This window comes from Psychrobacter communis, assembly GCF_014836505.1.
Lineage (GTDB): Bacteria > Pseudomonadota > Gammaproteobacteria > Pseudomonadales > Moraxellaceae > Psychrobacter > Psychrobacter faecalis.
On the sequence record NZ_JACSQR010000002.1, the window covers coordinates 1 to 57671 of the forward strand.

The 57671-nt window shown below is 43.5% G+C and carries 42 protein-coding genes, 5 pseudogenes and 1 other annotated feature (1 of these 48 running past the window's edge); of the genes and pseudogenes, 16 read left to right on the forward strand and 31 right to left on the reverse strand.

The window, feature by feature from the left end:
* The 3 genes and pseudogenes from H9653_RS01000 to nirB form a co-directional block, all read right to left on the reverse strand.
* Positions 1 to 299 (reverse strand): annotated as a pseudogene (locus tag H9653_RS01000) (transposase); the annotation flags it as partial.
* A 477-nt stretch (positions 300 to 776) separates the two neighbouring features.
* Complete coding sequence (gene nirD / locus H9653_RS01005) at positions 777 to 1184, reverse strand: nitrite reductase small subunit NirD (RefSeq protein WP_068408020.1); 408 nt, start codon at positions 1182 to 1184, stop codon at positions 777 to 779.
* 45 nt (positions 1185 to 1229) lie between these two features.
* Positions 1230 to 3839 carry a nitrite reductase large subunit NirB gene (gene nirB, locus H9653_RS01010; protein ID WP_191689799.1) on the reverse strand — a complete coding sequence of 870 codons (2610 nt, stop codon included), beginning with the start codon at positions 3837 to 3839 and terminating at the stop codon, positions 1230 to 1232.
* Between the two features lie 571 nt (positions 3840 to 4410).
* On the opposite strand from nirB, the gene H9653_RS01015 reads away from it, so the two are divergent.
* The 6 genes from H9653_RS01015 to cobA all read left to right on the forward strand — a co-directional run bounded on the left by H9653_RS01015 (position 4411) and on the right by cobA (position 13825).
* Positions 4411 to 5922 carry a NarK family nitrate/nitrite MFS transporter gene (locus tag H9653_RS01015; protein ID WP_191689801.1) on the forward strand — a complete coding sequence of 504 codons (1512 nt, stop codon included), beginning with the start codon at positions 4411 to 4413 and terminating at the stop codon, positions 5920 to 5922.
* A gap of 2 nt (positions 5923 to 5924) precedes the next feature.
* Positions 5925 to 7994: a bifunctional protein-serine/threonine kinase/phosphatase gene (locus H9653_RS01020; RefSeq protein WP_191689803.1), complete on the forward strand. Its 2070-nt coding sequence runs from the start codon at positions 5925 to 5927 to the stop codon at positions 7992 to 7994.
* 77 nt (positions 7995 to 8071) lie between these two features.
* Positions 8072 to 8230: a hypothetical protein gene (locus tag H9653_RS12425; RefSeq protein ID WP_225211543.1), complete on the forward strand. Its 159-nt coding sequence runs from the start codon at positions 8072 to 8074 to the stop codon at positions 8228 to 8230.
* A 15-nt stretch (positions 8231 to 8245) separates the two neighbouring features.
* Complete coding sequence (locus H9653_RS12630) at positions 8246 to 9502, forward strand: NAD(P)/FAD-dependent oxidoreductase (RefSeq protein ID WP_318242140.1); 1257 nt, start codon at positions 8246 to 8248, stop codon at positions 9500 to 9502.
* Positions 9499 to 12786, forward strand: coding sequence for a molybdopterin-dependent oxidoreductase (locus tag H9653_RS01030; protein WP_191689805.1), 3288 nt, complete (start codon positions 9499 to 9501; stop codon positions 12784 to 12786). The genes H9653_RS12630 and H9653_RS01030 overlap by 4 nt, the downstream gene beginning before the upstream one ends.
* Positions 12787 to 12895: 109 nt before the next feature.
* Positions 12896 to 13825, forward strand: a complete 930-nt coding sequence (cobA, locus tag H9653_RS01035; RefSeq protein ID WP_068408011.1) for a uroporphyrinogen-III C-methyltransferase — start codon at positions 12896 to 12898, stop codon at positions 13823 to 13825.
* A gap of 58 nt (positions 13826 to 13883) precedes the next feature.
* Here the strand turns inward: cobA and H9653_RS01040 are convergent, their stop codons facing one another.
* Positions 13884 to 14768, reverse strand: a complete 885-nt coding sequence (locus H9653_RS01040) for a LysR family transcriptional regulator (RefSeq protein ID WP_191689807.1) — start codon at positions 14766 to 14768, stop codon at positions 13884 to 13886.
* Between the two features lie 194 nt (positions 14769 to 14962).
* Here H9653_RS01040 and H9653_RS01045 point away from each other — a divergent pair, with 194 nt between their 5' ends.
* Complete coding sequence (locus H9653_RS01045) at positions 14963 to 16090, forward strand: alkene reductase (RefSeq protein ID WP_191690031.1); 1128 nt, start codon at positions 14963 to 14965, stop codon at positions 16088 to 16090.
* A gap of 965 nt (positions 16091 to 17055) precedes the next feature.
* On the opposite strand, the pseudogene H9653_RS01050 reads toward H9653_RS01045, so the two are convergent.
* Both H9653_RS01050 and H9653_RS01055 read right to left on the reverse strand, forming a co-directional pair.
* Positions 17056 to 18337: pseudogene (locus tag H9653_RS01050) on the reverse strand (IS256 family transposase).
* A 111-nt stretch (positions 18338 to 18448) separates the two neighbouring features.
* The gene (locus H9653_RS01055; protein ID WP_068408371.1) at positions 18449 to 19354 is read right to left on the reverse strand and encodes a LysR family transcriptional regulator; all 906 of its coding nucleotides are present in this window, start codon (positions 19352 to 19354) and stop codon (positions 18449 to 18451) included.
* A gap of 293 nt (positions 19355 to 19647) precedes the next feature.
* Here H9653_RS01055 and H9653_RS01060 point away from each other — a divergent pair, with 293 nt between their 5' ends.
* From H9653_RS01060 to ppc, 4 genes are all read left to right on the forward strand, one after another.
* Entirely contained in the window at positions 19648 to 21351 is a 1704-nt protein-coding gene (locus H9653_RS01060; protein ID WP_102076855.1) for an L-lactate permease, read from the forward strand.
* Between the two features lie 65 nt (positions 21352 to 21416).
* On the forward strand, positions 21417 to 23123 hold the full coding sequence (dld, locus tag H9653_RS01065; RefSeq protein WP_191690033.1) for a D-lactate dehydrogenase: 1707 nt from the start codon (positions 21417 to 21419) through the stop codon (positions 23121 to 23123).
* A gap of 127 nt (positions 23124 to 23250) precedes the next feature.
* Complete coding sequence (gene lldD / locus H9653_RS01070; RefSeq protein WP_068408375.1) at positions 23251 to 24393, forward strand: FMN-dependent L-lactate dehydrogenase LldD; 1143 nt, start codon at positions 23251 to 23253, stop codon at positions 24391 to 24393.
* A gap of 270 nt (positions 24394 to 24663) precedes the next feature.
* Positions 24664 to 27438, forward strand: a complete 2775-nt coding sequence (gene ppc / locus H9653_RS01075; RefSeq protein WP_191689809.1) for a phosphoenolpyruvate carboxylase — start codon at positions 24664 to 24666, stop codon at positions 27436 to 27438.
* A gap of 321 nt (positions 27439 to 27759) precedes the next feature.
* On the opposite strand, the gene H9653_RS01080 is transcribed toward ppc, so the two are convergent.
* The 7 genes from H9653_RS01080 to H9653_RS01110 form a co-directional block, all read right to left on the reverse strand.
* Positions 27760 to 28809 (reverse strand): dipeptidase, encoded by a 1050-nt coding sequence (locus H9653_RS01080; protein WP_180952532.1) that lies wholly within the window; start codon positions 28807 to 28809, stop codon positions 27760 to 27762.
* Entirely contained in the window at positions 28809 to 29963 is a 1155-nt protein-coding gene (gene pqqE, locus H9653_RS01085) for a pyrroloquinoline quinone biosynthesis protein PqqE (RefSeq protein ID WP_068407050.1), read from the reverse strand. Before pqqE ends, H9653_RS01080 begins: the two co-directional genes overlap by 1 nt.
* The gene (pqqD, locus tag H9653_RS01090) at positions 29960 to 30244 is read right to left on the reverse strand and encodes a pyrroloquinoline quinone biosynthesis peptide chaperone PqqD (RefSeq protein WP_191689811.1); all 285 of its coding nucleotides are present in this window, start codon (positions 30242 to 30244) and stop codon (positions 29960 to 29962) included. The genes pqqE and pqqD overlap by 4 nt, the downstream gene beginning before the upstream one ends.
* Positions 30241 to 30999 (reverse strand): pyrroloquinoline-quinone synthase PqqC, encoded by a 759-nt coding sequence (gene pqqC / locus H9653_RS01095; protein ID WP_102076859.1) that lies wholly within the window; start codon positions 30997 to 30999, stop codon positions 30241 to 30243. The genes pqqD and pqqC overlap by 4 nt, the downstream gene beginning before the upstream one ends.
* Positions 31000 to 31020: 21 nt before the next feature.
* Positions 31021 to 31932 carry a pyrroloquinoline quinone biosynthesis protein PqqB gene (pqqB, locus tag H9653_RS01100; RefSeq protein ID WP_068407044.1) on the reverse strand — a complete coding sequence of 304 codons (912 nt, stop codon included), beginning with the start codon at positions 31930 to 31932 and terminating at the stop codon, positions 31021 to 31023.
* 71 nt (positions 31933 to 32003) lie between these two features.
* Complete coding sequence (gene pqqA, locus H9653_RS01105; protein ID WP_082894360.1) at positions 32004 to 32078, reverse strand: pyrroloquinoline quinone precursor peptide PqqA; 75 nt, start codon at positions 32076 to 32078, stop codon at positions 32004 to 32006.
* 257 nt (positions 32079 to 32335) lie between these two features.
* Complete coding sequence (locus H9653_RS01110) at positions 32336 to 34966, reverse strand: membrane-bound PQQ-dependent dehydrogenase, glucose/quinate/shikimate family (RefSeq protein ID WP_087815443.1); 2631 nt, start codon at positions 34964 to 34966, stop codon at positions 32336 to 32338.
* A 405-nt stretch (positions 34967 to 35371) separates the two neighbouring features.
* Between H9653_RS01110 and H9653_RS01115 the strand changes: the two are divergent.
* Positions 35372 to 35698: pseudogene (locus H9653_RS01115) on the forward strand (transposase); the annotation flags it as partial.
* Positions 35699 to 36076: 378 nt separating this feature from the next.
* Here the strand turns inward: H9653_RS01115 and H9653_RS01120 are convergent.
* Genes H9653_RS01120 through H9653_RS01130 form a run of 3 tightly spaced genes read right to left on the reverse strand, consistent with a single transcriptional unit; the run spans position 36077 to position 38364 of the window.
* Positions 36077 to 36895, reverse strand: coding sequence for a DODA-type extradiol aromatic ring-opening family dioxygenase (locus tag H9653_RS01120; RefSeq protein WP_087815445.1), 819 nt, complete (start codon positions 36893 to 36895; stop codon positions 36077 to 36079).
* 22 nt (positions 36896 to 36917) lie between these two features.
* Complete coding sequence (locus H9653_RS01125) at positions 36918 to 37865, reverse strand: glutathione S-transferase family protein (protein ID WP_191689815.1); 948 nt, start codon at positions 37863 to 37865, stop codon at positions 36918 to 36920.
* A 58-nt stretch (positions 37866 to 37923) separates the two neighbouring features.
* Positions 37924 to 38364, reverse strand: a complete 441-nt coding sequence (locus tag H9653_RS01130; RefSeq protein ID WP_263612359.1) for a DoxX family protein — start codon at positions 38362 to 38364, stop codon at positions 37924 to 37926.
* 170 nt (positions 38365 to 38534) lie between these two features.
* Here H9653_RS01130 and H9653_RS01135 point away from each other — a divergent pair, with 170 nt between their 5' ends.
* Positions 38535 to 39464, forward strand: coding sequence for a LysR family transcriptional regulator (locus H9653_RS01135; RefSeq protein ID WP_087814224.1), 930 nt, complete (start codon positions 38535 to 38537; stop codon positions 39462 to 39464).
* 190 nt (positions 39465 to 39654) lie between these two features.
* Here H9653_RS01135 and H9653_RS01140 read toward each other — a convergent pair whose 3' ends face one another.
* The 4 genes and pseudogenes from H9653_RS01140 to H9653_RS01150 form a co-directional block, all read right to left on the reverse strand.
* The gene (locus H9653_RS01140) at positions 39655 to 40221 is read right to left on the reverse strand and encodes an IS630 family transposase (protein WP_225211544.1); all 567 of its coding nucleotides are present in this window, start codon (positions 40219 to 40221) and stop codon (positions 39655 to 39657) included.
* On the reverse strand, positions 40148 to 40498 hold the full coding sequence (locus tag H9653_RS12430; protein WP_225211545.1) for a transposase: 351 nt from the start codon (positions 40496 to 40498) through the stop codon (positions 40148 to 40150). The genes H9653_RS01140 and H9653_RS12430 overlap by 74 nt, the downstream gene beginning before the upstream one ends.
* Positions 40499 to 40569: 71 nt before the next feature.
* Positions 40570 to 40758 (reverse strand): annotated as a pseudogene (locus tag H9653_RS01145) (integrase core domain-containing protein); the annotation flags it as partial.
* Between the two features lie 9 nt (positions 40759 to 40767).
* A complete protein-coding gene (locus H9653_RS01150) occupies positions 40768 to 41658 on the reverse strand; it encodes a LysR family transcriptional regulator (protein ID WP_191689819.1) in 891 nt (296 codons plus the stop codon).
* 135 nt (positions 41659 to 41793) lie between these two features.
* Between H9653_RS01150 and H9653_RS01155 the strand changes: the two genes are divergently transcribed.
* The gene (locus H9653_RS01155) at positions 41794 to 42285 is read left to right on the forward strand and encodes a CidA/LrgA family protein (protein WP_191689822.1); all 492 of its coding nucleotides are present in this window, start codon (positions 41794 to 41796) and stop codon (positions 42283 to 42285) included.
* Positions 42286 to 42294: 9 nt separating this feature from the next.
* Complete coding sequence (locus H9653_RS01160; RefSeq protein ID WP_191689824.1) at positions 42295 to 42993, forward strand: LrgB family protein; 699 nt, start codon at positions 42295 to 42297, stop codon at positions 42991 to 42993.
* A gap of 237 nt (positions 42994 to 43230) precedes the next feature.
* Here H9653_RS01160 and H9653_RS01165 read toward each other — a convergent pair.
* The 3 genes and pseudogenes from H9653_RS01165 to H9653_RS01175 all read right to left on the reverse strand — a co-directional run.
* Positions 43231 to 43658: pseudogene (locus tag H9653_RS01165) on the reverse strand (transposase); the annotation flags it as partial.
* Positions 43267 to 43383: a sequence feature (AL1L pseudoknot), on the reverse strand. (Overlaps the previous pseudogene by 117 nt.)
* 55 nt (positions 43659 to 43713) lie before the next feature.
* Positions 43714 to 44982 (reverse strand): tyrosine-type recombinase/integrase, encoded by a 1269-nt coding sequence (locus tag H9653_RS01170; RefSeq protein ID WP_045455641.1) that lies wholly within the window; start codon positions 44980 to 44982, stop codon positions 43714 to 43716.
* A gap of 1348 nt (positions 44983 to 46330) precedes the next feature.
* Positions 46331 to 46816 (reverse strand): hypothetical protein, encoded by a 486-nt coding sequence (locus tag H9653_RS01175; protein WP_191689828.1) that lies wholly within the window; start codon positions 46814 to 46816, stop codon positions 46331 to 46333.
* Between the two features lie 254 nt (positions 46817 to 47070).
* Here H9653_RS01175 and H9653_RS01180 point away from each other — a divergent pair, with 254 nt between their 5' ends.
* On the forward strand, positions 47071 to 47745 hold the full coding sequence (locus H9653_RS01180) for a hypothetical protein (protein ID WP_191689830.1): 675 nt from the start codon (positions 47071 to 47073) through the stop codon (positions 47743 to 47745).
* 117 nt (positions 47746 to 47862) lie between these two features.
* Here the strand turns inward: H9653_RS01180 and H9653_RS01185 are convergent, their stop codons facing one another.
* The 8 genes from H9653_RS01185 to H9653_RS01220 form a co-directional block, all read right to left on the reverse strand.
* Positions 47863 to 48606 (reverse strand): M90 family metallopeptidase, encoded by a 744-nt coding sequence (locus H9653_RS01185; protein WP_191689832.1) that lies wholly within the window; start codon positions 48604 to 48606, stop codon positions 47863 to 47865.
* A 96-nt stretch (positions 48607 to 48702) separates the two neighbouring features.
* Positions 48703 to 49695, reverse strand: a complete 993-nt coding sequence (rhuM, locus tag H9653_RS01190) for a RhuM family protein (protein WP_225211546.1) — start codon at positions 49693 to 49695, stop codon at positions 48703 to 48705.
* 105 nt (positions 49696 to 49800) lie between these two features.
* Positions 49801 to 50826 carry a helix-turn-helix transcriptional regulator gene (locus tag H9653_RS01195; protein ID WP_191689834.1) on the reverse strand — a complete coding sequence of 342 codons (1026 nt, stop codon included), beginning with the start codon at positions 50824 to 50826 and terminating at the stop codon, positions 49801 to 49803.
* Positions 50827 to 51048: 222 nt separating this feature from the next.
* Positions 51049 to 53130 (reverse strand): caprolactamase subunit alpha, encoded by a 2082-nt coding sequence (gene capA, locus H9653_RS01200; protein WP_191689836.1) that lies wholly within the window; start codon positions 53128 to 53130, stop codon positions 51049 to 51051.
* A 40-nt stretch (positions 53131 to 53170) separates the two neighbouring features.
* Positions 53171 to 54934: a caprolactamase subunit beta gene (gene capB / locus H9653_RS01205; protein ID WP_191689838.1), complete on the reverse strand. Its 1764-nt coding sequence runs from the start codon at positions 54932 to 54934 to the stop codon at positions 53171 to 53173.
* Between the two features lie 358 nt (positions 54935 to 55292).
* Positions 55293 to 55499, reverse strand: coding sequence for an EamA family transporter (locus H9653_RS01210; RefSeq protein ID WP_225211547.1), 207 nt, complete (start codon positions 55497 to 55499; stop codon positions 55293 to 55295).
* A gap of 27 nt (positions 55500 to 55526) precedes the next feature.
* Positions 55527 to 56771, reverse strand: a complete 1245-nt coding sequence (locus tag H9653_RS01215; protein ID WP_191689840.1) for a DUF819 family protein — start codon at positions 56769 to 56771, stop codon at positions 55527 to 55529.
* Positions 56772 to 56995: 224 nt separating this feature from the next.
* Positions 56996 to 57671, reverse strand: the final stretch of a protein-coding gene (locus H9653_RS01220) for a DEAD/DEAH box helicase (protein WP_191689842.1). It continues 989 nt past the right edge of the window; the window shows 676 of its 1665 coding nt (coding positions 990-1665); the start codon falls outside the window, past its right edge — the gene reads right to left on this strand; the stop codon is at positions 56996 to 56998.

The following is a 57671-nucleotide window of genomic DNA, read 5'->3' on the forward strand; positions in this document are numbered from 1 at the left end:
ATGCTGGTGACACCGTATATAACTTCCGTCGATGAATACCCATTCCGTATCAACTTCTTTTCGTAGGCTAAAAAAAAATTCTCCCATAAGCCAGTTTTCGACCAGCGGTTGAAACGACTATAGGCTGTTTTCCAAGAACACAACTCTTTAGGTATGTCACGCCAAGGCGCACCTGTGCGTAGTTTCCACAGTATGGCTTCCATGACCTCTCGACTGTTTTGAGTGTGATAGCAGCCATGCTGTGTCATTGTTGATTGCAATTGATCCCAAAGCGTATCTGTTAGTGCTGTTCTTGCCATAACTTGTATTTCTCGCATCGACTCAGTAGATGCGGTATTGTAACTATTATTTATGCCTTATCCAATTGAAGACACGCCCTAATTCTATTCCTACTTTCATTTCACCACGAGATGAGACAAAAAATGAAAGGCAAAATGGTGATGAGCAAATCAATAATATGAAGGCTAGAAAAGTTAAAACAGCACTTAGTGAGCATGATTTTAGATAAGAGGCGCAGAATACCTTATTCCGTGACTCAGAGAAACAGGCCAGCCAGAAACCTGACATTACCACTCAGACAGAAATGAATCCACAGGATTTTAAAGCAGAAGCTAAGAGTATCTTGTATCGGGATGAGACTAAAGCAGGTAATAATCTGAGAAGGTTTTAATTTCAAAGCCTATCTCAGATTATTATGCAATCTTGAATATTATATCAACCACTGTCTATCAACTATTGAGTATTGACTAAAACAGATGTAAATGTAAACCAACAGCTTAGACAGCCTCTATTTCGAGTAGTGTCGTAGATGACGTTTCTAACTGCTCATATTTTATAATCACATCATTACCTTCAAAACTAATATCAAGCTCAACATCATAAGTAGCAAGCATTACACTGTTATCATCCAAGCACTGACCGGTAGCAATGTTAAAGCGCTGCTTATAAATAGGTGAAGCCACATACAACACCGCTTCATCAATGCCACCATCGTTGGTAACAGTAGTACCACCCACTAACCCTCTAGATAATACATTGGCCTGACTAAAGGGATCATAGTTATCAAGCGCGAATAGTTTATTGTCTTTAGTACGAAAAATTGCTACTTGTTTGCCCTCTATTAGTGCGCAAACACCAGTTTCAGGGAGAATGTCTTCTAATCTACAAACTACATACTGGTTCATTGGATTATCCTTATTGGTGTATGATCGAAAGTTATTAAGCGGTGATTAAGACAGCTCAGTCGCTAGGATTTTAGCTTTTTCAATATCGGTCGCAGGGCGGATCTGCTCGCGCTCGGTGACAAAGACCACATTGTCATCTCCTTGTTCACTATTGACGAAGTGACGGAAGCGTTTGAGCTTTTCGCTATCGGTGATGGTGGCTTTCCACTCACACACATAGTTGTCGATCAGCAGTTGCATCTGCGCCTCTAGCTCATCAGCGATGCCTAAACTGTCTTCAACAATGACGGCTTGTAAATACGCCAATCCGCCATCTAAGCTCTCGCGCCATTTTGAGGTACGCTGGAGCTTATCTGCTGTTTTGATATAAAACATGATAATACGGTCGATGTATTTGATGACCGTATCGCTATCAAGATCAGTGGCAAACAATTCGCCATGACGCGGGGTCATACCGCCATTACCACAGACAAATAAATTCCAACCATTTTCGGTGGCGATAATACCAAAGTCCTTGCTTTGTGCCTCTGCACACTCGCGTGTACATCCAGACACGCCCATTTTTATCTTGTGCGGTGAACGCACGCCTTTATAGCGGTCTTCTAATCTTAGTGCTAAGCCGACACTGTCATCGACACCGTAGCGACACCAGTTATTACCCACGCAGGATTTAACCGTCCTTAACGACTTACCATAAGCGTGACCAGTCTCAAAACCGGCTTGCACCAACTGTGTCCAGATATCAGGTAGTTGGTCTAGACGTGCACCAAATAAATCCACGCGCTGACCACCCGTAATTTTGGTATATAGATTAAATTCTTTGGCGACTTGTCCAAGGATGATCAGCTTATCAGCAGTGATTTCACCACCCGGCACACGAGGTACGACCGAATAGGTGCCATCTTTTTGTATATTTCCCAGATAGTAGTCATTGCTGTCTTGCAACGGTGTCAGTTCAGGCTTGAGCACATAATCATTCCAGCATGAGGCCAAGATGGAGGCGACCGTAGGTTTGCAAATCTCGCAGCCATGACCTTTACCATGCTCCTCCAGTAGCGCATCAAAAGTTCTAATACCATGAACACGAATCAAGCTATAGATCTCTTGACGGGTATAAGCAAAGTGCTCACATAAGTCGTTATTGACCTCAAAACCAAGGGTCGTTAACTGGTAGCTTAAAGTGTCTTTCACCATAGGAGCACAGCCACCACAGCCTGTACCTGCACTGGTACAAGACTTTACTTCGGCAATGGAGTACGCACCGTTCTCAACCGCCGTGCAAATATCGCCTTTGGTGACGTTGTAGCATGAGCAAATCGTAGCGCTATCCGGTAAGTTCTCTATACCCATTGCTGGTTTTTCAACGTTCGGTAAAATCAAGCTCTCAGGATGGGCAGGCAAGTCGACATCATTGAGGTATAGCTGTAATAGATTGTTATAGTCTTCGGTATCACCGACCAATACCGCGCCAAGCAAGCGCTTGTTATCAGGCGTTGTGACCAGTTTTTTATAGATGCCTGTCGCAGGATTTTGATATAAATAGCTCAAGCTGTCTGCGCTTTTGCCATGTGCGTCACCGATACTGCCTACATCCACGCCCATCAGTTTGAGCTTGGTGCTCATATCAGCGCCTGTAAAGGTTTGCGTTTGTTCTCCGGCAATTTGCGCCGCACAAATATTCGCCATGCTATAACCAGGTGCCACTAAGCCAAATACTTGATTATCCCATACCGCGCATTCGCCAATAGCATACACATGTTTGGACGTGGTACGGCACTGCTCATTAATTACAATACCGCCGCGCGCACCCATTTCAATAGCGCACTTAGGGTTGTTTTTGATAATGCCGTCTTGTGGACGAATACCGGCACTAAAGACGATCATATCGGTATCAAGCGAGGTGTCATCGGTGAATTGCATGGTCAGCTGGCACGGGTTCTCATTAAAGGTGCTCAGGTTTTTATGTATGGCGTCGGTATTATCAATAATGGCTTGGGTGTTTTTACCGGTCAATACTTTGACGCCAAGCGCTTCAATTTTTCGTTTCAAAATATCGCCGCCAGCCGCATCAAGCTGTACGCCCATCAACTGCGGGGCAAACTCTACCACATAAGTCTCTAATCCTAAGGTGACCAGTGCTTTTGCCGCTTCAAGCCCGAGTAGTCCTCCACCCACGACCACGCCTCTTTTTACTTTGGGCTGCTTAGCAATGGCAAGAATGTCGTCCAAATCAGCAATGGTGCGATACACATGACAGTGTCGATGCTCTCGTCCTGGAATCGGTGGCACAAACGGATATGAGCCTGTTGCCAGTACCAGCTCACTATATTCAATTTGCTCGCCAGCTTTAGTGGTGATGTATTGATTGGTGGTGTCGATATCTACAATACATTGATTCAAATGCAGCTGAATCTGGGCTGATTCATAGGTGCTCAAATCAACCAAGTTGAGTTTGCTGACATCTTTATGCTCAAAGTAGCTCGATAAATACACCCGATCGTAAGCAGGACGGTTTTCTTCAGCAAACACATGAATTTCAAACTGCTCATGCAAGCCTTTTTCTATGGCGCGCTCAATAAAATGATGCCCAACCATACCGTTGCCAATCACTACCAACTTAGTTTTACCTGCCTTACTCACTATAGTGCTACTCATGTGATTATCCTTAGTCATGCGTTTATCTAAATAGTGCTTACAGCAATTACACCTTCAATAACTGTGCCAAGCACCCTTATATAGCACCATATTTCTAAGCGAAAGGCTGATTACTACAGAAGAAAGCCTGTGTCAATGACAGTGTCTTTCTAAGGCAGCGTGGTATTTTCGAGTATATGAATAGGCATGATAAATAAGACAGTCTTTGCTCATTGAATGTGAGGATATAAAAAATAGATGCACCAAAATAGATGCACCAAAATAGATAAAACTATGCACCAATTTGTTTGTTTTTATAGCAGTGAGGATTTTAAATTTATCTCGATAAAGTTAGTATTTTCATATAGCTATTAGAGTATGAGTAATTTATCCAAGCTACTTGGATGTCATCTATAGCAACGTATAGACGCTTTTATCAAAGGTAAATTTTATCTTCACAACACGGCTCATAGCGGCAGCTGGCACAGCCATTGCACCCCCTTAAATGCTCTAACAGGTTAGCTCGTTCAATACAATATGTTCTTCGACTTTCCCTGTTGGCCCTAAATTTCACTATTTAAGGAAACCGCTTATGTCGTCATCGCCATCACCGAGCCCTACTGCACCAAATAAAAACAAGCTTAATATCCTTTCCTTTACTGGTAAGAATAAGATACTCCATCTTGGATGGATGGCTTTTTTTCTGACCTTTTTTGTATGGTTTAACCACGCACCATTCTTATCTGCCATCGGTGAGACCTTGAGCTTGACCAAAGACCAAGTCAAAACCTTGTTGATATTAAACGTTGCTTTGACTATTCCCGCTCGAGTCATTATTGGCATGCTGACCGATCGTTTTGGTCCGCGCCTCGTCTATACCGCCATTTTGGCTATTGGAGCGATTCCCTGTTTTACCTTTGCCTTTGCGCAAGATTACAACACGCTGGCATTGTCTCGTTTCTTTTTGGGCTTTGTGGGCGCAGGGTTTGTGGTGGGCATTCGTCTCATGAGTGATTGGTTCCCTGCAAGCGAGTTGGGTACGGCTGAAGGTATTTATGGCGGTTGGGGTAATTTTGGTTCTGCTGCTGCGGCCTTGCTGTTGCCAACAGTAGCTATTATTGCTGCGGCTATGTTTGGTGGCGATGAAGGATGGCGTTATGCGACGGCCACCTCTGGGGTGGTGATGATGCTCTATAGTGTGTTTTTTTATAAGATGGTACGTGATACTCCCAAGGGTGCCACGTATTTTAAACCCAAAAAATCTGGTGCCATGATGGTAACCTCAACAGGCGACTTTTGGCTAATGATGACGTTTAAGCTGCCAATGTATTTGGCGTTAGCGCTTCTGGCATGGAAGCTATCACCTGCTGGCGTCAGCTTACTCAGTCAGTCGAGTGTCAATATCGTCTACATCGGATTGGTTGTTTTATATATTTATGAGTTCGTCAGTAGCTATCGTTTTAATAAAGAGGTGTTTACGACTCCTGTGCCAAAAGCGCATCAATATGATTTTAAGCAGGTCGGCATCCTAAATGTTTTATACTTTGCGACCTTTGGCTCAGAGCTTGCCGTGGTGTCTATGTTGCCACTTTTTTATCAAGAGACATTTAACCTATCGATTGTGATGGCAGGGGTTTTGGCCTCAAGCTATGCATTTATGAATTTAATGTCGCGACCGGGCGGCGGTTGGCTCAGTGATAAGTTTGGGCGCAAAATCACGCTGTTGATTTTGACAGCAGGCTTAGCCGTTGGTTATCTATTAATGGGCATCGTTGATTCAACATGGCCGATTGCCTTGGCACTATTCATCACAATGTTTTGCTCGTTCTTTGTGCAGGCGGGTGAAGGCGCTGTATTTGCTGTCATTCCACTGATCAAGCGTAGCATGACCGGACAATTTGCTGGCATGACTGGTGCTTATGGGAATGTTGGTTCAGTTGTTTATTTAACTGTATTGAGTCTGGTCTCTTATCAGGTGTTCTTTATGGTGATTGCAGCGACCGCCGTCATTGGCTTCTTTGCGCTGTTCTTTTTAAAAGAACCTGAAGGTGTCATCATCGAAGAGATGCCTGATGGTAGTTTTGCCCAAATACAAGTGAGCTAAATATGCAAATGAATGAGGCGCTGTGGCAGCTTGATTTTCATAGCATGCAAGGGCGGAAATCCGAGAATCAAGACAGCTTGCTAATCACAACCTGCTTACCATATGACAAGCTTGCCGCATCTGCACCTTTATTGGTGCTGATGGCAGACGGCGTCAGTGCCTGTCAGTTTCCCAAACAAGCCAGTCAATTGGTGGTCAATACTGTCGCGCACCATCTTACCTTAGCACTCAAAAATAAGGCACTTCAAGAAATGGTATTGGCAGAAAACCAAGCGCAATCAGCCAATAAAACACAGGCCAATGGTCAAGAAACATACATAGACTTTGACAACCATCAAATTGCAATATTGATTCGGGAGACGGTCCATAAAGCCAACGATGCCCTCTATTTCCCGCAAGTCTATGAGCGCGTGCCACCACTATTATCGACCTTGTCAGGCCTGCTATGTATCGGCGACCGTATTCATCTGTTTCATACAGGCGACTCACGTATTTACCGTATTGGTATTGATAGCATGGCAGTACTTACTAAAGACCATCGCATTCATCATGGGCAAGATAAAGGCGCGCTATCTGCCGCTATTGGCGCGGATACGATGGTCAATCTCCAGCAGTTAGTGTTTACCTTGCATCAAAATGAGTGTTTAGCCTTGATGACCGATGGTGTTTATGAGTCTATTGCAGCGCCCGAGCTTCAGTTCGAGTTATGTACAGCAGTAAGGGCGCTATGTCATCCGAATCAGACGATAGATACGTCGGAGCATAGCTCTATTGACTGGGCGATGAATAGTCTTAGTGTCAGCCAAAGCATATGCCAGCAAGCGTTTAATGAGGGCAGTCATGACAACTTAAGTATGATAATGCTGGGTATGAATATACAAGCACGCCATAAGCAGACGTTTAATGAGCAGAATTCTAGGTCAGGCGAAAGTGCTCATACTAAGGACAATAGTGATTATGAAAACCCTAGCCTTCATGATATCCATCGTTATCAGTTGTTAACGGGGTTGGAAGTTGGGGCGCGGATTGATGGTTTTATCGTCAAGCATATTATAGCCCGCACTGCTCGTAGCGAAGTATATCTAGTAGAAGATGAAAACCATCATCCATTTGTATTAAAGTCACCAAGTCTTAGTGCTATTGCCGATGGTCATTATCTGCGCGAATTTTTAAAGGAGCGTAAAATCGGCCTAAGCTTATCTAAGCACAGACGGGCAGGCGAGCCTGCCTATAATCAAGCGGATCCTAACACCCTATCTATCGACCGAAACTTTACAGACATCACAGACATCACAGACATCAGCGGCATAAAACCCTATATAGACGCGAGCTCAGCGCTTAGCTCATCAGGGTTGCTGCGCTATTACCCCATACCAGCCAGCAGTACATATCTATATTATCTGACCGAATATATTGAAGGTGGGAGTCTAAGAGATTTCATGGATCGTCATGCGCCTTGTGATGTGTGGCAGACCTATGACTTACTCACCAAGATTGGTATGGCGGTTCGGGTGATGCATCGAAACTATCTATTACATCAAGATATCAAGCCTGAAAATATACTACTGACACCGTCAGGTGCGGTCAAATTGATAGATTTCGGTTCAGCCAGCTCATCTATACTCAAAGACAGTACGCGACCTCCCAATGGGGATTTGCACTACGTTGCACCAGAATATTACACCGATGCACCAAAAGGTGTGCACTCTGATTTATTTTCCATAGCTGTGATTGGCTATGAATTGCTAACAGGTGAGCTGCCATTTAGCTCACAAGCGTTAATGCATTCACATCAGGAAAATCATACATTGACCCTACCTACTGAGTTATTACGTCAGCACCGTGTACCCGCTGCCAGCCAGCAAGCATTAATGCGTGCGCTGCATTCTAATCCCCGCGCTCGCTATCAAGCGATTGGCGAGTTCTTACAAGATTTTAACCCTGACAATCACAATCCTAACCATATTAGCGACCCTGAGCCGCTCATCATACGCAGTCCATTACTGGTATGGCATAGCATTTGCTTTATCCAGTTTATAATTATTTTTTCGCTGTTGGCTTATTTTTTATAAGTTCAGTCTCAGCACAAAAAATGATATGACACGCCATTAATTAATGCTGCGCGTTGCGGCTAAGGGATTTTTTGCTCATGTCATCAGATAGATCAAAATTAACAATACAGACAACGTCTTATGCTCATTTAAATGCGGGTATTGTCATTATTGGTGCTGGCATGGCAGGCAGCCGTTTTGCCATTGAGTTGGCACGTGCGCGCCAACAAAGTCAGTCGTCAAATAATCAAAGGTGATTACCGATTATCCTTATCAGTAAAGAGCCGGAGGTCGGCTACAACCGCATTATGCTATCACCAGTACTGGCAGGAGATAGTGCCTTTGACGATACTTATTTATACCAGCAATCAGATTATGAACAGTTGGGTATTATTGTCTTAGCAGGGACTGCTGTTACCGCTGTGGACACCAAGCAACAGTCTATTGAGCTGGATAGTGGACAGACGCTGGTTTATGCCAAGCTGGTTATCGCTACGGGTTCGAGCGCTCGAGTCATACCTTTTCCCAATCATGATGCGACAGGCGTACATGTGTTCCGAGAGGTAGCTGATGTTAATGCTTTAATTGAATACGCGAATCAAGGAAAAAAAGGTTTGGTGATTGGCGGCGGTGTCTTAGGATTAGAAGCCGCTTGTGCGCTAGCTTCCCAAGGGGCAGACATGACGGTCGTTCATGTAGATAGCTATGTTCTTAACAGGCAGCTTGACTTACCGGCTGCCCAGCTATTGCAAGCTGAACTGGCTCGTCGGGGCGTAGCTGTGGAGGTCTCTGCTATTACTGATTGTATTATGGTCAATGACCAGCATGAAGTGGCGGGGTTATCACTGAAAGATGGACGTATCTTGCCAGCAAATTTTATCGTGATGGCAGTAGGGGTGATGCCTAATATAGCACTGGCGAGAGACTGTGGTCTTGAGGTCAACCGAGGCATCCTTGTAGATAACTTTATGCATACGAGCTGTCCTCATGTCTATGCAGTTGGCGAATGCGTAGAGTTGGATGGTGAGCTATTCGGTATGGTGGCACCTGTTAATCAGCAAGTGGATGCCTTAGTCTCTGTGCTAAAAGACACTCGACTATCGGGCGACAGCTTAGGTTCTAAAGAGAACTGGCAGCCTTTTCGCAGTACACCGCTGTCCTTAAAGCTAAAAGTATCTGGCATCAGTGCTTTTTCAGCAGGGCAAGTCGACTTTGAAGAGGAGGAAGCGGCAGCTATCGAAACCATTACTTATCAGCAAACCAGTATAAATCACTATCATTGCCTTTACCTTAGAAACAATAAACTGATCGGCGCTGTACTCTACGGTGAGGTCAATGAGGGCAGTTTCTATAGCCAGCTGATCAACAGCAATAGTGATATCGCGCCTATAAAAGCGGATTTAATATTTGGCGAGGCTTACTGTGATTTGGAGAAGGTAACGACAGATAGTGAGGCTAACGGAGACATGGATAACGATAGCGATCTGGATTTATTAAGCGCAGCAGACATAGTAGGAGCGGCGTCATGAGTGAAGTGATCTTGAGTAATAAACCGAATGCTAGTCAAGAATTAGAAAGTCGTATACGTCGATCTAATAACAAATCTGATGACATGATCAATCCTTCAAAAACGGCTCTTATTGCCACTTATACTGAAGAAATGACATCCACCATACGCACCACTTGTCCTTACTGCGGGGTAGGGTGTGGCGTCTTAGCCAGTGTCGATGCGATAGGGGTAGTGAGCGTAAAAGGAGATCCTGAACATCCTGCTAACTTTGGTAAACTATGCTCAAAGGGCAGTGCGCTGGCACAAACCTTAGGCAGCGAGCGCCGCTTAACTGAGCCTTATTATCAAAATAAACTAGCATCGATGGCACAACAGCAACCCATAACTTACCACTCTCATGCTTATAGCGCTACCGCAGCACTGAACAATCTAGCCTCTACCGTGCCGACCGATTGGAATAGTGTTCTAGATGATATCGCTACTCGCTTAAATGAAACTATCACCAAGCACGGTCGCGACAGCATTATGTTCTATGTCTCAGGGCAGCTGCTCACTGAGGATTACTACGTTGCCAATAAGTTTATAAAAGGCTTTATCGGTAATAATAATATCGACTCCAACTCACGACTGTGTATGTCATCGGCGGTAGCAGGACACAAACGTGCCTTTGGCGCAGATTTAGTCCTCGGTAATTATGAGGACTTAGAGGCCTGCGATTTATTGGTGCTGGTGGGCTCAAACATGGCATGGTGTCACCCTATTTTGTTTGGACGCTTTTTGGCCGCCAAAAAGGCTGATCCCAGTAAAAAACTGATTGCCATTGACCCACGTCGTACCGATTCCTGTGAGTTTGCCGATTTGCATCTACCGATAGCAGCGGGCACCGATACGCATTTATACAATGGTTTATTACATTATCTTAGCGAACACAGCTGCGCTGATATAGGTTATATCGAGCATGGTCATGGTGTTGATGATGCTTTAGCGGCAGCCAACGTCTGGAGCATTGAAAAAGTTGCTCAAGCTTGCCAAGTCAGTATCGACAGTATCCTTGAATTTTATCAGCTAGTCGCAGCTCATGACAAAACAGTAACTGCGTTTAGTATGGGCGTCAACCAGTCAAAGAGTGGCACTGATAAGGTTAATGCCATTATCAACACCCATCTGCTTACGGGACGAGTGGGCAAACCGGGTGCCAGTCCTTTTTCACTCACTGGTCAGCCAAATGCCATGGGCGGTCGAGAAGTAGGCGCGCTGGCTAATTTGCTGGCGGCACATTTAGATTTGAGTAATAGTGTTCATCGTCAACTGGTGGCTGACTTTTGGCAGGCACCTCAGCCTATTACTGCAGAAGTAGGCGTCAAAGCGTGCGATGCTGCCGATGCTATCTTAGATGGGCGGATTAAAGCCATTTGGGTTATGGCAACCAATCCGGTCGTGAGCTTACCTGACGCGGATAAATTTCGCCATGCATTAGCGGCTTGTGACTTGGTCATTGTCTCTGACTGCTCGGTAGACAGTGATACGGTTAAGTGCGCAGATATTGTATTACCTGCCCAAGGTTGGGGTGAAAAGTCAGGCACAGTCACCAATTCTGAGCGACGAATATCAAGACAACGCGCTGTAAAGCCTGCACTCGGTCTTGCCAAACCTGATTGGTGGATACTCTCGCAAGTGGCGAGGCGTATGGGGCTATCAGGGTTTGATTATGATCATCCTAGTGAGATATTTAATGAGTACGTGGCGCTCACTGCTTTTAAGAACAACCCTAGTCAATCAGCATCAAAAAACAATCAACCGCGCTATCTCAATTTGGCTAAAGACTTACCAATGCCAGTTCTAAGTCGCGCTGACTATGAGGTAATACCCCCCTTTCAGTGGGGTGGCGCGCGTATTACACCCACTCAAGTAAACCTCATTGCTATTACGCCTTCAGATAGTGCTAGCCTGCCTAATTTTCATCACTTCCATCAACATCAACGTCGGCAAAACTCGAATAAGAGCGATGTTAAGAATAGAGATAAGCGGCATAACACTGACTTCGACCCCTCAACCGTGAATCTACGCCTGATTACGGGCAGACTACGAGATCAGTGGCATACCATGACACGCACAGGGCTGTCGCCACAGCTCAATCAACATGAATCTGTGCCGACGCTGACTGTCCATCCTAATGAAGCCAAACAACTCGGTGTTGAAAAGGGCGACTATGTGCAGCTACATTCTCGCTATGAGCAGATCCTGCCGAATAGTGAGGCAACAACTATTGATACGAATAATGTTAGTAAAAATGCCGATACAGATAATGAGAATATCGAGCAAACGGTTTTAGCGCAAATCGCCATCAGTGATAGTATGCGTGTTGGTGATGCCTTTATGCCCATACACTGGAGTAATGCCTTTGCTAGCTTTGCACGGGTAGGGACGCTCATCCCGACATTTGTAGATCAATATTCAGGACAGCCTGAGCTAAAAAACTCAGCGATTCGCATGAGCGCCGTGCCTATGCAGACACTTGGCAAGATTATGGTGCATCCTGATTTGCAGGACACCATATTAGTGCACTTGCGTGCGATGACTGCTCATTTTAAGAAGAAAGCAATAGCGGGTGAGTCGCAAACAGCGTCTGCAAATTTTGAGTTAAATGGTGCATGTTCGTCTCTCTCACTACCAGCGCTGACATGGAGTATCAGCAGGCAAGCCAATAGTGTGCTCATTACTCTTGCCAGCCCAGCCGAGCGCACAGCTAGGCAGTTGCTTGACCCTAAATTTTGGCAGCAGTTTATCGATGACTATCAAAAGTCTGTATCAGAAAGATTGTTGATTGACAATGCTGACGATACTCTGACGGTTAATAGCGCTTTCACCTTGAGTAAACCAGAGAAGCAACTACGCTTTATCTCGACTCAGTCGGAGGTGAGGAGTGAGGCGTTAGACCATATACCAAGTCCTTTAGACTCTGCTATGCCGAGTGATCAGCTGCTATTAGCCATTTATTTTGCACCAAAAGTGATGTATTTGCCTAGTACACATTGGCTTGACATCTGCTTTGCCAGTACCGATGCCATACCAGTACAGCAGCGTTATAAATGGTTGCTGGCAGGCCGTCCAGCTACCGGCTATATCGATCCAGGTCCGTTGGTGTGCTCTTGCATGGCAGTCGGAGAAAACATTATTGTCAATGCAATCGCCAAGCAGCAGTGTCATAGCGCACAAGCAGTGGGCGAAGCGTGCCGTGCTGGTACCAATTGCGGCTCGTGTGTGGGTCAAATCAATGCGCTTATTGAGGAGTATGCGTCATAGCTGTCTTATAACTTCCTTATAGCCGCCTTATGAAATACAACCAATTGATCAATATGGCATGGGGCTTGCACCGTATATTGCACTAACAGCATCATTAGGAGTCACCGTCATGACGGATTCATCTGCCTTTATCGCAACACTACCTCCAAACGATTTATCTAATAAAAAGTGTGTCGTCAATACACTAAACGCGCCATTAAATATAGCAGCTACAAAAGTAGGTACTGTGCATTTAGTCGGTGCAGGCTCTGGTGATCCTGAGCTGCTCACACTAAAAGCTTTGCGAATCATGCAGAGCGCTGATGTGGTGCTTTATGATAGTTTGGTCTCAGAGGATATCTTGGATATGTGCGAACCAACAGCAGAGAAGATATTCGTCGGTAAACGCCGAGCCAATCATGCGCTGCCGCAAGAAGGCATCAATGAGCTGCTGGTCAAGCACGCACTGGCAGGTAAAACAGTTGTAAGACTTAAAGGCGGCGACCCTTTTATCTTTGCGCGCGGCGGAGAGGAGCTTCAAGAAGTGGTACGCCATGGTATCTTTTTTGAATCTATTCCCGGTATTACTGCCGCCAGTGCCGCTGCTAGTAGTACAGGTATTCCATTGACGCATCGAGACCATGCGCAGACAGTGAAGTTTGTAACGGCATATAAGAAATCAGGAGCGCCCAACAATAACTATGACGAGCATTTAGATAGCACCCAAACCGTCGTTTTTTATATGGGATTGCATCAGCTAGATGAATTGACCGAAGGGTTAATAGCAGCGGGACGAGATAGCGAAACGCCTTTTGCGGTGATTAGCCATGCCAGCTTGCCCACGCAGCAACTGCTCATCGGTACGCTTGATAGTATCGCTAAGCAGCAAGCCGAAGCGAAATTGCCAACCCCAGCATTACTGATTATGGGCGATGTGGTGACGCTATATCATGAATTTGCAGACTACAACCTTGGTGCATTTGGTAAGCGTGCAGTCTGCAATATTAAGCAATCTATCACCGATAAACATCTTATACCTACTTTTGAGAGTGTTGCATAAAATATAGGGTTAGCCTAAATGCTCAATAAGATGACTTTAAGACAGGCTAATCTTTTAACTATAAATTTCGTAATTGCTCAATTAACCAGCGATGTATACCATTGTCACTGGTACGTGGATGCCATGCTGCGATTACCTTAAAGGTGGGCGGTAATGCTTCGATTTCAATCTCTTTGACTTTATTATTTGGTAATAGTCGCGCAGGGTAAAAGGCAATCATGTCGGTGGTGTGCAGGATATCTGGCACGGCTGAAAAGCTAGGAACTGACATCACAATATGGCGTTTAAGCCCTTTTTTTGCAAACCATTGATCATGCGATCCGCGCAAATTGGCACGCGAAGGCGATACCAACAGCTGTGGGTGTGCGGCAACTTGCGCCAGTGTGAATATCTCTGTTGCAAAGGTGTTTTTATAACCCGTCACACATAAATGCTGTTCTTCAAATAGCGTCACATACGATAAATTGTCAGGGATAAACTCTGGAAAAGTAATCAGTAAATCAAGTTCGCCTGCCGCAATCAGCTGATTGATATTGTCTGATGCAAAATCTCTCACTATCAGCTTTAAATGAGGCGCTTCACAGCGTGTGATACTAAATAACTGCGGCAATAATGCCTGCGTCGCATAGTCGGTTGCACTAATCGTAAAGACGCCTTTGTAGGTTTGCGGCGTAAACACTTCTGGCTCTAACAATACTTCCAACTGTTTTAATATCTCGTCAATCGGCTGCCGCATTGCTAGTGCTTTTGGTGTTGCCACCATGCTATTGCCTTGACGAATAAACAAACGATCATCAAACAAATCCCGTAGCTTACGCAACTGCTCACTAATCGCTTGTTGCGTCAGTCCCATTTTGCGCGCAACTTGCGAGAGATTTTTTAGATCAAGTAGTGCCTGCAATACTCTAAGCTGCTTGATATCTAGCCGATTCATACCATTCATAACACTTACCATTAATAGTTGTACCCTAGACAAGAAAGGCTTGTTTCTAATTGTACCTACAAAACTCTATGCTAACCAACATTACTTAAGCAGCCCATTAAACCTAAAAATAGATTCAGTGGCTCAAAAAATACGCCTATCCGTTTGCTTTAAAAGAGAGTGTTATGAAACAAGCTATGCTAAATGTGCCAAAAATGAAAAATACCAGTGCGTTATTTTCATCTGTACAACTTGGACCTTATACCCTTAAAAACCGTATCGTGATGCCGCCTTTGACGCGCTCTCGTAGCACGCAACCTGACAATATCCCTAATGATTTAATGGCAAGCTATTATGCACAGCGTGCCTCAGCAGGTTTTATGGTGACTGAAGGTACACAGATTGAGCCGCGTGGCCAAGGCTACGCGTGGACGCCCGGGATTCATTCACCAGCGCAAATTGAAGGCTGGAAAAAAGTCACGCAAGCAGTACATGCTAAAGGCAGTATTATTTTTGCGCAGCTGTGGCACGTTGGCCGCGTGTCTCATACCAGCTTACAACCCAATCAAGCGCAGCCTATCGCTCCATCTGCCATTACTGCCACTAACGTCAAAGTGTTTATTGAGACAGGTCCAGGCGAGGGCGCTTTAGCCGACCCAAGTGAGCCACGGGCACTGAGCACAGAAGAAGTGGGTGAATTGGTCGCTATGTATGCACAAGCCGCGCGCAACGCACTAGAAGCAGGTTTTGATGGGGTAGAGCTACACTGTGCCAATGGGTATTTGGTCAATCAATTTATCTCTGAGCATAGCAATACACGTGATGATCAATATGGTGGTTCGTTGACCAATCGTCTGCGTTTTTTAAAAGAAGTGGTTGCCGCCGTCAGTGAAGTGGTTGGCGCTGATCGTTTAGGCGTACGTTTTGCGCCTTTATTTGCCAGCACGGATGAGACTCGTGTGTATCTAGGCTTAGTAGAAGCAGACCCTCATCATACCTATATTGAAGCGATTAAAGTACTTGAACAGGCGGGCATTGCTTACTTATCCATTGCAGAGGCTGATTGGGATAATGCGCCTGATTTGCCAGAGCCTTTTTATCAAGCGGTCAGAGCTGAGTTTTCAGGACGTATTATTTATGCCGGTAAGTACACTGTGCAGAAGTCGGTCGATATATTATCTAAAGGTTATGGGGATTTATTTGCTTTTGGTCGTCCTTTTATTGCTAATCCCGATTTACCTGAACGCATAGCCAATCATTGGCCACTCAATGAGGCAGATCCTGCCACGATGTATGGTGGCACTGCCATTGGCTATAGTGATTATCCTCGCTATCAAGAATAGTCAAAAAAGTAGTGCATAAAACAAGGTCGATCACGGCCTTGTTTTCACCGCAGTAAGCGATGGGTATAAGCGGTACGATGACACTGTAAAAATGCACATAATTCTAAAGATATTTTATTTGTCAGTATTTATCAGTTGGTAGACGCAATGAATAAAAGTTTGAAAGACAGGCTGATACGCATATTAGTAGGATATGTCGGACTTTATCCGACGCTCAAAACCCATGCTATCAGTGACTCTAAAACAGTCTATTTAACTTATGGCTACCTAAAGTTGGGTTCGCGAGTTAAAATAGATAATTATCTAGTAAAAACAATGACCTATAGTCAATATAAAAATAAATGGTTCATGAACCTTAATATTCAACTTAGACTGAGTACGATAATCCTCATTTATTAATGTATGCGATTACTGTAAAGCTGACAATGCAGCAATGGCTAGAAAAGGCGGAGATGGTATCTGGTATCAGTAACTATTTCTGGATATTCAGGTAAAGAAGGCAAGGGAAATAAACCAGTTACGTATGATTGATAAGCCAAGTCAAACGCTTATTGTAGAGGGAAGATAACAATAGAAAATGAGCTCGCAGAAAAAGAGGTTGAACTGTTGAATCTAACTATCTATCTAGCAAATGGGAGATGTCTTTTAATACTGTTAGACTATGATAATTAAGGGAATTTAGATGTTAGAACAGCGTATAATCCAGACGCCTCCAAAGAGGATTGGGAGTATGTTAATGGAGAACTTCATAATTCCACAACGGTTATTAGCTATTTATAAGTAGTGAAACAATGCTTTTTAGAGTTCAATGCTACGGGCAACGTGTCTAAGAATATTTTAGATTGACTTAATCATTTAAGGTTATTGAACCGCCCCGAGTATATCAGTTAGTAATTATACTAGTGATGATTACAATGGTTATTTGAACGGTAACGAGCCCATCTCAGATTCTGTGTAACTGCCATTTAGATTAAATGCCTGCTTATACGATCATCAAACATAATCATAAAGCGATTCAGAGCAGACGTCCAGTTACGAATCGGCATCGACCACTTTTTGGATGCTTGCTGAGTTGCTAGGTAGACTACCTTGAATGCTGCCTGATCAGAGGGAAACACCTTACGCTTATTCACCGCCGTTCGAATCACACTGTTTAGCGACTCTATCGCATTGGTGGTATAGATGGCTTTTCTGATGTCTTTAGGATAACCAAAGAACACCGTTAAGCCCTCCCAGTTATTACGCCAAGACTTGATGACATGCGGGTACTCTTTGCCCCATACTTCATCAAAGTGCTCAAGGTTGGCCTCTGCCATCTCAAGCGTATCAGCGCCGTAGATGGCTTTTAAATCAGCCGCTATTGCCTTCTTATCTGTCCAAGGTACAAACTTCATCGAATAGCGCACCATATGTACGATACACAGCTGAACCTTGGCTTTGGGATAAACGGTATTGATGGCATCAGGGAAGCCCTTTAGACCATCAACACAAGCGATTAGGATATCTTGTACCCCGCGGTTTTGTAGTTCAGTGAGAACGCCAAGCCAGAACTTAGCGCCTTCATTCTCTGATAGCCACATGCCAAGCAGCTCTTTTCTACCATCAAGTCCCACGCCTAGCGCCAGATAGATTGCCTTGTTGATAATCTGCTTATCTTGACGTACTTTGACGACAATACAGTCTAAATAGACAATAGGATAAACACTGCTTAACGGCCGGTTCTGCCATGCGGTGATGTCGTCTATGATGTTGTTAGTGACTCTTGAGACAAGAGAGCTTGAGATATCGACGTCGTAAAGCTCTTTGATACTCTCTACAATCTCAGTGGTGGTTTGACCTTTGGCGTATGAGCGAGGATCAGCAAGTGTCTGGGAGACACTTGCCCGAAGCGCAAGACGTAAGGCTATGCCTGTAGTGAAATATGATTTTGTCATCAAGGCCACTAATACGGGTTTGATGCTTGCGCACTAGTGTAGGTTCAAAGCTGCCACCGCGGTCTCTTGGCGTGGAGATCTCAAGGTCGCCTGTGTCGCTACGGACGGTCTTTTTAGTATGACCGTTGCGCTTATTAGGCTTGTCTGCTTTCTCATGCTTGGGGTAGCCGAGATGGTCTTCCATCTCAGCCTCTAAAGCAGTATCGATGAAGGATTGCATGAGCTGCTTCTGAAAGTCTTTGATGTCATCAAAGCTATTCATGCTACCAGCCATTTGCTCAGCCAGCTTTTTAATGTCAGATTGAGTAGTCATTGCTTATTCTCCTGTTATTGGATTATAAGCAGTTACACAGTTTTTAGGAAAGGCTCTATTAGCTTTTTTATTTCATTCATCTTTTTATAGACATCAAAATAGGCTTTTTACTTAGCAGTAGTAAGCCTGTTTCCGATGTAATGAGTCTCGCAAATGTGCAACGAGCAGTTTTAACTTTTGATCTGGTTGCCTGGCCTTAGGATATACTGCATACATGCCCAGTTCCTTTCGTGTAAACCGTTGCAAAATCTGAGTAAGTGTATGTTGTTGTATCTCCTCATGGACCAACGCTTGGGGCAAAAAAGCAATGCCTAAATCGCTGAGCGTGGCTTGTTTAATCGCACTAAGATGATTGCTATGAAACCTACCATGGACAGGCATTAATTGCTCTGTGCCGTCTATACATACTGGCCATATGTTGTTAGAGGTATTATCTAACTTATAGATTATGCACTCATGATTGTCTAATTCTTCAGGGGTTTGAGGCGTACCATATCGCTTTAAATAGTCTGGCGTCGCACATATCACCCATCGGCTATCTATAAGACGTCTTGCAATGAGCGATGAGTCTTCAAGCTCAGCGGTCCTTATTGCCAAATCAAATCCTTCCTCTATCAAGTCAACCAATCGATTGGTAATTTGTAACTCTACCGATACTTCAGGGTGTTGTTTACAGAATTCAGCAATAGATTCGCTCAATATGAAATTCGCAGAGACCACAGGCAGGGTTATACGTATATGGCCTTTCATATCTTCGCCGTAACCCGTTACTGCATCTTCAGCTTCCTGAAAGGCATGTTTAGCAATTTTAGCTTTGTCGTAAAGCGTCCTGCCGGCATCGGTTAAGCTCAACTTTCTAGTGGTTCTATAAATGAGTTGAGTATTTAAGTTCTCTTCTAATCTTGCAATGCGCTTGCTCACTACTGAATTGGTTAATGATAGCTTTTCAGCGACTTTAGAAAATGACCCTTCCTCAACAACTTGGACAAATAAAACCATATCGTCAGCTTTGACCATACTTGTGCTCCAATTGGCGTAATGCGGATTAGATTATAGCAAAAAAGGAAAATAATATTGTCCATTGATGCAATATATCAATTAATTAACAAGGCGTAGACTATTTTAGGGCTTTTTGAACATGGGCCATAGACTGTCGCAAGTCGTGCTCGGTTTTGTCTACAAGACGGCTTGGATAAATTAGCAGTCCCTGTTTGTGAATGTTTAATACAACTTAGTCATCATTGAGTCGTCAAAATAAAGGCTGCGATGACTTGGTTCAGGGAAGATCGCACAATCAAAAGGATGTAATTTTGAATCAAACAATATATGGGCTTTTGGCATTACTGCCAATCGTTCTCTGTGGTATTTTTCTTATAGGCTTGCAATGGTCAGCTAAAAAAACAATGCCTATCATTTTAGTTGTTACCGCTGCGCTTGCCATTTTTATATGGGATATGACGCTTAACCGAGTGTCATCATCTATTATTCAGGGTTTGGTGATAACTGTCTCGGTGTTGTGGATTGTCTTTGGTGCTATTTTTCTGTTGAATACATTAAAACATACTGGTGCAATCGCCGTTATCCGTGCTGGGTTTACCAATGTATCGCCAGATAGGCGTGTGCAAGCCATTATTATTGCATGGTGCTTTGGCTGCTTTCTTGAGGGTGCCTCAGGTTTTGGTACAGCTGCCGCTATTGCTGCGCCTTTGCTGGTGGCGATAGGATTTCCAGCGCTGGGTGCGGTGTTGATGGGAATGATGATACAAAGTACACCTGTATCATTTGGTGCGGTCGGTACGCCTATCGTTATTGGGGTAAATAATGGGTTAGATAAAGCGGCCATTAGCGCTCAACTGGCACAAGAAGGACTACAGTGGGGCGACTTTTTACAACTGATTACCAGTCAAGTGGCTATCATGCATGGTGTCATTGGTACGTTTATGCCACTTTTTATGGTGATGATGCTCACCCGCTTTTTTGGTAAGAATAAAAGCTGGAAAGAAGGCTTCGCTATTTGGCCGTTTGCGATTTTTGCAGGCTTGGCATTTACAATCCCTTATATGATAACCGGTGTTTTTTTAGGGCCAGAGTTTCCTTCACTGGTCGGAGGTTTAGTTAGTATAGCCATTGTTGTAAACGCTGCTAAAAGAGGGTTTTTAGTCCCAAAAACAACTTGGGATTTTGCGCCTCAGAAAAACTGGCCAAGCGAATGGATGGGTAAACTGGTGGTCAGTAAAGAAGATGTGACGCTTGATTTAACCAGTAAAAAGATGTCTGCGGTTATGGCGTGGTTCCCTTATTTACTCGTTGCAGTCTTACTGGTGTGCTCAAGAGTATTCGCTGGATTTGAATCCTTATTAACCAGTGCAACGTTAGATTTTACGACGGTTTTAGGAGAGGCAGATGTAAGCGCTAGTTTTAGTCCTCTGTACTTACCTGGAGGCTTGTTAGTAATAAGCGCCTTGGTTGCCGCTGCTCTGCAAACTAAAAAACCAGGTAGTGCACTAAATAATGCCTTTAAAGAATCAACTAAAACGGTCTTAGGAGCTGGTTTTGTACTGGTTTTTACGATTCCAATGGTCAGAATCTTTATCAATTCAGGGGTAAACTTATCAGATGTGGCGAGTATGCCAGTCGCCAGTGCCGAGTTGTTTGCGGGTACTTTTGGCAACGCTTTTCCGTTAATTAGTTCTACCATTGGTGCACTAGGGGCCTTTATCGCGGGTTCTAATACCGTTTCTAACATGATGTTTAGTCAATTTCAGTATGAAGCGGCGGTGAGCCTACGTATTTCACCTTCTTTAATCATAGCGTCTCAAGCTGTTGGTGCCGCAGCCGGTAATATGGTTGCCATACATAACGTGGTGGCTGCATCAGCAACGGTGGGTTTACTTGGTATGGAGGGCGCCACACTTAGGCGTACTATTTTACCCACCATATACTATGTGTTGTTCTGTGGCATCATCGTCATGGCCGCCATTTACATTTTTGGTTTTCAAGGGCCCTTAGCATGATGAATGACACACAATCACAAGATAAGGAGCATCATATATCTTCGTCAAATCGCGATTCTCAAGGCATGCTTAGTCCTGATCAAGTACTAGACAAGCTAACACAATTACTGGGTGCTAGTAATGTACAGGCTGATCCAGAGAAAAATGAGCACTATAGAATGGGGTGGCGCTCTGGTGGTGGCAGTGCCTTAGCCGTTTTATTTCCGCAAACACTGCTGGAGATTTGGCGTAGCCTAGAAATATGCGTTGAAGGCGACTGCATCATTATCATGCAAGCGGCTAAGACAGGTCTGACTGAAGGCTCAACACCGAGCGGTAATGACTACGATAGACCAGTTGTGGTGATTAATACGCTTGCAATGAACCAGTTGTATTTGGTGAATGACAACGAGCAAGTGATCAGCTTGCCTGGTGCGACATTGCATCAGCTACAAAGTCAGCTTAATGCTGTCAATAGAGCGCCTCATTCCGTCATCGGTTCCTCGACGTTAGGCGCGTCTATTATTGGCGGTATATCTAATAACTCTGGTGGGGCTTTGGTCAAAAGAGGGCCCGCCTATACCGAGCTTGCGTTGTTTGCCCAAATAAACGAACAAGGACAGCTGGTATTGGTTAATCATCTAGACGTAGAGCTAGGTGATACGCCAGAAGAAATACTGACTAATTTGCAAAATGGTAATTTTGATAAAAGAGAATTACCTGATAGTGGCAAGCTCGCATCTGACAAAGAGTACATCGCCAGAGTAAAAGACGTTGATGCAAGCACGCCCAGTCGCTTTAATGCGGACAAGCGCAGACTGTATGAAGCCAGTGGCTGCGCTGGCAAGCTTGCGGTGTTTGCAGTACGTCTTGACACTTATCCAATAGCGGCAAAAGAGAAAACCTTTTACATAGGCACTAACAGTGTGAGTGAGCTTGCACAGCTCAGAAGGCAGATACTATCAAGCTTCGACAATATCCCTGAAGTGGGCGAGTATATGCATCGTGATATATTTGATGTCTCCGCTAAATACGGTAAAGACACGTTCCTAAGTATTAAGCATCTCGGCACAGATGCCTTACCTAGATTGTTTTCTATCAAAGGCGCTATTGACGCTAAATTTCATAAGTGGTCATGGATGCCAAAGCATTTTACTGACAAAGTCATGCAGTTCATCGCTACTCTATTTCCAAAGCATTTACCGAAGCGCATGATTGAGTATCGTGAACAATATGAGCATCACCTAATCTTAAAAATGAGTGATGAAGGGATAGCAGAGGCACAGGATTTTCTGAAGACCTTCTTTGCTGCTTCAGACACGGGTAACTATTTTGAATGTAGCCAGGAAGAGTCAGAAAGCGCGCTTTTAAATCGTTTTGCGGCAGCCGGTGCCGCATTACGCTATGAAATCATACATGAAAAAGAAGTTGGTGAGATATTGGCATTAGATATTGCCATACCGCGTAATGAATTAGAATGGCTTGAAACCCTACCTGAAGAAATTGAAAAACACTTAGAGATGAAGCTGTATTACGGACACTTCTTTTGCTATGTGTTTCATCAAGATTATATTTTGAAGAAGGGCAGTGATGCACACCTTGTTAAAAAGATGATGTTAGAGCTATTGAGCGCACGCGGAGCCAAATATCCTGCTGAGCATAATGTAGGGCATCTATACGAAGCAGAGCCTGATTTGCAGAATTTCTATAAAAGCCTAGACCCAACCAATAGCTTTAATCCCGGCATCGGTAAAATGTCGAAAACCAAACGTAACTGCTCGTGCTGTGTGTAATAGTGAGTGTGGGTTGAGCTTGCCGCTTCAAAAATAAGCCAATTGCATCCATCGTTTAGCACTAATCAATAAATAATTAGAGATTCAAAAATATTACATAGATATTTAACAGAATAAGGGCAAGCGTATGATTATTTCATCTCCAAACGACTACAGGGCTGCTGCCAAGCGCCGACTGCCACCATTTCTATTTCATTATATAGATGGCGGTGCTTATGAGGAATATACCTTAAAACATAATGTTGAAGATTTATCGAAAATTGCCCTTAGACAACGTGTACTAAATGATATGTCACTGCTTAGTCTCGAGACGCAGTTATTTAATGAAACTCTGTCTATGCCTGTCGCGTTGTCACCCGTGGGTCTGACAGGTATGTATGCCCGCCGCGGAGAAGTGCAGGCCGCTATGGCAGCCGATCAAAAAGGCATTCCGTTTACCATGTCGACAGTTTCGGTTTGTCCGATTGAAGAAGTAGCGCCTAAAATTAACCGTCCGATGTGGTTTCAGCTTTATGTATTAAAGGACCGAGGTTTTATGAAAAATGCCTTGGAGCGTGCCAAAGCGGCGGGGTGTTCGACCTTGGTTTTTACGGTAGATATGCCAGTACCAGGGGCACGCTACCGAGATATGCACTCTGGTATGAGCGGTAAAAATGCTGCTATGCGCCGTTACTTACAGTCTATGACGCATCCGCAATGGGCATGGGATGTAGGGCTAAATGGCCGTCCGCACGATCTGGGCAATATCTCTACTTATTTAGGTAAGCCAACAGGATTGGAAGACTATATAGGCTGGCTAGGTAATAACTTTGACCCCTCTATTTCTTGGAAAGATTTAGATTGGATTCGCGAGTACTGGGATGGGCCTATGGTCATCAAAGGTATTTTGGACCCAGAAGATGCCAAAGATGCGGTGCGTTTTGGAGCCGACGGCATAGTCGTATCGAATCATGGTGGGCGACAGCTGGACGGTGTTTTATCCAGTGCACGTGCTCTGCCTCCTATTGCCGATGCAGTTAAAGGAGAGATTAAAATTTTAGCCGACTCTGGTATACGTAATGGCTTAGATATTGTGCGTATGTTGGCTTTGGGCGCTGATATTTGCATGCTAGGGCGCGCTTTTATTTATGCTTTAGCAGCGGATGGCGGTGCAGGGGTAAGCAATTTGTTAGAACTGCTAGATAAAGAAATACGCGTCGCAATGACCTTGACTGGTGCCAAAACGATTGCTGATATTAATTCTGACTGTTTAGTAAAGCTGGAGAATTAAACTTGAAGCCGTTAGTTTAGTCATCAATCGTAATAATGAAACTCATAATATTGTTGGCTGACTAGGGATAGACAGATATACCATTACAGGAATGGCTGACCCAGTATCACCAAAAAATAAATGATTAATACATAAAGCTGACAACGTCTTGGCTGATGAGAAGCGAGAGCTTCGAGATCCACATAAACAGGTTAAATGGCTTACACCATAGAAAACCTACATTTAAGACCGCACGACTATATTTGAATGAATTTGATCAGGAGATCAAGGATGACTATTGATAACGACGTACTACGTGAACGCATCAGCTTATTAGGCTCATTTCTAGGAGAGGCGATTTCTCGGCAAACGGGCGAACAAACACTCAACACGATTGAAACCCTACGCCAAGGTTTTATCCAACAACGCCGTGAGCCTAACGACGCGAACCAGCAACAACTCATCGACTTCATCGCCTCGTTAGACAATCAAACCTTAAGAAATGTCATACGCAGCTTTTCTATCTATTTCTTCTTAGCCAATCTCAGTGAAGAAAACTACTTACGAGAACAGCGTCAAGCCTTACGTATGCAATCGGAGCACAGCTGGGAAGGATCGTTTCGTCGTACGCTCCTTGAGTGTCGTGAACGCAATATTGAACCTGCCCAAATGCAAGAGCTGATTGATCAGCTAAAATTTATACCTGTCTTTACCGCTCATCCTACCGAAGCGCGCCGCCGTACGACCATGAATCTATTGCAGAGTCTCTTTACTCATAGCGATGCCTTAAACAATCTTGCAGAAGACAGTTTCGCCTACCAGCAAGCGAAAGAACAAACGGCGCAAACGATTGATTTATTATGGTCATCTGATGAAGTGCGGACCCGTAAGCCTTTGGTCTATGACGAAATCAATAATGGTTTACACTATTTCAATGCCAGTTTATTCAACGCCATTCCCAAGGTTTATCGCAATATTAAAGACGCCATTGTTGATATCTATCCAGAGTTAACAGATTATCCATTACCTGCGTTCATGAGCTTTGGCTCTTGGATCGGTGGCGACAGAGATGGCAATCCCTTTGTCACTCATGACACCACAGAAATGGCAGTGCTGATGCATGCCGATGCCGTTTTGCGCCATTACCAAGTATTAATCAAAAAATTGCGTCGTGAACTTATTCACAGCGATACCATTATTGAGATTGCACCAGACGTTTATGCTCGTATAAAGGAATACGCCACTCTCGATCAAAAAGTATTCTATTATAATCCTGATGATTACAACAATGAGCCGTACCGAAGGTTGTTATCGATTATCCTTGCCAAAATAAAAGCGACCAATCGTCACATTCAAAGTAAAGGTGCAGACCTTGAAGCCGCACAAGATGCTTACGCCAACCCACAAGAGCTATTAGAAGATTTACGCATCATCCGAAAAAGTGTCAACACTCATGACAAAGCACATGGTGAAGGCTTATTGCTAGATATGATTCGTCTGGTCAAAACCTGTGGCTTCCATCTAGCAGCACTCGATATTCGTCAAGAGTCGTCTTATCATAGCGAGGTGATAGCCGATATTTTTGCCAATGCCTCTAATTTGCCAGACTATCAAACCCTTAGTGAAACCGAGCGCCAAGAGTGGCTCACGCGCTTACTTAAAAAGCCGGGCACACCGCTTATTTACACCGATAACTTGAGTGATAAAACACGCGAACAATTGGCTTTGATGAACTCTGTGGCCACCTTACGTAAACTGGTCGGACAAGATACTTTTGGCAGTTATGTTATCTCGATGACCAACAACGCCAGTCAATTACTAGAAGTATTACTACTGATGCGCTTTGCAGGCTTATGTAAGATTGACGATAAGGGGCAATTATCTGCTGACTTACCTGTCGCACCCTTGTTTGAAACCATCGAAGACCTTAAAAATATCGATAAGATTTTACCTACCGTCTTGGATAACCCGCTATATCGAGGGTTGCTACAACACTCAAATAACACCCAAGAAATCATGCTGGGTTATTCAGATTCATCAAAAGATGGTGGCATCATTACGTCTGCATGGCAGCTTTATAGCGCGCAGCAAACCATTAACCGTATCGCTGATGAATATGGTATCAAAACACGCCTGTTTCATGGGCGCGGTGGCTCTGTCAGTCGTGGCGGTGGCTCAACGCATAATGCAATTGCCGCTCAGCCCGCAGGGACACTGCATGGAGAAATTAAAGTCACTGAGCAAGGTGAAGTCCTTTATGCCAAATATGCCAACACCGATACTGCTGTATTTGAGCTTACCATGGGTATCACTGGTACGCTTAAAGCGTGCTCAACAAGATTTGTGGTGCAACCGCCTGAACTACCAAATTATGAAGCACTATTTGCGCGTTTAGCAGATGCGGGTGAACGAAGTTATCGTACGCTTACGGACCATACCGAAGGATTTTATCGGTTCTACTCACAGGTGACCCCTGTGCAAGAAATCTCTTTATTAAATATCGGCTCACGCCCCGCGCACCGTAACAATGGTCTGCCTAGTAAGACAACCTTGCGGGCGATTCCTTGGGTATTTGGTTGGTCTTTAGCACGCTTTACACTGCCTGCTTGGTATGGCGTAGGTAGTGCTCTTCATAGCGTTAAAGAAGACGAAGCTTTAATGAGAGAGATGAATAACTGCTGGCCATTTTTTAACGTATTTATTAGCAATATTGAAATGGCTTTTACCAAATCTGATATGAGTATTGCTCAGGCTTATAGCCAGTTATGTGAAGATGAGGGATTACGTGAAAAGATTATGCAAGCGGTAATCGATGAGCACGAGCTGACATTTTCAGGTTTAAATTCTTTGCTTAACCAGACATCATTATTGGCACATCAGCAAAACCTTGCCGCGTCACTGCAGTGGCGAAATGCTTATTTAGATCCGATTAATTATATCCAAATCGAGTTGTTGAAACGTGCCAGACAAAAAGACGCTACAGATAATGACGATGATCTTGCTGTTGAAGATCCATTAATACGTAGTATCAATGCTTTGGCAGCGGGTCTACGCAATACGGGTTAATTAATAGAGAATTACGTTCAGATATCTAACTTATGACCTAAATACATTGACTTCCTTTAATTAAATTAAGAAGGTTGAAAAGGTGTAAGGGTCAACTAATTTAGATGTGGGTGGGTTTCTATCGTCAGGCTCCCTAACTAAAATCTCCCGAATTTTTTTATACGGATTTGACGGTAGGGGTCAGTCAGCTACCAGCTATCGAGACGACCCGTATGTAACTTGGTGAAACAGATGCTTGATTATGCCACTACAGTCTATTAATTAGGCAGCAATTGAGACAAGATGTTAGAAAAAAATATTGCCTCTCAAAAAGCTCGATTATCACTGCCATATCCTATCCAGCACAGTGAACCAATTCTTTGACGTAATCTTTTCAATGAGTGGATCGGAGAAATGTCGTTGTTGCATGTGCTCAATCAGCATAGAGATTTGACTGATATCAGATAACTCATCTGGCAATAGACAACCATCAAAATCAGAGCCAAAACCGACGTGATCTTCGCCTAAATGGTCAACTAGATAATCAAGATGATCGACAATCACATCAACTGAAGTTTGCGTGTTGCGTTGACCGTCAGCACGAAGAAATGCAACATCAAAGTTCACCCCAACCATACCACCGCTTTGTTTAATGGCAGCCAGTTGCTGGTCAGTCAAATTCCTTGCTTGCTGACATAACGCGTGTGCATTAGAGTGTGTCGCGACAATGGGCTGATCAATAATCTCTAACGTATCCCAAAAAGCACGCTCATTCATATGCGACACATCGATTAGCATATGTTTTTCACGACACTTTAGAATGAGGTCTTTACCTTGATCCGTGAGACCAGATCCTGTATCGGGAGAATGAGGAAAGGAGGCATTTAAGCCATCACCAAAGAGGCTTTTTCTATTCCATAGTGGCCCTATACTTCTAAGACCTGCATCATAAAAAACATCCAATAACTCAGGTTTAATGGCTAAAAACTCAGCACCTTCCAAATGAAGGATGATGGCTAATTGCTGATTCTGCTGACAGGCTTGAATTTGCGCTAAAGACTTACAAATCTGAATCTGACCGTCTGATCGCGCCTGTAATTGTTGCACAAGTGCCAACTGTGCACAGCAAATATCCACGATTTTTTGCGGCTCAAAATCTAAGCCTGAGAGATTTGATAACTTGTCAGGATGGTTTTTTTTAACATAAGCGTAGGGCGGCAGGAAAATAGAAAATAAGCCGCCCATCCATCCCGCTTTCTGACAACGTTGTAAATCCAAATGTCCTGGTAGCGTACCATAAATGAAATCATGCACAGGATCTGCGGCTGCACTCAGCCACAGTCGGGTCAATAGGTCGTTATGTCCATCAAATATCACAGGCTGAGCATTCATTATTCATCCATTACCGTACGAGTAGGAATTAATTGCTCTTGACTCAATAGCTTTGAGTTTTTAGGGTTCCTAAAGCGTAACTCTTCAAAGGAAACTGGCGTTTCACTGTTTATACGCGCTTCCTCGATCAGATAATGATAAGGTGATTTGCCACACACAGGATCGGCATTTTTGGCATCCCCAGTCAGCATAAACGCTTGGCAACGACAGCCGCTGTAATCCCGCTCTTTATCTGGGCAGCTTTGGCACATGTCAGGCATCCAATCGTCACCGCGAAACTGATTAAAGCTCGCAGACTCATACCAAATATCTGCAAGTTGGGTGTTGCGTACGTTAGGGAACTGTATTGGTAATTGTCTGGCGGCATGGCAAGGTAGGGCTGTGCCGTCCGGTGCCACAGTCAAGAAAATCTTACCCCAACCATCCATACAGGGTTTAGGACGTTCTTCGTAATAATCAGGAACGACAAAAATGAGTTTACATTTGATGCCACGTTTTTCAATTTTCTTGCGGTGCTCATTGGTAATACGCTCGGCTCGAACCACTTGCGCTTTGGTTGGTAGTAAGCCTTCGATATTCTCAAATGCCCAACCATAAAACTGACAAATGGCCAGTTCAACGGTATCGGCTTCCAGCTCTAAGCACAGCTCAATAATCTGATCAATCTGATCAATATTCTGCCGATGAATGACAAAGTTGAGCACCATAGGATAGTTGTACTGCTTGACCAGACGTGACATCTCATACTTTTGTTCAAAGGCATGTTTTGAGCCAGCCAATGCATTGTTAACCGTTGGATCACTGGCTTGGAAACTGATCTGAATGTGGTCAAGGCCAGCCTCTTTTAATCGAGCAATCCGAGATTCGTTCAATCCCATGCCTGATGTGATTAAATTGGTGTAAAAACCTTTGTTATGAGCATAAGCGACCAATTGTTCTAAATCTTGACGAACGAGTGGTTCACCGCCAGAAAAGCCGAGCTGCACCGTGCCCATTTGCCGCGCCTGATCAAGAACATCGAACCATTCTTGCGTTGTCAGTTCCTGCTTATACTGAGCATAATCAACAGGATTAGAGCAATAAGGGCATTGTAATGGGCAGCGATAGGTAAGCTCAGCCAATAGCCATAATGGCAGTCCTACTGGCGCAGTCATACTAAATCAATCCAATGTTCACGTTGAGCCACCAACATATATTCGATAATGTCTTGCTCGATTTCAGGTATATCACCAAACATAGCCTTCACCTTTTTAATAATATCAGCAATGGGCGCTTGACCATCAATGTGTTGACCGATGATGCTGGCACTCTCATTTAATTTGATCATCCCTTCAGGATACAGCAACACATAAGCGTTCTGTGCAGGCTCAAACTGAAAGCGATAACCATGACGCCATACTGGGACGATAGAGTGATCTAGTTCAGGTAAACTCATTTGAACAATCCTTTATGCCAGACATTATCATCAGTGACGCTTTGGTAAGGGGCTTGATTATGGACATAGGCCAAGCTCAAAGAATCCAAAATGGTCCACAAAATATCCAGTTTAAATTGTAGAATCTCTAGCATACGCTCTTGTTGTTCAACTGTTTTGAATGAGTCGAGCGTAATGGTTAGGCCATGCTCAACATCGCGGCGGGCCTGACTTAAGCGCGAGCGAAAATAGGTATAACCTTGCTCTTTAATCCAAGGATAATGTTTTGGCCAAGACTCTAAGCGCGATTGATGAATCTGCGGGGCAAAAAGCTCTGTCAGTGAGCTGCTGGCTGCTTCTCGCCATGAGGTACGACGCGCAAAATTTACATAAGCATCGACTGCAAAACGTACACCCGGCAACACCAATTCTTCAGAAATCACTTGTTCGCGGCTAAGACCAACCGCTTCTGCCAGACTCAACCATGCTTCACGACCGCCACCATCAGGATACACGCCATCTTGATCAATCATGCGCTGAATCCACTCTTGACGCACCCGCTGATCGGGGCAATTCGCCATGATTGCCGCATCTTTCAAGGGAATATTGATTTGATAATAGAATCTGTTGGCGACCCACGCTTGAATCTGCTGTTGGGTCGCTTGTCCTTCATGCATCATGATATGAAAAGGGTGGTAAATATGGTAATACTGACCTTTAGCCATAATCGCTTGTTCAAAGGCCTCTACGCTTAGGGCTATTTTTTCTTCTTGCATTATCTTCATTTTGCTGTCGCCTTACAATTCAATCTGCATACCATCAAACGCCACTTCAACACCGTGTTGTTTCAATGTTGCAGCCTGTTCAGATTGTTCATTCAATATTGGGTTGGTGTTATTAATGTGGATCAATACCTTACGAATGTTTTTGAGCTGATCTAAATAGTGCAGTGATCCATCTTCACCACTAATGTGTAAATGCCCCATGTCTTGGCCTGTTTTTGTACCGACACCGCATTCTTGCATCTCACTGTCAGTCCATAAAGTGCCATCAATCATCACACAATCAGAGGCTTCCATAATCTGCATAATATCATCGTCAATTTTGCCCAAACCTGGCGCGTAAAAGAGTTGTTTTTGCGTTTTTAAGTCTTTTACAATCAGCGCAATATTATCGCCATCATGGGGGTTATTACGATGTGGCGAGTAGGGTGGTGCCGAGCTTCTAATCACCAAAGGCGTCAATTCTAAATTGCTAAAACCTTCAATATTAAAGGTCTGTTTCGGATCAATTTGGTGATATTGCAGGCCACCATTCCAGTGTTTCAACATATTGAAAATAGGAAACCCTGTCGTGAGATCTTGGTAGACCATCTCAGTACACCAAACAGGAATCGGACACCCTTCTCGCAGGGTCAATAGCCCAGTCGTATGGTCAAGCTGACTGTCCATCAAAACCACATTCGTGATGCCTGTATCTCTCAGGTTACGTGCTGGCTGTGCCGCCTTAAATTCAAATAATTGCTGACGAATATCAGGTGACGCGTTGAATAAAATCCAATCTATGCCATTCTCTGATATGGCTATCGAAGACTGGGTGCGGGTCTTTGCTTCAATTGTGCCTTGACGAACACCATGACAATTATAGCAATTGCAATTCCACTGTGGAAAACCACCACCAGCCGCTGAGCCTAAAACGTGAATATACATAAATCAATATTTCCAAAAAAATAAAAGCCCTAATCATCTAGGGCTTTTAATGTATTTAAGTCTAGTAAATTTTAACGCGCTTCAAAATACATAGTGACTTCGAAACCGATACGGATATCTTGAAAAGCTGGTTTAGTCCATTGCATAGGATTACTCCGGAAAGATCTCACTAGCTAATAAGTAAGATTAGTAAAAAGAATCTTTAATGGTATTCTAATCTAGCCCCTGCTGTCAAATCTGTAAAAAGACGGAAAATATTTTAGTTACGCAGTCTAACAGTAGTAATCAAACTATACTTATCTTGGCATATGCCACTGTTCATTGTAAGGTAAATTGGATATATGCCTTAGTAATAAAACGGCAATGAATCAAATCATTACCGCTTCATTAAACAGGTATGATGTTACTTGGCTTTGTCAGCAAGTTTATAAGCCATAACATAATCCCCAATAGTAGTACCAACTGAACCATGTCCACCAGCTACCAATACGACCATCTGCTCACCTTTAGAATTTAGATAAGTCATAGGCGTCGCTTGGCCACCTGCTGGAATACGAACATTCCACAATACATCGCCATTTTTTAAATCATAGGCGCGGAAGTTGTTTTCAGTAGCCGCTGACAAAAATGCTACGCCTCCTTTTGTGATGATGGGTCCGCCAATACCAGGAACACCCAGCTCAAACTTCAATGGAATAGGGGACAAATCTTGCACGGTACCGTTTCTACGTTGATAGGCAATCTCACCGGTTGCTAGGTCAGCACCCGCTACTGTGCCCCATGGTGGTTGCTGACAAGGAATGCCTAACGGTGATAAAAATGGTCCCAGCTCTACCGCGTAATCTGCACCTTTATTTTCATTAACTCCTTGCTCTCCTGTATTGGTTTCTCCCTCACCAAGATTGTCTCTAGGAATGAGTTTTGATGTAAATGCCAAATAAGTTGGCATACCAAACATTACGCCATTTTCAGGATCAACGGCGAGGCCGCCCCAGTTAAAGGTACCGAAGTTACCAGGATAGACCAAACTGCCATTCGTCGATGGTGGTGTATAACGACCATCATAATTGAGTTGGTTAAACTCAATACGGCACATCATCTGATCAATGAGGCTAGCGCCCCACATGTCTTTTTCTTTCAACATCGGCGGCTCAAAACTCAAACCAGAGTAAGGTTGCGTTGGAGCGACATGTTCACCTGCAACCAAGTAACCTTGCGGCGCGGCGCGTTCTTTGATCGGTACGATTGGCTCGCCTGTTGCACGATTCAATACATACACATCGCCTTGTTTGGTGGGAACAACCAGTGCAGGCTGAACACCTTCTTTGGTTTTTAAGTCAAGTAAGCTTGGCTGAGCTGGCGTGTCCATATCCCAAAGATCATGGTGAACAAATTGTTGAACCCAGCGCGCTTTACCTGTTTTAATGTCTAAAGCGACAACAGACGTCGCATATTTTTCTTCATCTGCGGTTCGATAGCTGCCTAATTGATCCGGTACACGATTGCCCATAGGGAAATAGACCAAACCAAGTTCTTCATCAGCGCTGGCGATCGCCCATGAGTTTGGTGAACTGGTTTTGTACATCTGAGTTGGATCATTGACATCGAAAGGCGCTGTGTTATCAGGATCTCCTGAATCCCAGTTCCATAGTAGCTCGCCAGTATTGACATCATACGCACGAATAACACCAGAAGGTGAATTGACGTCGTAGTTATCATTAACGGCACCTGCCACCACAATCGTATTGCCTACCACTATCGGAGGCGACGTTGAATAATAATAACCCGCTTGTTTAAATGGCATATTGTGCATTAAATCTAAAGCACCATCTTTACCAAAATCTTGACAACGTTGCCCAGTATTTGGGTCAAGTGCATATAACTTAGCATCGGAAGTTGGAATAAATATTTTTGCATCGCATTGCTTAGACGCGTTTTCAAAGGTATTACCAGCTACTTTCTGAACTGGTGTATGGCCGGTCTTGACAGTTGTGTTAGTCACAGCTGCATTATTGGTATTTGCGCCATTGATGGCATTATTACTATTTGTCTCATCATTAATAACTGGAGAAATACTATCAGTACCAGCTTGACCTGCATAATAGGACACGCCTCGACACGTTTGATGTTGGCGTTGTAGATTTTTTCCTACTTTGGGGTCAAACTTCCATAATGTTTGACCAGAGTCTGCGTCCAAAGCTAATACCCAGTTGTGTGGAGTGCACATATATAGGGCATTGCCAATCTTTAAAGGAGTTGCCTGATAGGTGGTCTCACCGATATCATTAGGACCTTTGACATCACCTGTTTGAATTTGCCAAGCAAGCTCTAAGTCTTTGACATTATCAGTGGTGATTTGAGTCAGAGGCGAGTAGCGCTGCCCATAGTCAGTACCACCATACGCGCTCCACTCACCCTCTGGCGTTTGCTCGCCATTTGATAACGGAACACCAAGATTTGTAGGTGTTGAATTTTGATCAGCACCATCTTTGGCAGTTAAATTGAGTTCACCTAACTTATCGGTGGCATTATTAGCCATACTACCAAAAGAGATCAGTGCGCCCACAACCACACTAGCCAGCAATCCCCAATAATAAATAGGGTTTTTTGAGTTATTTTTGGCGTCTTTGAAGGGAGTTGTAATAAGATTTTCGGAATGTAAGCTCGATGTACCATTAGCAACTAAATTTTTATCAGAGCTCTTTGATACTCGAGTTTTATTACCCTGCATCTTGTTAGATACCCATGGCAATAACATTAATAAACCAAATATCAGCGGAAAGCCCAAGCGAGTTGCCAGTGCCCACCAATAAAACCCAGATTCCCAAAGCGCCCAAGCCAGGGTCGCTATAATAAAAATAGTATAGAGCCCATAGGCGCTCCAATGTCTTTTAAATAGCAAGAATGCTGTGACAAGCATCGTAATGCCAGCAATAACATAGTAAGCGCTACCGCCTAACGAGAGTAAGTAGGTACCTCCAATAAGCAAAGGTGCGGCAAAAACCGCCATAATAATAGCTATGAATTTTTCCATGAGCGGAACCACCTGTTTATATAAAAGCAGATTGGCATGCAATGATGGACGACCAGTTAAAACTAGGCGTCCATCATTACATACCTATGTAATTAACAAATAAATCAAACGTCGAATAACGTTTTGGACTTTATTTTATCACTTATACACAAGATCAGTAAAGGTAAGGTAAGATAGGAAAAACTGTTTGGTAAGTGTTTTAGATACTAGGGCGTGTCTTCATTTTAAAAATGGTGATAAAAATGAAATAAATTGCAGTCAAACAAGGAAAATAGCGCCGTTAATATCGGGATATTACCTAGCTATTTGATGAAGTTTGGCAAAATTTAGCCATTTTTAGCCCATTTAGGGGAGTTTCCCAAACTCTGTGTAACTGCTTATAATCTACTAACAGGAGAATAAGCAATGACTAACCAATCTGACATCAAGAAACTGGCTGAGCAAATGGCCAGCAGCATGAAAAGCTTCGATGACATCAAAGACTTTCAAAAGCAGCTCATGCAGTCCTTCATCGACACTGCCCTAGAAGCAGAAATGGAAGAGCATCTCGGCTACCCCAAGCATGAAAAGGCAGACAGGCCTAATAAGCGCAATGGGCACACTAAAAAGAGAGTCCGTAGCGACACAGGCGAGCTTGAGATCTCCACCCCCAGAGACCGCGACAGTAGCTTTGAGCCTGTACTTGTCAGTAAGCATCAAACCCGTATTTCAGGTCTTGATGACAAAATCATCAGCTTTTAAGAGAGCATCCTATATTCTGTGTAACAGCTATGTGGCTTTCATCAATAATTACACAAAATGTAGGATGCTCTCAGCTTTTCATGCTACCAGCCATCTGCTGGGCCAGTTTTTTAATGTCGTTTTGGTTTGTCATTGCTTATTCTCCTGTTGGTGGATTATAAGCAGTTACACAAAGTTTGGGAAACTCCCCGCTGAAGACATCAACCGCCATTGCTGATTATATCTGGGGATATTATCAGACCGTCAGACCGCATCGTTTTAATAATTATTTGTCACCGCTAGAAAAAGAGAAGCGATACTTTAACCAAAACCTCTTATCAGTTGTCCTAAATTAGTTGACCACTACAGGTAATCCCCCCCCCAATAAACCTAGCCAAACTGAAAGCCTGATATCTCAGTTTTCATAATTTGTTGTGAGTATATTTTTTCGCCCTTATCTGTTCCTGCTGCGCCTGCAATAACCATTAAAGGTAACAAATGCTCTTCTGCGCCTAACAGATGAGAATCCAATGCATGAGGTGCTTGCGACCAGTCAGAAAGCGCCGCAAAGCGCTCATCTGAATCTGCTGCAACTGTTGTTGTCAGCCACTCGTCAAATATCTCTGATGGTGCCGTAAATTTGGTATCACCATAGCCGCGCATATTATGAAAGCTCATGCCACTGCCAACGATCAACACGCCTTCTTCACGTAATGATGCAATCGCTTGACCTGCTTTTATATGCGCTTTTGGGTCTAGATCATTGCGTAGGGACAGCTGCACCACTGGAATATCCACATCAGGGAACATCAGCTTTAAGGGAATAAACACCCCATGATCAAAACCCCTAGAATGGTCCTGCCTATTGCTTAAACCGGCATCGGTAAGCAACTGACCAATCCGCTCAGCCAATACTGGTGCACCAAGTGCGGGATAAATCAGCTGATAAGTATGCTCAGGGAAGCCGTAGTAATCATAAATCAGCTCAGGTTGCTTGCTGGCCGTTATACTAAACTCCCGCGTTTGCCAATGGGCGCTGATGATCAAAATAGCTTTGGGACGCTCTGACAAACGATTTGAGATACTGATTAAAAAGTCAGCCATTTGATCCCAAGTGTCCGCTGGCTGCCAATCCATAAAGAAGCAAGGCCCGGCACCATGAGGTATAAAAAATACTGGCTGCTTTACTGTGGTTGATTGAAGATTCATGAGCACCATCCCTTTATTTTTATTAAATACTATAAGGACCCATAGGCACGATTCCATTGGGATTCAACGCTTTTATAGAGTAATAGCCTGCTTTGATATGTTGTAAGCTTATCGTCTCTTTGACCCCATCAAGCGCTAGGATTCGTAGCATATAAGCATGGAGCGAAATCATGTCTTTGATCAAGTTACGGTTGCATTTAAATAATCCATGATAAGCGGCATCGAAACGTACTAAAGTCACAAATAGGCGAATATCTGTTTCCGTCAGCTGCTCGCCAAACAGATAGTGGCGACCATCGCTCAGACGCGCCTCAAGCATATCTAAGGTGTCAAATACTTGCTGATAAGCTTCTTCATAAGCCACTTGTGTTGTTGCAAACCCTGCTTTGTATACTCCGTTATTCAGATTGCCGTATATAGTCGAATTTAAGGCTTCGATATCATTAGCAAGCTCTTTTGGGAACAAATCAACGTCATTTGGCACGAGTTCTGCAAAAGCAGTGTTGAGCATACGCAAGATATCAGCGGACTCATTATTAACGATGGTGTTGGTTTTTTTATCCCATAATACTGGGACGGTTGCTCGCCCAGTAAAATTAGGGTCTGCTTTGGTGTACAGTTGATGAGCAAATTGGGCATGATTAATAGGATCACTTTCAGCGCCGTCAAAGCCACCAAACTGCCAGCCTTGATTGCCAAGCTGCGGATTGACCACGGTAATATCGATCATATCTTGCAGACCTTTTAGTTCGCGTGCCATTAAGGTGCGTGAGGCCCAAGGGCAGATTAATGCTACGTATAAATGATAGCGACCTTTTTCTGCTTTAAAGCCACCAATACCAGTCGGACCTGGTTGTCCATCGGCGGTAATCCAATTACGAAATGATGAGGTCTGACGGATAAAACGCCCTTGCTCGTCTTCTGCTTGTACCGGTTGCCAGTTTTCAGTCCAGTTGCCATTGATTAACATTGATGCTTACTCCCAGTTATTAAATAGTCATTAAATTTTAGTTTATAGTTAATGGTTATTAGACACGCCCTAGCTTTTCTGACAACGCCTTATCCATACTAAGATAACCGCCGCCTTGTACTGCTAAAGCAATCAAAGCCACCATCAGAACCAAGGCATACTCATAACCACCGTCAGAGGCGAACAAGCCATTGCCGATGTGAACAGAGAAGATAGCGACTAGCATAGTGAATGCAGCGACCATTGCAGCTGGTCGAGTTAGCAACCCTAATACTAAGGCAAGACCACCAAAGAACTCCGCACGCCCTGCCAATATAGCCATCAAATATCCAGGTTCCATACCCAAGCTAGCTAACCATTGAGCAGTTCCTGCCAAGCCGTTGCCATTGAACCAGCCAAATAATTTTTGAGCACCATGTGCTGCCAAAATCAAACCTACTGGTACACGTAGAATTAGTGCAGCAGTACCAACTTTAGATAGCAAAATTTTATTTATCATTGATGTTTTCATTTACGATTACCTCATTATTTATTTTAAAAGTTGTTTAGTCTGTTGGAATAAATATACTTTACTATCAATGCAGCAAAAGAATAAGATAGATAATATTGGATGATTAACAACATATCATTGATAATAGCGTTAATGGCTAAATATAAGTAGGAGTTAACATGGATAGAATCGATGCGATGCGCGCCTTTGTAGCAGTGGTGATCGAAGGCAGCTTTACTACGGCGGCAAATACTTTGCAACTTTCACCGCAATTGGTGAGTAAGTATGTGTCTAAGCTGGAAGAACAGCTAAACAGTCGTTTACTTAATCGTACTACTCGTAAAGTCAGCCTTACCGAAGCTGGTAATCATTACTTCGCTCATGCGCAGCAGATTTTACTTAGCATTGATGACATGGAGTCACAATTGGGTGGCTTACAACAGAACCCTAAAGGCGTGTTGCGCATAAGTGCGCCTGTCTCATTTGCTCTAAGGCATATGGCACAGTTAATCACTGATTTTCAGATGCGTTATCCCTTGGTGACTGTCGATCTACAATTGACTGATCGTAAAGTCGATATCGTTGAGGAAGGGTTTGATGTCGCTTTGCGTATCGGGAAGCTGAAAAGCTCCTCACTTATTGCCAAGCAAGTCGCCCCTATTCGTGTGGTTCTCTGCGCGTCGCCTGAATATTTGAAAAAGCATGGAACACTCGATAAACCTGAAGATTTAGTGAATCATCGCTATTTACACTACAGCTATATGAACATGGACGCTAAGGAAGAAATATACCAATTGTTAAAAGCAAAATACCTCAAGCAAGGTAGCGAGTTTCGGAGTAATAACGGCGATGTATTGGTGGAAGCCGCTATTGCAGGTGCAGGTTTGGTATTGCAACCGACGTTTATTGTCAGCGAAGCCGTTAGTAGGGGTAAGCTAGTAGTATTGTTGCCGGAAATCGAACCTGAGGCTTTGGGTTTATACACCATCTACGCCCATAGAAGACTACTACCGCACAAAGTCAGGTGTTTTATAGATTTTATGGAAGACTATTATGGGGCGCCGCCTTATTGGGATGAGTGTATAGCCAAACTTTTAAGAGCTGACTAACACTAATTCATATTTATCGTTTTTTAACAGTTGCTCCGCTATTCTTTCTTCCCATTCAACTTTAGAAAGACGACCCGTATTTTGCATCTTTATATCTTTTAAAACCTTATGATGTGCATCAAGTTGGTTAATAATGTTGATAATATTATTTTGCTGACGCTTTGTTTCAGCGAGCTTTTGGGTAATATAGTTAAGTTTTTATAAAATCGATACAGCCCATATCATGAAACAGTTTAGGTAGATTATTCTCCATCCATCCTTGGCGTAGAAACTTAGCCTGTGCCCATTTTTTCTCGATAGGGTTTAGATCAGGGCTGTACGGCGGCAGCCAAAGAATACGATGGCCATGTCTGTTGAGTAGTTTTTGGATACGTCTGCTTTTATGAAACCGAGCGTTATCCATGACAATCACGCATTTAGTTTTAAGACTTGGAATAAGTGTGAACTTACACCAGTCATAAAATATATTGCTATTGATATTCATCTCAAAGTAATCAAGCGCAAATAGCATCTTTTCATAGAGAGCTCCGATGACATTCGTACGTCTCGAAGCTTGCCAGTTGTAGCTATCGATACAGGGTTTACCAATCGGTGCATAGCCATGAGAACGAATGGTTTCAGCCTCAAAGCCGCTTTCATCCATATAGACAATGGGATAGCCTTGCTGCGTAAAGCGATCAAGCCTACTCTGGAATATCGCTCTTTTTATCGGACACGCTTTTGGATGTTCCAAGGTCTTTTTTTTGACTGATACCAAGACGCTTTAAAGCATTAAAGATGCCCGTTTTACTACAGTTCAAGCGACGAGCTCTTTCATAGTTATAATCATCTGGGTATCTTTTTACGTCTTCAATCAATGCGTCATCAGGTATTTTAGTCGGTGCTTTATTTCTGGTTGTTTTAGGCGCTAATTTCTTCTGCCAGCTGTGAATGGTGCTGGTGCTAAGTCCATAAAATAGCGCAGCTTCTCGTATGGTCATACCATCAATGATGCTAGAAAGTACCTGTTTGCGATAGTCTATTGAATAAGTCATCGTTTATTTCATTAAATGCAATTGTTAATAGGGTTGTATCGGTTTTATTTGGATTAGACTATACACACTTTTTAGGAAAGGCTCTCAAACTCAAAAGGCGATACATAGCCCAATGCACTGTGTATACGCTTTTTATTGAACCAATCTACTCAATTCAATGTCGCAAGTTGTACATTCGCTAAACCTTGCCAACCTGCTTTTAAATATTCAATCACCTCTGTTTTGTATAACCTATGCCCTGTTTCAGCCAAAGCATTATCAAGGCCTGGTTATATATTTTTTCTTATGTTATCAAGCCAAGCTCGCATACTTGGTGTAAGCAAGCGATGACGACGCCAAGCCATGACAAGCTCCCATTTTAACTGAGGTTGGGTTAGTGGCAAGCAGACTAATCCTGTTAAATCCAACTTTTGAGTATAATATTGAGGCAAAAGAGTCACGCCCATATCCTGTTTTACCATGTCAAGAAGCAAGTGCCACTGATTGGTTTGGCAAATAATATTAGGTTCAAAACCTAGTGATTGACAGTTTTCTATAATCATCGGAGTAAATGATGAATTGGAGGTAAATAAAATTAGGGGTGCATTTGATAGTGACTTAAGTGTTACCTTGGTTTTTTGCTTACCCATACGGTTTTTATTTGCTACGACCACCACTGGATAGCAACATATCGACAAGTAGTCAAAATCATCGTCAATCGGCTTCATCAATGTTGCCACATCAAGTTGCCCCTCTAGAAGGGCCTGCTTAAGTGACTCAGCACCATCTTCGATAAGTGAAGTTTCTATACTAGGATGCATTTGGTAAAAGTTAAAAATAGCTTTGCTTAGTATTTCACTGCCTAACGGTGAAATCCCCAAACGCAATTTACCACCTATTAATTGCTGATAATCTACTACTGTTTGTTCAAGATTATCTGCCTTTTGTAAGATATCAACTGCTTGAATATAGAGGTGTTCGCCAATTTCCGTTAAATTAACTAGCCGCTTTTTTCTATGAGTCAAAGGCTTATCAAACAGAGCTACGCCTAAATATTCTTCAAGATTACTAATGGATTTGGTAACGGTGGGTTGGGTTAAATTGAGTTGAATACTGGCTTGAAGAAACCCACCTGTTTTTACAACTGTCACAAAGCAGCGTAATTGTTTCAAAGTTATCATAAATAATAAACCACAGTTAGGAATGAGAACGAAATTTATTATAGAAATTAGGAATAAAAATAAAAATATAATTCATAATTTATGACTGTAGTGTTCTTATAATAAGTGGTCTCTAATCAACAAACAACAACTATTATGCGTAATCTTAATATTCGCTTACTCCTCTCTTTTGTAGCTGAAAACAAACTTACACTTCAACAGTTCTGTCGCCAATCATGGCTTCATGTCCTTATGCAATGCGCTATTATCGCAGCTGTCTGGTATTGTGCTGCGATATTGGTTGAGTTATTGCATCTACCCGTATCCTCAGGCGTCTTAGGAGTATTTTTAATGCTGATCTTATTAATGAGTGGTGCTATCAAGGTTAACTGGGTCAGACTGGGGGCAAAATTTGTTTTGGGTGAATTAGTATTAATGTTTATCCCACTTATGATGTCAATACTTCAATACAAGGCGCTATTTATCAGTAAGGGCTGGCAATTAATGCTGACAATTATCTTGAGTACCGCGATGGTGATGTTAAGCTCAGCATTAACCTTTATCATGGGGCGCCGTTTGCAACGTAGATTGTATCGTCATCAGATTCATAAAGCCCAATTAAACCTAAAAAATGATAATAATGCGTGAGGATTTGCGATGAATACTTGGTCAATCCTTTGTCTCATTTGGACATTAGCTGCCTATTATATGGCTAGAGTAGTCTATGTGCGCTATCGAAAATCTTGGCTAAACCCTGCTATCACGGTTCCAGTAGTAACGCTTTCATTAATGATTATTTTTAATATCTCTTATGATACTTATTGGAAGGATACAGCTTGGATTGTGCAGCTACTTGCCCCCGCAACGGTTGCGTTTGCTATACCTATTTATGAGTATCGTCGTTTAATACGTCAACATGCTTTGTCTTTGACCGCTTCTATAACTGTTGGGATGATAGTGGGGGTCTTGAGCATATATATATTTGCTGTGTTATTCCATTTTGATAAGACCTTGACCTATAGTTTGATGGCCCGTTCAATATCGACACCATTTGCGTTAGACTTATCTGAAAAGATTCACGGATCTCCCTCTTTAGTTTCATTGTTTACTTTGATTACAGGGATGGTGGGAATGATTTTAGGGGATATGATCTTGACTTTTTTTCGTATTCGCTCCCATCTTGCAAATGGAATCGCATTTGGTAATGCATCACACGGTTTTGGTACAGCCCGGGCAAGTCAGCGCAATGAGGACGAGGGCGTTATAGCCAGTTTAACAATGATTTTAGCGGGATTATTTATGATATTCTTAGGTCCTTCATTAATACATGGCGTAATGTTATTTGGGCAAGTTTAAACAAATATATATAGAGACCCTAATCCATATTAAGAATAGATATAATAACAGCCATTATCACTAACAGATAAACAATAAAAAAACGTATGAATTTCCGTTTTCTTTCTAAAGTTAATTCGACTTTAACTAAATGTAATGAGCTTTATTCCTTTTAAATTTCAACCTATTAACTTATCTTATTTAAGATCAAATAAAAATAAATGACTGAACCGCTCCGACATAGTCGGGGCGGTTCAGGTTGTCGCTTAAGTCTTGAGCACGATAATAAGTTGACGGGGCAATCGGTAATACTCGACAGATCAGCTCGACCCCATAAAGATGTTTATTGTCGTCGATAAATTGAATCATGATTTTAGTCAGCGGTCGAGCTCCGCCTGGGCGAAAAAAGCAGCCGCCTTACGTATAATCTCATTGGCTTGCTTGAGCTCTTTATTCTCGCGTTCAAGCTCTTTAATACGTTGCTCTTGGCTTTGGGCTTGCACTGAGGCAGGAATAGTTTGATCGATGTGCTTTTTATGCCATGATCGTAAGGTTTCAGACGTGCAGCCAATCTTAGGTGCAATGGCTTGAATAGCTGACCATGTGGAGGGGTAATCGCCCGACGCTTCAATCAGCATGCGAACGGCGCGTTCTTTAATCTCAGGAGTATAGGTTTGTCTTTTCATTGTCGTATTCTCTCAGAATATTAGGTCTCCGACAATCCCGGGGCGGTTCAAGTTTTCATACAGAGTCTCGCAGCTTATCTATATAGTCAGCCCAATCTTGCATCATGAGTATTCGAGTATCGATTTCATCCAATCGGTTATAAGCGCCACCATGCGTATCCTTTATTCGATGTCCTAATTGCAGCTCAGTCACAATATCTGAGTAACGTAGTTCAGATTGTTCCATAAGCAATGTTTTGGCCGATGCTCGAAATCCATGAGCACACTGAACATCTTTGTATCCAAGCCTATGGAATATCTGTACTAGAGTCGCTTTACTAATATAGCTATTGCTTGAGGCACGCATCGATGCAAACACATATTCTTTATGACCTGTAATTGCTTTTATTCTTCGTAAGCGTTCAATAACCTGAGTGGCTAGAGGTACAACTAAGTGCGATACCATATCCTCACGACCTTCGCCTTTAGTAGGAGAAAACTCCCATAGCTTGTTATCCCAATCTATATCTTGCCATCGCATAGACCGCAAATCGATACTACGCACAAAAACATATGGTAATAAGTTCATTGCTTCCAATGTAATCTTACTTGCACCTTCAAAATTAGACATATCGTTTAGGAGAGTGGCAAACTGATCAGGCTTAGTGATGGCTGGTAAATGGTTGCCTGAGCTGGCAGGTGCGAGCTCGCCACGCGTATCAATAGCTATGTTTCTATCGCATAATCCTCTTGCAACAGCGAATGAGAAGACTTTTTCAGTATAAAGCCGAGTGCTTGCACCAACGAAGGTTGCTTGATTTTCATTATTCTGAATCGCCTCACACACACTTAATATCATCTCGCTCGTGATATCGTTCATTCTTAAGTCGCCAATCTCGCGACACATATATCCTAGACATAAATCCCAAAATTTAAGGGTAGATTCACTAAACGCACGCTTTCTAGAATTGCTACGATTACGACTTGATGTTTTGTGGTCTCGCCACGCTTGTGTAATTTCAGAAAATGTGGCGTTCTTTAGATGAGCATACTTATTGACTTGTTCTTTTTTATGGATAGCTTTAGGGTCAGAGCCTTGTGCGACCATCTTAAGTATACTTTCTGCTTTATGCTTAGCTTCATATAGACTGATTTCTTCGACCTTACCTAGCATCATTCTAGGACGCTTACCATCGATATGCGGATGAGCGTACCTCAAGTAATATTCTTTTTTACCATTTGGATAAATACGAATACTTAGGCCCGCAATACCTGAGACACTAACCGAGTAATCTTTATCTCGGCATTCAAGTATATTAATATCATTTAAATTGTCGACAGCCATAATGCACATCCGTAAGCTTTATAAGCAAGGTAAATTGTGAATGTTAATCTATTAACTCTATACTGAGATTTAGAATAATCTTTGCACATACTTTATAAATTCTGAAAAAGTATCTTTTGGAAAATATAGATAGTTATTGGACACTGAAATGGACACGGTTATTAATCTATTAAGACATAAAACCCTTTAAAATTAAGTATTTTAGGTACAATTATCCCCAAGTGAAGGTTGGGGATAATTATAGTATAGTGGAGAAAGAGGGAGTAAGCTATTTTTTTGTTGATATATATGGCGTTTGAAGGAATAAACTTCATATAGATTAAAAGTAAGAGTGCTGTTTGCTATTGGCAATAGAGTCCTTCGACATATTTGCACGAAAAACCGTGCTCCTGTACTCGCACAGAATACCTTAATCAGGGTGATAGTACTGTTCTGTGCAAATTTGGAAGGTATCAACTCAATGCTTTAGATTAAGATATCTCAGTAAGAACGAGAGATGTTAGAAAAGACCAATGAATGTTTTACTAATCAGGAAGGCTGTTTTGGTGACTCTAAATGGAAACGTAGTTAGCTATGATAATAGCAGCTATAAGGTGTATATAGACTTGGACTTACTAAGATGCCAAGTAGGAGCATTATCAGAGCTTGTATACGTTCTTATCAATGATATAGAGTAATAGGCATTCAGAAGGGTTATTGCTTTTACTTTGAGCTGATTGTCACTTGGTGGCTAATACTTCTGTACCTAACGTAGTTCAAGCACATTCGCATTAATCAGGAAGTCGGCTAAGCTACCAACAATCGATTGATGAGTGATTTGTTTATTAGGTGATGATTAGGAGTGACAGATTATTCAGAGGGCTTATTGTGCAGTATGAAGGTAGTAAACTTAGCAATGATGAGTAGAACAAGTTTATCAAACAGGTTAACTAGCGACATGGTTTAATACGTTAAGCTCGATTACAAATACAATAGGATTAATGATAGCTCTGTACATTAACTCCTTAAGACAGCTCAGCTAGTAACTGTATTAGTGGTGATGAAGATGACTTTATGAATAGTTAGTAGGTATGAGAATTAATCAATCATCAACCAACCTTAATAAGGGTTTATCATATAATGATGATTCCATGAGCTTATCATCAGGTATTGTCTATTTAACATAATATACATTATGCGAAAACAGACCAACGGTCTTAAGAGTTATGTACACAACATTTTTATCTAACTTCATCTGTCATAACTGTCGTTCGTTTCCAGCCAAACTTAAATATCTACAATATTCATCTTCGCATTTAATATTAATACCAGCACCGATTTTAAAATTCATTTAAAACCTCAGCGCCAGCTAACGACAATGCTCTAGCAAATACTCGCGTAAAGATTTTCCATCCTTATCTAGGATGACATCCGTCACTTGGCAAGCCACGTCATGACCAACGCTTTTACATGACAGTTCATAATACACATCATCGCCTTGTGCCAAACTGACTTGCACCAATCCTTGCTCGGTCACTGCAAATTGCTTATCTTGCTCATAATCAGGATCTTGCGAACTCCATAAAACATCATAACCGATATGATAAGACATTTGCTCTCTATCAAAATAATCTCGCTCAAGCTCCATGGCTGCTTTTAGCTCTTGACTGCCATATTGGTGCAAAACCACTGGATAATCCTGACCCTGATTATCGATATCTTGTTGGTACATATCTGCGATGGTCGTGACTTTCATGGCAAACGTCGTCTGCAAGGCTTCTGTTAGATTGGCGGTCGCAGACATGGCAAAAAACCCTATGATTAACATCATGATAGAAAATATGGTTTTCTGCATGGCGCTCTCCATCGGCTACAATATACTATGTATTATATTCATAAAAAGAAATATAAACCATCATTTTACGCTATTATTATGTCAATTAAGCTTTCAAACTAAAACCCCGTTTACACAGCAACATTATCAACTTTAGGCAGTTATGAGTACTATTGATAAATAATCGCTACTGATAAGCGAACACCGATGTAAACCAGTAATAACCTAGGTTTCAAGCTATTCTAATTTTAATAAGCTACGATAAGGATATTTTTATGAAGGCATCATCTCGTTTTAATATTTTTCAGTCAGGTTTGTATAAATTAACCACTGCTGCGTGCTTTGCTTCCATACTTTTCGCGACTGGCTGCTCATCTTCCGCTGAGTCTAGCGTCAAAATACCCAGCCAACAAAATGGCAACACCTCAGCACCCGTTGTCTCCGATATGAGCCAGCAAACGCTTAAGCAGCAAGCTTTACGTATCCAGCGAGCCCTAGCGAACAACGACTTTGCGCGCATTACCAACGACATTCATCCGACGCGCGGCGTGCGTTTTTCCATGTATGCCTATGTGCGCCCTGAGACTGATAAAGTCTTTAGCCGTGAACAATTCGCGCAGTACTTACAACAAGCCAAAATCCGCTTTACTTGGGGTGAACGTGATGGGTCTGGTGAGCCGTTAGTGATTCCGCTCCCAGAATACTTGGAAACATGGGTCGATGGCGATACCTATAACAATGCCAGTATCAGCGTTAACGAGTTTAAGCACAGCGGCAATATGATTAATAATTTAAAAGAAATTTATCCCAATTCTGAGTTTGTTGAGTTTTACCATAAAGGCTCAGAGCAATACTCTGGTATGGATTGGCGTATCCTACGCTTAGTGTTTGATGAGTACCAAGGCAAGCGATATTTGGTCGCTATCGTCAATGAACAATGGACGGTTTAAGCAATTCTTATCTATAAAAACAATTGCTTACAGTCGTAAAAATCAATAACGGGCAGTGTGATTAAATCAATACACTGCCCTTTTTATTTGCTTTTATTGCTATATATTCACTTTTGATTAGAGCGGCGTTTGGCGAAAAAACTTCACCATTATGTCGTAAATATCAGGATAAGCCTCAATCAGCTTTTGCGGCGTCTCAAAAAATACTTCACTGAGTACCGCGAAGAACTCCGCTGGATTGGTCGCGCCATAACGGTCGAGACCTGATTTATGATGGCTTTGAAAATCCTCAAAGTCTCGGCTCATAATCTTGGTCCAGTGCGCCGGATCCATATCAGGTTGCAGCGGCGGAAAGCCATTGGCACGACCATTTAGCATATCAAGCTTATGCACAAACTCATGAATGACCACGTTGTGACCATCGCGCTCGCCTGAGTGTTTGGCATCCTTCCATGACAGAATGACAGGCCCGCGCAGCCACGCTTCTCCGCTACGGTGCTGACTGCCCTCATGGACAATCCCCAACTCATCGACAGTGGTGATTTCGCTTTTATAAGAACCTGGATAAATAATAATGGCCGACCAGCCAGCGTACCACTCAAGGTTTAGGTTTAAAATAGGCAGGCAAGCTTGTAAGGCGATAGATTGCTTGACCGCGTCGGTAATCTCAAAACCCTGTGCGCCAGTAATCGACTTATCCGCCAAAAATAACGTCGCCAGCTCAAACAGACGTATTAGCTCATCCTCATCTAGCCTATCAAGTATCACAATACGCTTAGCCGCTTGCAGCCAGTCAGCATGGGTAAACTCGCTGTTGTCTAATATGCGCTGCTCGCGCCAGTCTTTTATGATGCTAAACATAGTGAGTTTCCTTTAATTTTGGCGTTAGATTGTGCTTTTTATTATTGGTGTTATGCGTTTTAAGGGGTTAAATCGTGCTGACAATAAACCTGTTTATCAAGATTCTAACGACAACATATTCATAATCAATTTAATCAAGGTTTCTTTTTGGTTGGGGTCAGACTCGGCAACCAACAAGGTTAAAGCAGCAAGCCCGGTGTTATTGATGACCATGTCACCTTTATCATTGAGCAGTCGATTATTCCGATGCAGAAAATCTACAAACAAAAAAGCGCCGCTGCGTTTATTGCCATCGGTAAAAGGATGATTTTTGACCATAAAGTACAGCAGATGCGCCGCTTTACTCTCGATGGTCGGGTATGCAGGCGCGCCAAACACCGTCTGCTCTAAATTACCCAGCACACTGTCCAAGCCATCACTGCGAGGCTTGGCAAATAGCTCAGTCGCCTCACCTCTATCTATCAGCTGTGCTTTCAAATCCGTCAGCGCTGCCATTGCCTCAGTTGGACTGGGTAAGATACCGCCCTCTTGCCCTGCGGGATCGTCAAGCAAGCCTTCATCATAGCGCTGTAACCATAAGAATGTCTGTGTATAACGGCTGATAATCTCAACCAAGCCGCGACCTTCATCGGTTTTCAGCTCGGGACTTTGCGCGGTTTTTCGAATTAAATTTAACGCTTGTTGTAGCTCGCTTGAATTTTTATCAAAGCGCTCATGATTGAGTGTGTAGCCTTGGACCAAGTATTCACGTAAGCGCTGCGTTGCCCAGCGTCTAAACTGCACACCTTGAGGGGACTTGATGCGATAGCCTACTGAGATAACCACATCTAAGTCATAAAACGTCACAGGGCGATCAGAATTTGCAATATGCATTTTTTGCATATTGCTTTTTTCAGCAATTTCTTCATCGTTTATAGCATTGGCAATATGACGCGAAATCACTGATTGGTCACGACCAAACAGCTCAGACATTTGTGCTTGCGTAAGCCAGACAGTCTCTTGCTCAAAGCGAACGTCTACCTGTGCCTTTCCATCAGCGCTTTCATATATCTCTACCTTTGCCACGTCATCATTCATAACGTTAATCATCTCAGCTCTCCCCCAATCCTAATCCCAATAAAATGCTTACGCTGTGCTTATTATTCTTAATAGGTAAATCATACAGCGACTGCATGATAGAGTACATAACAATGACTATTCTGTGCCTGTGCCTGTGCCTGTGCCTGTGCCGATGCTTGGAGTATCTCGTGGCGTATAACCGAAATGCTGCTTATAAATACGAGCAAAGTAACCTTGGTCGCTATAACCGACTCTATGCGCCACTTCATCGATGGTTACGTAGCTTTTGGTTTTTAAAATATGATTGGCTTGCTTTAAGCGCAGTTCTTTTACCCATTCCGAAAAACTATAGGGCAACTCAGCAAATAGCTTATGCAAGTATCTGACCGATATATGACAAGCAGCAGCGACCATCGCTGGGGTTAAAGTAGAGCTTTCTAGGTGCAGATGGACGTAATGCTCGATGCGCTTTAGATGTACCGACTGTATGGACGAGCTGCTACTCATCATCACCTCTTTCGGGGCGCTCAATGCCAATATAATAAGGTTAAGCAGCTGCTGCTCTAGGATTTTAATCTCTAAAGCCGCCAATCTATGTTGTTGAATCAGCTCTAATATCTGTCTGATTTGAAAAACCAGCAACCTGCCAGCCCCTTCATCAATAGACAGGCTACGGGCAAACTGCCGCTCTATGGTGCCCATTTGCGGGCTTAATAGCGCTAAAGGCACCTTAATCACATATAACGATACTTCTTGCAGGTGATAAAACTCATAAGGTAAGTTTGATAATTCAATAAAAAACTGACCTGGGTTTGAGGTTAATTGGCGGTTTTTTTGCGCAAAACGGACGCTACCGGTCACAGGAAAGGTGATTAAAATACTGTCGTCGCTACGGTTATTACTATTGCCGTGACTAGACTGATTGCTTGCTAAGCTGCGCTTATAATGGACGGTATTGGCATGATAATGCGATACCCCAATATCCAAAAGCTTGGCGTGTTGCAAGTAACCAGAAAACTGACTTGGCTGGCGAAAGCTGACATTGAGATCAAAATAGGTGTCATTGATGGTGCGCTTCCAATCAAACGCGTCTAATGTTTGTGCCGTGCTTATAGGAGGCGTTGAAGGTAACCATAAGGAAGGGGTTAATTTTGCATTCATCCTTGAATACTCTGTGTGTAAAAATAGCTATCACAAAATTGATAGGCATTTAGGTATCATGCCAGCTAATAAAATGTCGTTCTCCTTTATATCATACCTGTATGACGACTGGATTTCTAAATATGATGCGTACTAAATACGATATCAAAAATAAAATCAGGCATTAAATGAGGTTAATGCCTGATGGGAAAACTAGAAAGCGATAACGATAAAAACAGCAAGCTAAGCGGCTTTGGTCAGCTTATAAGTGCCCGTCTCATGCAATTCTGCTTGCCAGCCTTTTTTAATCACAATCGTGGTGGTTGGTTCTTGAATAAGCGCCGGCCCTGCAATCATTGCCCCTGCCCCAAACTCTTCACCATTATAGATAGGCGTATCAATCCATTCGTATTCTTGATCCATGATCATCTCACGGCTACCTACTTGCGCTTGACTGACATCACCTTGTTGCTTAGCAAGCTCTGGTAGCTTGGGCTTACTGATTTTACCGATGACAGCGACTTCGATATTGACCAGCTCGACCTTGTTGTCACACTCATCATAAGTATAAAGCTCTTTATGACGGTGATGGAAGGCTTCCAAAATCGTTTGCACGCTATCGACATCAAGCTTGCCATTGGGTATCAGCACATTACACTCATGCACCTGCCCGACGTAGCGCATCTCCATGGTACGCTCGATGATGATATCATCTTCTGCAAAGCCATCTTCTAACAGCTTTTGTACGCCTAGGCTTTCTAGCTCGTGTAAGGTAGCATTAAGCGACTGTAGCTCTGAATCTGGCGCAATAATCATCATCTGCGTGGCCAGATAGTTATATTTAATATCAGAGATGATTTGACCAAAGGCGCAAAGACAAGAGGCAATCTTTGGTATCAAAATAGTACCAATCCCCATCTCTTCGGCCAAATCGACAATATGCATGCCACCTGCGCCGCCGGCACAAATAAGCGCAAAGTCGCGAGGGTCATAGCCTTTTTCAATGGTAATACGGCGGATACCGTTTGCCATATTCTGGTTGACGATGGCACTGATACCAAAGGCGGCATGTGCCAAGTCAATTTTTAATGGATCGGCGATGTGTTTTTGCACCGCTTGCAGCGCTTTGTCTTTATCCAAAGTCACGCATCCGCCTAGCACGGCATCGGGCTCAAGGTAACCTAACACCAGATTAGCATCGGTCACCGTTGGCAACTCACCGCCTTTACCATAAGACGCAGGACCTGGGGTCGCGCCAGCACTTTGTGGACCGACCTCGAGCATCCCAAAGTTATTTACATGACCAATAGAGCCGCCGCCCGCGCCCAGCGTTTCAACATGAATCATCGGCACGCCAATACGATTGCGTAAAAAATCAATATCACGGTTTAGGCTCGTTCGACCAGATTTGGCCATCGTGATATCAAAAGACGTCCCGCCCATATCAACGGTGATAATGTTATCAATGCCAAAGGCGCTAGCAATATACAGTCCTGCTTGCGGTGCTGATGCCGGTCCTGAATTTATGGCATTAACCGCGCGTTCACGCATGATGTTACCGACCGCAAGCCCGCCATTCGACTGAAAGTAACGGACCGGCTGCTCAGCGCCGAGTGCCTTAAAGTAATCATCAATCTTATGTACATAAGACGCCATAACCGGGCTTAAATAGGCATTAACCAGTGTCGTTGAGGTACGCGTATATTCCTTAATCTGCGGATATACTTCACTACCGCAGCAGACAAACACCCCCGGCATATGCTGCTCAATCAACTCTTTGGCACGTTGTTCGTGCTCGGTATTACGGATAGACCACACAAAAGAGATGGCAACCGCTTGCACGTCTTGCTGTTTTAACACTTCAATCGCATCGAGGATATCTTGCTCATTTAACGGCTCGTGTTCGCTGCCGTCTGCCAAGATACGACCACGGATAGGAAAGCGGCGGTCACGCGTGGCAATCTGCGGCGCTGGCGGGTAACTGGCATCGTAGCGGTGCCCTTCTTCTTTGTGCCCTAAGCGTATCTCGATACTGTCTTCATGTCCTTTGGTACATAGCAAGCCTACTTTCACACCTGTCATCTGAATCAGCGCATTTAGGGCGACGGTCGTACCATTAATACACAAGTCACAGGTTTGAATGATGTCCTCGATAGGACGGTTAAATTTGTTGGCAATTTGCTGGAGACCATTGGCAATGGCTAGGGTGCCATCCTCTGGGGTTGATGGTGCTTTAAACAGATGAATATCACCGGTTTTTTCTGCCAAGACAAAATCTGTAAAAGTCCCGCCAGCATCAACGCCAATACGAAAATCGTTGTTCATAAGTCATCCTTAACTCAATCATGAAAGTTCAATGTGTGTTTTATGCGGTTATCTGGCGGCGTAAGTACTCAGTCTCAGCTTCATTGAGCGCCAGAGTTTCTGGGTCAAGTACCACGCCGTATTCAATCTTTGCCGCAGCAATTGAGATAATTCTTTCTTTTACATCCTTGATGACCGCTTGAATATCGCGATCAAATGAGCTGCCGTAGCCGCCGCCACCCGGATTGATATTGCGCGCGCGTTCACCCGGCGTGATTTCCGTAACAGTGTTTTTTCTATATAAGTCCGTTTGCCCGTCTTTATGTAGTATCTCTAGACGCCCAACTTTTAGCTCAGGTGAGATTTGTTCCGCGCCGCCAGCGCCCATAGTAGGATGCTGACGACCTTCGCCAAAGGCAATAACCGTCATAGTATGGTCTAATGGTTCAACTTCCCAAACCGTACCACAGCCGCCGCGGTACTCGCCTGCGCCGCCGCTGTCTTCTGCCAAGCCATACTTATGGATTAAGATAGGATACTGGTACTCTAACAGCTCAATATCTCCCGAGCTTAACGCCCCAAAGCAGCTTAATGGTCCACAAGCATGCCAGCCATCCATTTGTTGTGTAGCACCTGCGCCTGAAATAATAGACGCCAAAATCATGGTGACGTATTGCTCGCCAGTTTTTGGGTCAATCCCAGCGATATTAATCCCTGAAGAATGCCCCCAAGAGGCGGTAACACGCTCAGGTGCCGCTGCTTCAAATGCCATACGTACCGCATCGGTTAAGGTTTCCATCGGCGTGGTCGTACAGTTGACGTGCGGCGCCGGTTCTTTGGCATTACATAAAGTGCCATGCTCACCCAAATCAACGGTCACACAGCGGTATAAGCCTTCGTTATACGGCGGCTCTACTTGGGCAAACATCATTAGCCCAAGCAATACTCCTGACATCGAGTTACCAGCATAAGAGTTGATAAAATAAGGGACTTGCGGCGGACTGGTGATTTTAATATGTACATCACTGTCTTTGATGACAATGTCGGCGCTGATGGTCATATCACCCAAGCCATGACCTGAGTCTTCTAATACCGCCTCGCCATGATAATCGCCATCTGGGATAGACGAGATTAACGAGCGCATATGATGGTCAGCCATGCTCTTTAGCTCTTCAATCGCTCCACGTACCGTCTCAACACCGTATTTGTCTAGCAGCGCAATCATATTACGCTCGCCGACGGCGCACGCGCCGTACTGAGCATTGAGATCGCCTTCTTGATTACGGCGCGAGCGCATATTGCTGTGCAGCAAATTAATCACATCATGGCGTTTGACGCCTTTTTCCCAAAGCTTAATGGGCGGAATGCGTAAGCCTTCGGCATATATCTCTTTGGCATCAGGGTTATAGCCGGCTGGCACAGGGCCACCGATATCAGTGACATGACCTTTGCAGACCGTCCAAAAGACCAGCTCACCTTTATAAAACACCGGCTTATACATACAGCAATCTAGGATATGGCTGCCCATCATCACAGGATCGTTATGATAAATCACATCGCCTTCATGAATGTCATCACCATAATATTCGGCGACGGCTTTCATGGCGGGCATCAGTGAGCCTAAATGAATGGGAATGTCTTGCCCTTGCAAAATCATCTCAGGCAGATGATCAAACAGCGCATTACTATAGTCATGAGCTAAGTTAAAGACACTCGAACGGGCGGTTTTTTCTAAGGTGGTTGTCATCTCACGCTGCGCCGTTTCTAGGGCGCCACGTACGACAGACAAGGTAATAGGATCTATAGAGGGGTGAGCGTTGCTCATGAAAGACTCCTTGTCGAGAAATTTGGGTCAGAACAAGCGCATTTATATAGGCGAAATAAAAGAATATACCGATCTATATGACCATTTATCCTTATCCTTCAGCGCGCGCTTTATCTGGCTTATCATCTATCCTAATGATCAAGCTTTTTCACTATAGCGAGGTTTTGGTCAAATAGATGGACTGTGTGTGCAGAGTTTTTGACTGTGAGTGTACAGATGTAACGATAAGCAGCCTGTTTTTACGGTTATCATAGTGCGATATAAAGCGTTTAGCATAAAAAAAGAGCAATGCCTCATATGTGCGGCACTGCTCTTTTTGTCTATTCTTACTAACTCCAATTGTATACGTTATTCAATACTAGGTACGAACCGCCTTTCTCCATAGTCCTATCTTTATATTAGCCAATACCAGCCCAGATAAGATAAGCACCATCGCTAGCATCTTCCACCATGTGACCACCTCTCCTGTAAACAACACTGAAGTCGCCACCCCAAACACGGGCACCAGTAAGGCAAATGGCATCACCTTAGAGGCGATATTTTGGCTAAGCAGATGCGCCCACAAAACACGCCAGCATTTAGTTAGGTGCTATCACCCCACCACCAGCCGCATCATCTGGGTACTGATATAACCACCAAAAGTGCCCACGGCATAACCTAAAATACCCAAGAATACGCCAACTGGAGCCAGTGACGGATGAAATGCTGTAGCGACAATCGGTGCTGATGACGCGCCGCCGGTATTGGCATTCGAGCCAACTGCCAAAAAGAAGAATGGCGCACGAATCATTCTAGCAACCGCAAAAACAATCACAACGTGAATACTCATCCATAGTAGACCAATGAGTAGTAAGCGCCACTGCGAGACAATGCCCGCTAGATTGATTTGCATGCCGATAGCGGCGATTAAGACAAAGATAAACACCGTACCGATTTTGGAGGCGCCAACATGGTCAAGACGGCGGATTTTGGTAAAGGAAAACACCACCCCTATTAAGGTGATAATCACCACCATCCAAAAGAACGAGCTGGCAAAGCTATATTGTACTGCCCAACTATAAGGCGCAAAGAAGCCTGCTATATGCCCGCCTGCGAAATGCGCCACCCCGACCATGGCAAAACACAAGCCAAACATCACCATCAAATCATTGATAGTAGCAGGACGCGCATGGTCTCGCTCATAGCTTTCCACCGCGGCAATCACTTTATCAATACTACTGCTATCCGCCCGTAAAAACTTATCTATCTTCGCGCTGTGCTTGGCCATAACCAAAATCGCCAATAGCCATAATGAAGCATTGGTGGTATCGACCAAAATCATCATGCCAAATAAATCATCACTGACGCCAAACAGCTCTTTCATCGCCGCTTGGTTTGCTGCCCCGCCAATCCAGCTACCCGCGACCGCTGAAAACCCGCGCCATAAGGTATCGTCGTTGAACATCTCAGGCGAAATCCATTTGGCAATACCTAAGCTAATCGGCCCACTAATAACAATGGCAATACTAGCCGCAAAAAACATCGCAATGGCTTTCCAGCCTAAACCTAATATTTTTGGCACATCCATCGACAAGGTCATCAATAGCAAACTGGCTGGCAACAGATAGGTGGCGGTAAAGCCATAAATCTGTGAACCAATACCATCAGCAAAGACACCCAAGCTATTTAGGGTTGCAGGAATAAAGCAGCACAAGACAATACCCGGCAGTACGGCATAAAAGCGGCGCCAAAACTTACCAGGCAGCCCTTGGGTATAAAACACCAAACCAATAATGGCCATGATAATGCCAAAGGCTAACGGCAGATTACCAATGGCTAAATGAGAAATATCGGGCATCAGACAGCTCCGCAGCACACGATGATTAAAAGCCTGTCAGTATAGACAAGGCGAAAAAGACGCGCAAGCAACGATATAGCATTGTTGACTTTTTATTAGTGAAACATACAAGTATTTTGACGCACAAAAAAGCCAGATAACAAGTATCTGGCTTTTTAATATGACGCTATATGATTAATAATGACATTTATTTAAGCCATTATTAACCATTCATTATAACGTTATTACGAGTTTCTACCACGGTTGCCGCCTGTTGGACGACCTTGACCACGGCTGTCAGAGCGATTCGCTGGGCGACCTTGGCTGCCACTTGGACGACCGCGACCGGTTGCAGCGCGATCGCCGCGTGGTGCGCTGGTACCGTCACCACGGCTAGGCGCGCCTGTGCGTTTGCCTTGATAGGGTTTGCCACCTGAGCGCTCACTTGGCTTGCCTTGATAACCGCTGTCATTGCTGGCGCGTTGACCAGTCGGCGCGCTGTCGCTTGAGCGACCACGGCCTTGACCATTGCCGCCGCCGTTTGAACGACCTGCATAACCGCCTGCTGAACGACCACGACCTTGACCACCGCCGTTAGAGCGTCCGCGACCACGGCCACGACCATTACCTTTGTTTTCGCTCGGTACATAAGTCTTCTTAGGTTCCATACCTTCGATGACACAGACTTCCATTTTGCGATCTAAGTAACGATTGATAGCGTTTAGCTGTGGACGATCATCCATGCTACATAAGCTGATAGCAATACCAGTACGACCAGCACGGCCACAACGACCGATACGGTGGACGTAATCTTCAGTTTGACGTGGCAAGTCATAGTTAATAACGTGTGAGATCGCTGGTACATCAAGACCGCGAGCAGCAACGTCGGTCGCTACTAGGATTTTAACCTTGCCATTACGT

What these genes read in the sequence shown, in the direction of transcription:
- nirD (WP_068408020.1), bottom strand. Translation starts at nt 1,184, where the DNA reads ATGAACCAGTATGTAGTTTGTAGATTAGAAGACATTCTCCCTGAAACT.
- nirB (WP_191689799.1), bottom strand. Translation starts at nt 3,839, where the DNA reads ATGAGTAGCACTATAGTGAGTAAGGCAGGTAAAACTAAGTTGGTAGTG.
- H9653_RS01015 (WP_191689801.1), top strand. Translation starts at nt 4,411, where the DNA reads ATGTCGTCATCGCCATCACCGAGCCCTACTGCACCAAATAAAAACAAG.
- H9653_RS01020 (WP_191689803.1), top strand. Translation starts at nt 5,925, where the DNA reads ATGCAAATGAATGAGGCGCTGTGGCAGCTTGATTTTCATAGCATGCAA.
- H9653_RS12425 (WP_225211543.1), top strand. Translation starts at nt 8,072, where the DNA reads ATGTCATCAGATAGATCAAAATTAACAATACAGACAACGTCTTATGCT.
- H9653_RS01030 (WP_191689805.1), top strand. Translation starts at nt 9,499, where the DNA reads ATGAGTGAAGTGATCTTGAGTAATAAACCGAATGCTAGTCAAGAATTA.
- cobA (WP_068408011.1), top strand. Translation starts at nt 12,896, where the DNA reads ATGACGGATTCATCTGCCTTTATCGCAACACTACCTCCAAACGATTTA.
- H9653_RS01040 (WP_191689807.1), bottom strand. Translation starts at nt 14,768, where the DNA reads ATGAATGGTATGAATCGGCTAGATATCAAGCAGCTTAGAGTATTGCAG.
- H9653_RS01045 (WP_191690031.1), top strand. Translation starts at nt 14,963, where the DNA reads ATGAAAAATACCAGTGCGTTATTTTCATCTGTACAACTTGGACCTTAT.
- H9653_RS01055 (WP_068408371.1), bottom strand. Translation starts at nt 19,354, where the DNA reads ATGGTCAAAGCTGACGATATGGTTTTATTTGTCCAAGTTGTTGAGGAA.
- dld (WP_191690033.1), top strand. Translation starts at nt 21,417, where the DNA reads ATGCTTAGTCCTGATCAAGTACTAGACAAGCTAACACAATTACTGGGT.
- lldD (WP_068408375.1), top strand. Translation starts at nt 23,251, where the DNA reads ATGATTATTTCATCTCCAAACGACTACAGGGCTGCTGCCAAGCGCCGA.
- ppc (WP_191689809.1), top strand. Translation starts at nt 24,664, where the DNA reads ATGACTATTGATAACGACGTACTACGTGAACGCATCAGCTTATTAGGC.
- H9653_RS01080 (WP_180952532.1), bottom strand. Translation starts at nt 28,809, where the DNA reads ATGAATGCTCAGCCTGTGATATTTGATGGACATAACGACCTATTGACC.
- pqqE (WP_068407050.1), bottom strand. Translation starts at nt 29,963, where the DNA reads ATGACTGCGCCAGTAGGACTGCCATTATGGCTATTGGCTGAGCTTACC.
- pqqD (WP_191689811.1), bottom strand. Translation starts at nt 30,244, where the DNA reads ATGAGTTTACCTGAACTAGATCACTCTATCGTCCCAGTATGGCGTCAT.
- pqqC (WP_102076859.1), bottom strand. Translation starts at nt 30,999, where the DNA reads ATGCAAGAAGAAAAAATAGCCCTAAGCGTAGAGGCCTTTGAACAAGCG.
- pqqB (WP_068407044.1), bottom strand. Translation starts at nt 31,932, where the DNA reads ATGTATATTCACGTTTTAGGCTCAGCGGCTGGTGGTGGTTTTCCACAG.
- H9653_RS01110 (WP_087815443.1), bottom strand. Translation starts at nt 34,966, where the DNA reads ATGGAAAAATTCATAGCTATTATTATGGCGGTTTTTGCCGCACCTTTG.
- H9653_RS01120 (WP_087815445.1), bottom strand. Translation starts at nt 36,895, where the DNA reads ATGAATCTTCAATCAACCACAGTAAAGCAGCCAGTATTTTTTATACCT.
- H9653_RS01125 (WP_191689815.1), bottom strand. Translation starts at nt 37,865, where the DNA reads ATGTTAATCAATGGCAACTGGACTGAAAACTGGCAACCGGTACAAGCA.
- H9653_RS01130 (WP_263612359.1), bottom strand. Translation starts at nt 38,364, where the DNA reads ATGATAAATAAAATTTTGCTATCTAAAGTTGGTACTGCTGCACTAATT.
- H9653_RS01135 (WP_087814224.1), top strand. Translation starts at nt 38,535, where the DNA reads ATGGATAGAATCGATGCGATGCGCGCCTTTGTAGCAGTGGTGATCGAA.
- H9653_RS12430 (WP_225211545.1), bottom strand. Translation starts at nt 40,498, where the DNA reads ATGACTTATTCAATAGACTATCGCAAACAGGTACTTTCTAGCATCATT.
- H9653_RS01150 (WP_191689819.1), bottom strand. Translation starts at nt 41,658, where the DNA reads ATGATAACTTTGAAACAATTACGCTGCTTTGTGACAGTTGTAAAAACA.
- H9653_RS01155 (WP_191689822.1), top strand. Translation starts at nt 41,794, where the DNA reads ATGCGTAATCTTAATATTCGCTTACTCCTCTCTTTTGTAGCTGAAAAC.
- H9653_RS01160 (WP_191689824.1), top strand. Translation starts at nt 42,295, where the DNA reads ATGAATACTTGGTCAATCCTTTGTCTCATTTGGACATTAGCTGCCTAT.
- H9653_RS01170 (WP_045455641.1), bottom strand. Translation starts at nt 44,982, where the DNA reads ATGGCTGTCGACAATTTAAATGATATTAATATACTTGAATGCCGAGAT.
- H9653_RS01175 (WP_191689828.1), bottom strand. Translation starts at nt 46,816, where the DNA reads ATGCAGAAAACCATATTTTCTATCATGATGTTAATCATAGGGTTTTTT.
- H9653_RS01180 (WP_191689830.1), top strand. Translation starts at nt 47,071, where the DNA reads ATGAAGGCATCATCTCGTTTTAATATTTTTCAGTCAGGTTTGTATAAA.
- H9653_RS01185 (WP_191689832.1), bottom strand. Translation starts at nt 48,606, where the DNA reads ATGTTTAGCATCATAAAAGACTGGCGCGAGCAGCGCATATTAGACAAC.
- rhuM (WP_225211546.1), bottom strand. Translation starts at nt 49,695, where the DNA reads ATGATTAACGTTATGAATGATGACGTGGCAAAGGTAGAGATATATGAA.
- H9653_RS01195 (WP_191689834.1), bottom strand. Translation starts at nt 50,826, where the DNA reads ATGAATGCAAAATTAACCCCTTCCTTATGGTTACCTTCAACGCCTCCT.
- capA (WP_191689836.1), bottom strand. Translation starts at nt 53,130, where the DNA reads ATGAACAACGATTTTCGTATTGGCGTTGATGCTGGCGGGACTTTTACA.
- capB (WP_191689838.1), bottom strand. Translation starts at nt 54,934, where the DNA reads ATGAGCAACGCTCACCCCTCTATAGATCCTATTACCTTGTCTGTCGTA.
- H9653_RS01215 (WP_191689840.1), bottom strand. Translation starts at nt 56,771, where the DNA reads ATGCCCGATATTTCTCATTTAGCCATTGGTAATCTGCCGTTAGCCTTT.